Source organism: Streptomyces ziwulingensis (assembly GCF_039542605.1).
GTDB lineage: Bacteria > Actinomycetota > Actinomycetes > Streptomycetales > Streptomycetaceae > Streptomyces > Streptomyces ziwulingensis.
In genome coordinates this window covers 1-56,789 of record NZ_BAABIG010000058.1, presented here as the reverse complement: position 1 = coordinate 56,789, position 56,789 = coordinate 1, and the positions used below count along the sequence as shown (strand labels likewise).

Sequence of the window (56,789 nt, the reverse complement as noted above, 5' to 3'; positions counted from 1 at the left end):
CAGGTCTTCACCGAACCGTTCGTCATCACCGGCGGCGGCCCCGAGAACGCGACGGTCACCGTCCTCTACCTCATCTACAAGTACGCCTTCCTCTACAACGACTTCGGCGGCGCCTGCGCGCTGAGCGTCATGCTCCTGGCGCTGCTCGGCCTCTTCTCGGCCGGCTACCTCCGGTTCACCCGGTCCGACGGGGAGGGCGCGTGAACACCACCCGTACCCTCGTCTCCCCGGCCGTCCTGGCCCGCCCGCGCGGGAAGGCCGCCTACTGGACCGTCTTCAGCGGCGTCGTCCTGCTCTTCACGCTCGCCTTCCTCTTCCCGGTCTACTGGATGGTGACCGGCGCGCTGAAGTCACCGGACGAGGTGGCCCGTACCCCGCCCACCGTCGTCCCCGAGACATGGCGGGTCAGCGGCTACACCGACGCCTGGGACATGATGGAGCTGCCCACCCACCTGTGGAACACGGTGGTGCAGGCGGCCGGCGCCTGGCTGTGCCAGCTCGTCCTGTGCACGGCCGCCGCCTACGCCCTGTCCAGACTCAGGCCCGCCTTCGGCAAGGTGATCCTCGGCGGCATCCTCGCCACCCTGATGGTCCCGGCCCAGGCCCTGGTCGTGCCCAAGTACCTGACCGTCGCCGACCTCGGCCTCCTCAACGATCCGCTGGCGATCTGGCTGCCGGCCGTCGCCAACGCCTTCAACCTGTACCTGCTCAAACGGTTCTTCGACCAGATCCCGGCGGACGTGCTGGAGGCCGCCGAGATCGACGGCGCCGGGAAGCTGCGGGTCCTGTGGTCCCTCGTGCTGCCCATGTCACGGCCGGTGCTCGGCGTCGTCTCCATCTTCGCCCTGGTCGCCGTCTGGCAGGACTTCCTGTGGCCGCTGATGGTCTTCTCCGACACCGGGAAGCAGCCGATCAGCGTGGCCCTCGTCCAGCTCTCGCAGAACCTCCCGCTGACCGTGCTCATCGCCTCGATGGTGATCGCCAGCATTCCCATGGTCGCGATGTTCCTCGTCTTCCAGCGGCACATCATCGCCGGGATCAGCGCGGGCGGCACCAAGGGCTGACGCGCCCTCCCTTCGCAGAGAAAGGCACGCCCAGTGGGACAGCCCACCCCTGCCCAGCACCCCGCCGACGCCGACTGGTGGCGCTCCGGTGTCCTCTACCAGGTGTACGTCCGCAGCTTCGCGGACGGCGACGGCGACGGCACCGGCGACCTCGCGGGCGTCCGGGCGAAACTCCCCTACCTCGCCGGCCTCGGCGTGGACGCCCTCTGGTTCACCCCCTGGTACCTCTCACCGATGAAGGACGGCGGCTACGACGTCGCCGACTACCGCGTCGTCGACCCGGCCTTCGGCACCCTCGCCGAGGCGGAGAAGCTGATCGCCGAGGCCCGCGAGCTGGGCATCCGCACCCTCGTCGACATCGTCCCCAACCACGTCTCCGACCAGCACCCCTGGTTCCGGGCGGCGCTGGCCGGCGGAGCCGAGCGGGAACTGTTCCACTTCCGCCCCGGCCGCGGCGAGCAGGGCGAACTCCCGCCCAACGACTGGCAGTCGGAGTTCGGCGGCACCGCCTGGACCCGGCTGCCCGACGGCGACTGGTACCTGCACCTGTTCGCCCCCGAGCAGCCCGACCTGAACTGGGCCCACCCGGCCGTCCGCCAGGAGCACGAGGACATCCTGCGCTTCTGGTTCGAGCGCGGCGTCGCCGGCGTCCGCGTCGACTCCGCCGCCCTGCTGGCCAAGGACCCGCTGCTGCCCGACTTCACCGCGGGCCGCGACCCGCACCCGTACGTCGACCGCGACGAACTGCACGACGTCTACCGGGGCTGGCGGGCCGTCGCCGACGAGTACGGGGGCATCTTCGTCGGCGAGGTGTGGCTGCCGGACACCGAGCGCTTCGCCCGCTATCTGCGCCCCGACGAACTGCACACCGCCTTCAACTTCTCCTTCCTCACCTGCCCCTGGGACGCGGCCCGGCTGCGCACCTCCATCGACGGCACCCTCGCCGAACACGCCCCCGTCGGCGCCCCCGCCACCTGGGTGCTCTGCAACCACGACGTCACCCGCACCGTCACCCGCTACGGCCGCGCCGACACCGGCTTCGACTTCGCCGCCAAGGTCTTCGACACCCCCACCGACCTGGCCCTCGGCACCCGCCGCGCCCGCGCCGCCGCCCTGCTCTCGCTGGCCCTGCCGGGAGCCGTCTACCTCTACCAGGGCGAGGAACTCGGCCTGCCCGAGGCCGACATCCCGCGCGAGCGCATCGAGGACCCGATGCACGCCCGCTCCGGCGGCACCGACCCCGGCCGCGACGGCTGCCGGGTACCGCTGCCGTGGACGGCGGACGCGCCGCACGCGGGGTTCGGCTCCCGCGGGGAGCCCTGGCTGCCGCAGCCCGCGAACTGGGCCGGGTACGCCGCCGACCGCCAGGCCGCCGACCCCGGCTCGACGCTCTCCCTGTACCGCGAGGCGATCCGCCTGCGCCCGCTCTTCGGCGTCGGGCCCCTCACCTGGCTGCCCGCCCCCGACGGCGTCCTCGCCTTCACCCGGGCCGGGTCCGGCGCGACCTGCGTGGTCAACCTCGCCGACCCGCCCGCCACGCTCCCCCCGCACACCCGCACGCTCCTCGCCAGCGGCCCGCTGGACCCCGACGGACGGCTGCCCAAGGACACCGCGGTCTGGCTGCGCCACTGACACCGCCCTGCGGCGGCCGGCTCCGGACCACGAGGCCCCTTTCCCTGTATTTTCCCGTGTTTCCCCGCGTTTCCCCGCCTGCACCGCGTTCCCCTGCCCCACTCAGAAGGGATCGACCCATGCACCCGCACCCGCACGCCATGAGACGGGCCCGGCGTCTGCCGGCTGTCGCCACCGCCGTCGCCCTCGCCGCCGGCACCCTCGTCACCCTCGCCAGCGGCACCGCCCAGGCCGCCCCCGGCGCCAGCCTCCCGTTCACCTCCGTCGAGGCGGAGTCCGCCACCTCCACCGGCACCAGGATCGGCCCCGACCACACCCAGGGCACCCTCGCCTCGGAAGCCTCCGGACGGCAGGCGGTCCGGCTGAACACCGGTCAGCGCGTCGAGTTCACGGCACCCCGCGCCGCCAACGCCGTGAACGTCGCCTACAGCGTCCCCGACGGCCAGTCCGGCTCCCTCGACGTCTACGTCAACGGCCAGAGGCTCGCCAGGACGCTCCCGGTCACCTCGAAGTACTCCTACGTCGACACCCCCTGGATCGCCGGCGCCAAGACCCACCACCTCTACGACAACGGCCGCCTGCTCCTCGGGCAGCACGTCCAGGCCGGTGACAAGGTGGCCTTCCAGGCGACGAACGTCCAGGTCACCGTGGACGTCGCCGACTTCGAGCAGGTGGCCGCGGCGGCGAGCAGACCCGCCGGTTCGATCTCCGTCACCGACCGGGGCGCCGACCCCGGCGGCCAGGGCGACTCCACCCAGGCGTTCCGCGACGCGATCGCCGCGGCGCGGGGCGGCACGGTGTGGATACCGCCCGGGGAGTACCGCCTCACCTCCTCCCTCAACGGCGTCCAGAACGTCACGATCCAGGGCGCCGGGCCCTGGCACTCGGTCGTGCGCGGCTCCCGCTTCATCGACCAGTCCAGCTCCTCGGGCGGCGTCCACCTCAAGGACTTCGCGGTCATCGGCGAGGTCACCGAACGCGTCGACACCAGCCCCGACAACTTCGTCAACGGCTCGCTCGGCCCGGACAGCACCGTCTCCGGGATGTGGCTCCAGCACCTCAAGGTGGGGCTCTGGCTGACCGGGAACAACGACAACCTGGTGGTGGAGAACAACCGCGTCCTGGACACCACCGCCGACGGACTCAACCTCAACGGCGGCGCACGGAACGTGCGGGTGCGCCACAACTTCCTGCGCAACCAGGGCGACGACGCCCTCGCCATGTGGTCGCTGAACTCACCCGACGTGAACAGCGGCTTCACCAACAACACCATCAGCCAGCCCAACCTGGCCAACGGGATCGCGATCTACGGCGGCACCGACATCACCGTCGCGGACAACCTGATCTCCGACACCAACGCGCTCGGCAGCGGCATCGCGATCTCCAACCAGAAGTTCCTCGACCCGTTCCACCCCCTGGCCGGAACCATCACCGTCGCCGGCAACACCCTCGTGCGCGCCGGCGCCATGAACCCCAACTGGAACCACCCCATGGGCGCCCTGCGGGTCGACTCCTACGACAGCGCCATCGAGGCCCAGGTCAGGATCACCGGCACCACCGTCACCGACAGCCCCTACAGCGCCTTCGAGTTCGTCTCCGGCAGCGGACGCGGCTTCGCCGCGAAGAACATCACCGTGGACGGCGCCACGGTGACCGCAGTGGGCACGGTCGTCGTCCAGGCCGAGACCCCGGGCGCCGCCACCTTCCGGGGCGTGACGGCCACCGGCGTCGGCTCGGCCGGCATCTACAACTGCCCCTACCCGGCCGGCTCCGGCACCTTCACCCTGACCGACGGCGGCGGCAACTCCGGCTGGAACTCCACCTGGGCGGACTGCTCCACCTGGCCCGCCCCCGGCCAGGGCAATCCCGGCCCCGACCCGAACCGCAACCTGGCGAAGGGCCGCCCCGCCACCGCCACCGGCCAGCAGGACGTCCACTCCGCCGGCCGGGCCGTCGACGGTGACCCGAACAGCTACTGGGAGTCGGCGAACAACGCCTTCCCGCAGTCCCTCACGGTCGACCTGGGCTCGGCCCAGGCCGTGCGCAGGCTGGTGCTGAAGCTGCCGCCGTCCCCGGCGTGGGGCGCCCGCACCCAGACCCTGTCCGTCCAGGGCAGCACCGACGGCTCCGCCTACGCGACGCTGGCCGCCTCGAAGGAGTACCGCTTCGACCCGGCCGCCGGCAACACGGTCACCGTCGCGCTGAACGCGCACATCCGCCATCTGCGGCTGCACGTCACCGGCAACACCGGCTGGCCGGCCGCCCAGTTCAGCGAAGTGGAGGCGTACCTTTCGTGACCGCCGCCCCCTGACCGGCCGCCTCCCCGCGCTTCGCCGCCTGGATCTGCTCGTACACATGGGTCCGCAGTTCGGTGAAGCGCGGGGCGGCGCGGGTGCGCGCCTGGTCGCGTTCGGCCGGCAGATCCACCGTGAGCTGTTCGCGCACCACGGTGGGCGAGGCGGACAGCACCACCACCCGCTCGCCCAGGTACACCGCCTCGTCGATGTCATGGGTGACGAACAGGATGGTGATCCCGCGCTGCCGCCACAGCCGCCGCACCAGGTCCTCCAGATCGGCCCGGGTCTGCGCGTCGACCGCCGCGAACGGCTCGTCCATCAGCAGTACCTCCGGCTCGTAGGCCAGGGCCCGTGCGATGGCGACGCGCTGCTGCATGCCGCCGGAGAGCTGCCACGGATAGGCCCCGGCGGCGTCCGCCAGCCCCACCGAGGCGAGCGCGTCGGCGACCAGCTCCCCACGGCGTGCCGGACTCAGGCCCTTCTGCTTCAGCGGCAGTTCGACGTTGGCGCCGACCCGCAGCCACGGGAAGAGGCTGCGCCCGTACTCCTGGAAGACGAACGCCATCCCGGGCGGCGGGCCGTCCACCACGCGCCCGCCCAGCGCCACCTCACCGCCGGTCGGTGCGAGCAGCCCGCCCACGCACTTCAGCAGGGTCGTCTTCCCGCAGCCGGACGGCCCGACCAGGCAGACCAGTTCACCGGCCCCGACGCTGAACGTCAGATCGCGCACCGCCTCGATCCGGCGCCCGGACCCCTCGTACACCTTCCGCAGACCGCGCACGTCGAGCATGGAACGCCCTTTCAGGAGCTTGGCTCAGGACCGCCGGGAGGCGGCGCGCCGGCCGTGGTACCAGCCGAGCGCACGCCGCTCGACCAGCCGGAAGAGGACCGAGAGCACGAAACCGAGCAGACCGAGCAGGAGGATGCCGGTCCACATGTCGGGGATGGCGAAGGAGCGCTGGAACTGCACGACGGTGAAGCCGAGACCGTTGCTGGCGGCGAACATCTCGCTGATCACCATGAGGATGATGCCGATCGACAGGGCCTGGCGCAGCCCCGCGAAGATCTGCGGGCTCGCGGCGGGCAGCACCACGTACCGCAGCCGGGCCGCGCCCGTGACACCGTAGGAGCGGGCCGTCTCCGCCATCACCGCGTCGACCGCCCGGACGCCCTCCACCGTGTTGAGCAGGACCGGCCAGACGCAGCCGCCCGCGATGACCAGGATCTTCATGGTGTCGCCGATCCCCGCGAACAGCATGAGCACCGGGACGAGCACGGGCGGCGGCACCGCCCGCAGGAATTCGAGCACCGGTTCGCACACCGCCCGCACCCGCCGGTGGGAGCCGATGAGCGTGCCGAGCGCCACGCCCACGACGGCCGCCAGGGCGTACCCCGCCGTCAGCCGCCACAGGCTGGGCCAGACGTCCCCGCGCAGCCGTTCGCCCGTCCACACGTCCGGGAACGCGGTCAGGACGGTCCGCAGCGGCGGCCAGTACACGTCCCGGCTGCCGTCGGAGGCCACCCACCACGTGGCCACCAGCACCGCGGGCAGCGCGAGCGTGAACAGCAGGTTCCGCAGCAGGGCCCTCACACCGCCACCTCCCCGCGCACCGACTGGTGCCAGGCCAGCGCCCGCCGCTCCACCGACCGGGCGCCGACGTTGATCAGCAGCCCCAGCAGGCCGGTCACCACGATCAGCGCGTACATCTCCGGCACCGCCTGCGAGGTCTGCGCCACCGCGATCCGGGCGCCGAGCCCGGGGGCGCCGATGACGAGTTCGGCGGTGACGGCGAGGATCAGCGCCACGGCCGCCGCGAGCCGCACCCCGGTCATCACGTACGGCAGCGCGGTCGGCCACAGCACGTACCGGACCCGGGCCCAGCCGCCGAGACCGTACGAGCGCGCCGTCTCCTCCGCCACCGGGTCGACGTCCTGGACGCCGTACAGCACCTGGATCAGTACCTGCCAGAAGGCGGCGTAGACGACGAGCAGCAGGACCGAGCGGAGTTCGGTGCCGTAGAGGAGGACGGCGAGCGGGATCAGGGCGACCGAGGGGATCGGGCGGAGGAACTCGACGGTGGAGGCGGTGGCCTCGCGCAGATACGGCACCACCGACAGGAGCACTCCGGCGACGATCCCCGCGCCGGCCGCGAGCGCGAGGCCCAGTGCCCAGCCGGTGAGCGTGGAGCCGAGCGCGGCCCAGAAGGTGCCGTCCCCGGCCTCCGTGACCAGGGCGTCGGCGATCCGGCTGGTCGGCGGGAAGTACTCCTCCTTGACCAGGCCGAGCCGCGGCACCGCCTCGCCCGCGGCGAGGAAGGCCGCGAGTCCGGCCGCGCCCAGTACCGCGTTCTCGCCTCTCACGGCAGCAGCGCGTCCAGGTCCGGCGCCTGCTTGAACAGGCCGTCCGCCTCGCCGAGCCTGGCCAGCGCCTCGATGGAGGAGCGGTTCGGCTCGGCCGGCCACTTCGGCAGGGTGACCTTCGCCAGCACCTCCGGCGGGATCTTGGTGTACGAGGTGACGACCGCGCGGACCTCGTCGGGGTGGCTGTCGGCGTAGGCGAGCGACTCGGCGGTGGCCTCCTGGAACCTCTTCACCACGTCCGGGTTCTGCTGCGCGTACCGGGTGGAGGTGAAGTACAGGGCGACGGTCAGCTTCGGCGCGATGTCCACCATGGCGGAGGCGATCTCCCGGCCGCCCTGGTTCTTGATCGTGGCCAGCGCCGGTTCGACCGCCATCGCCGCGTCGATCCGCCCGCCGTCGAGCGCGGCCGGCATCTGGTCGAAGGCCAGCTCCACGAAGTCGACTTGGTCGGGGTCGCCGCCCGCCTTGCGCACCGAGGCCCGTACGGCGGTCTCGTTGATGTTCTTCAGCGTGTTGATGGCGACCTTCTTGCCCTCCAGCTCCTTCGGCGACCGCACCGGACTGTCACCCTTGACGGTGATCGCGCCGAAGTCCTTGCCCTGCTCCCCGGTGGAGGCGATGCCGTTGGCCACCGCCCGCACGGGCACGTTGTGGGACTGCGCGATCATCAAGGACGTGGTGTTGCTGAAACCGAACTGGAACTGGCCGGCGGTCACGCCCGGCACGATGGCCGCGCCGCCCTGCGCGTTGGACAGCGACAGCTTCAGGCCGTGCTTCTCGAAGAAGCCCTTCTGCCGGCCGAGATACAGGGGCGCGACGTCGACGATGGGAATGAGGCCGACCTTGACGGTGGTGAGGCCTCCGGAGGAGCCGGTGCCGTCCGGCCCCCCGGAGCCGGACGAGCCGCAGGCCGTGGCGACGACCAGGACGGATACGGCCGTGAGGCCGACGAACAGACGACGCATGACTCCCCCTGTGGACCGGATCAGGTGCTCCGAGAGGCGGTGCGCGAACCGCACGAAGGTGCGTAGCGGGAACGTAGGGCCCAGGTGAAGTAATGGTCAATGCCCGTGCGGGGGTGCGCGGGCGTCACAGATCCAGGACGAGCCGCTTCCCCCGGCACCGGGAGACACAGATGAGCATGGTCTCCCCGGCGGCCCGTTCCTCGTCCGTGAGCACCGAGTCGCGGTGGTCCGGGGTGCCCTCGACGACATCGGTCTCACAGGTGCCGCAGGTGCCCTCCGCACAGGACCAGAGCACCTCGGCGCCGGCGGCCCGGACGGCGTCCAGTACCGAGACGTCCGGCGCCACCGGGACCGTGCGGCCGCTGCGGGCGAGCACCACCTCGAACTCCGCCGCACCGGCCGGCGCCCGCGCCGCGGGCCGGAACCGCTCCAGCCGCAGCCGGCCTCGCGGGCACCGCCGCTCCACCGCGTCCAGCAGCGGCCCCGGACCGCAGGCGTAGACGAGGGTGCCCTCGGACACGTCGGCGAGGACCGGGGCGAGGTCCAGCGGCCCCGTCTCGTCCTCGGGCGCGAGGGTGACCCGGGCGCCGTACCGGCTCAGCTCCCCGGTGAACGCCATGGACCGCCGGGTGCGCCCGCCGTACAGCAACGTCCAGTCGGCGCCCGCCTCCTGCGCGGCGGCCAGCATGGGCAGGACCGGGGTGATGCCGATGCCGCCGGCCACGAAGCGGTAGCGCGCGGCCGGCTCCAGCCGGAAGTGGTTGCGGGGCCCGCGCACCCGCACCCGGTCGCCCGGTCCGACCCGCTCGTGCACCTGGGCGGAACCTCCCCGCCCGGCGCGCTCGCGCGCCACCGCCACCCGCCAGGTCCGCCGGTCGGCCGGGTCCCCGCACAGCGAGTACTGCCGCTCCAGGCCGGGGCCGAGGACCAGGTCGACGTGGGCGCCGGGTTCCCAGGCGGGCAGCGGCTCGCCGAGCGGATGGCGCAGGGTCAGCACGAGCACGTCCTCGGCGACGCGGTCGAGGCCCGCGACGACGAGTCCGGTCTCGTACGGGCTCATGAACCGTTCCCCCGCGGCGAGTCGCCCTCCTCGGCCAGCCGGGCCAGGATGCGGCGGGCGGCGAGGCCCCCGGCGTCGATGCCGACGCTCAGCTCCTGGAAGCCGTCGCGTTCGCAGCCGAGCGCGCGCTGGAGCAGGTTGAGCGCGTCGACGTCCTGCAGCACCACCGTGTGGTTGTTGTGCCGCAGGAACTCGGTGATCTCGGCGTCCTCCCTCGCCCAGTCCCGGGAGACCGCCCAGAAGTCGTACACCCTGCCGTGGTCGGAGGGGGTGATGGCGTACGTGATCTCGGTGTGGAAGGCGCGCGGGTCGCCGCCGTCGGGCGCCGGGACCACGCCGGTGGGGGCGACCCGGCTGTGCAGCAGGTACAGGCAGGGGGCGTGGTACTCGATGTCCTGCCACCGGTCGATCCGGCCCCGGACGCCGGTCGACTTCGCGTAGAACGGCGGGCACTCGGCGTCGTCCATGTGCCGGCTCACCCGTACGACGCCGGCGGCCTCGTCGACCTCCGTGGTGATCGGCGTCCCGGCGACCTCGGGGGTGCCGATGTACCCGCCGTGCAGATAGGTCTCGTGGGACAGGTCGAGGAGGTTGTCGACCAGCAGCCCGTGGTCGGCGTCGATCACCTCCATGCCCCGGACCGTGACCCAGCCGGGGGAGTCGAGGTGCCGGGCGCGCGGGACGGTGTCCGGGTCGGCGCGGGCCGGATCACCGATCCACACCCACACCAGGGAGTCCCGCTCGGCCACCGGGTAGGAGGCGACCCGCGCGGTGCGCGGGACCCTTCGCCGGCCCGGCACCTGGACGCAGGTGCCGGTGGTGTCGTAGGTGAACCCGTGGTAGCCGCAGACGATCCGGTCGCCGTCCAGCCGGCTGGGGGCCGCGGAGAGCGGGAAGCGGCGGTGCACGCAGCGGTCGTACAGGACGACCGGGCGGCCGTCCCGCTCGGCGCGGTAGAGGACGAGCGGCTCGCCGAGCACGGTCCGGCCGAGCACCTCCCGCCCGACCTCGTGCGCGTGGGCGGCGACGTACCACTGGTTCCGGGCGAAGGCGGTGGCGTGCGGCATGGATGCGGCTCCCGTCGTGGTGCGGGTCCCGGCCCGCTCGTCCCGTGGTGCTCGCGGGGTGGTCCTCGCATCGTGCGGGAGAGGGGCACGGGGTGGCTACGCGTCTTCCGCCCCGCGGAAGGCGGAAGGCTACAGGCCCACGTCGCGGTTGCGGATGTCCTCCAGGGACTCCCGCCGGACCAGGAGGCGGGCGTGTCCGTCGCGTACGGCGATCAGGGGCGGGCGGCCGACCAGGTTGTAACCGGAGGCCATGGACAGGTGGTACGCGCCGGCCACGGGTACGGCGAGCAGATCCCCCGGGCGTACGTCGCCGGGCAGGTCCACGTCGGACGCCAGCACGTCACCCGCCTCGCAGTGCCGGCCCACCACGGTCACCCGGGCCGGCGCCGCGGTGCTGCGCCGGCCGACGAGGCGGGGCGCGTAGCGGACGCCGTACAGGGCGGGGCGCGGGTTGTCGCTCATGCCGCCGTCCACCGCCACGAACACGTGGTCGCCCGTGTGCTTGACGGCCAGCACGTGGTAGACGGCGACGCCCGCCGGGCCGGCGATGGCCCGGCCCGGTTCGATGAGCAGGCGCGGCTCGGGCAGTCCGGCCGTGGCGCAGGCGTCGGCCAGTTCCGCCCGGACCCTGCGGGCCAGGGTCGTCAGGTCGAGGGCCTGCTCGCCGGGGCGGTAGGCGATGCCGTGGCCGCCGCCGAGGTCGAGCTCGGGCAGGACCAGGCCGTACTGCTCGCGCAGGCGCCTCATCAGGCCGACCATCCGCCGTACGGCGACGAGGTAGGGCTTGACACTGGTGATCTGGGAGCCCAGGTGGCAGTGCAGGCCGGTCAGTTCGAGCCGGGGCTGGTCGAGGATGCGGGCGATGGCGTGCTGGGCGTATCCGTCGGCGATGGACAGGCCGAACTTCTGGTCGTCGGTGCCGGTGCGGATCTTCTCGTGGCCGCCGGCGCTGATGCCGGGCACCACCCGGACCATCACCTTCTGGTGGCCGTCCGGGCCCACGGCGGCGGCCAGCCGCGCGATCTCCGAGGGGCTGTCGATGACGATGCGCCCCACCCCCAGGCGCAGGGCGGTGTCGAGGTCGCGCGGGGACTTGGCGTTGCCGTGCAGCACGATCCGTTCGGGCGGGAAACCGGTGGTGACGGCGAGTTCCAGTTCGCCGGCGGAGCAGACGTCGAGACCGAGCCCCTCCTCGTCGATCCAGTGGGCCATGGCCCGGCACAGGAACGCCTTGGCGGCGTAGAGGACCTCGGCCTCGGGGAACGCGTCGCGGTAGGTGCGGCAGCGTTCGCGGACCTCTGCCTCGTCGAGGACGTAGACGGGGGTGCCGAAGCGGCCGGCGATCTCGGTGAGAGGTACGCCGCCCACGGCGAGGTCGCCGTGGGCGGACTCGCTGGTGGACGCGGGCCACACCGAGAGGTCGGCGGCGGTGGGCCGGGGCGTGGGTATGCGGACGGTGGTCATGCGTGCGTCCCTTCTCAGCCGGCCCGTAGCGCGGGGGCGGGCACCGGTTCGGCGGGTGTGGCCCCGACCGGCGCGGGTGCCGGGGCGGTGAACTGCGGATTCACCGTGACGGTGGTGACGCCCAGGGGCGCGGTCAGTGCGCGCAGGGCGGGCTCGGCCAGCCGGATCCACGCCTGCTCGGAGCCGAGGGTGGCGACGAGCCGGCGCTCGGAGGTGAAGCCGACGGCCGTACGCCGGCCCAGCGGCGTACGGAAGAGCCGGGTCGCGCGTGCGGAGGGGCCCGGCCGGACCGGGACGTACAGGAGTCCGGCCGGGGAGAGTTCGGAGGGCTCGGGGTCCTCGCCGTACAGCGGGTCTGTCATGGGTACTCCCGGAGCCTGCGGTGTGCGCAGGGACGTGGACGGGTGTCTGAGGCCCCGGCCCGGGGAGGCGGACCGGGGCACGTCCTCGACGCTATGCCCGTCGCCCCGGTGTCCGGGGCGCTTCTTGACGGGACGCTGACGACGCCGCGGACGATGTTGACGGGATGCTGACGATGTTGACGGGACGTTGACGGCCGGTGCCGGCACGGCGGGGGACCGGCCGTCAGAAGCGCGCCAAGAACCGTCGGGACGGCTTCCGGCGACCCGGGCGGGGAGGTGTGATGGACGGGTTCCGACAGAGGTCCGCCGACCGGGGAACGGTTCGCGGCGGCAGCACAGAACGGGGAAGCGATGTCCCGGTCCCATCCAGGCACCGCCGCTCGGGTCGTGGTCGGGGTGAGCGGCTCCCTGGGGAGTCTGACCGCTCTGGCCCGGGCCGCCGACGAGGCGCGCTGCCGGGGCGCGGAGCTGTGGCCGGTGCTGGCCTGGCAGCCCCCCGGCGGTGAACTCACCTCGCGCCGGTCACCGGGCGCGCCCGTCCTGACCGAGGAGTGGGAGCGGCTGGCGGGCGAGCGGCTGCTCAAGGCGCTGGACGACGTCCTCGGCCCATACCGCCGCGAGGTGCCGGTGCGGGCTCTGGTGGCCCGGGGCGCCCCCGGACCGGCTCTGGTCGCCCTCGCCCGCGAGGAAGGCGATGTGCTCGTCGTCGGCACCGGACGGCGAAGCCGGCTGCATCGGGCACTGTGGCCCTCCACGAGTCGTTACTGCGTCGCCCATGCCGTCCGTCCGGTCCTCGCCGTACCGCCCTCACCGCTTCAGGCGGAGTTCGAGGCCGCGCACCGCCGCAACACGTGGCGACTGCGCCTGGACGCGGGGTGTGTGGCGGGGGAGGCGCGAAATGTGCCGCGGGACGCCTGACAGGCGCGCGGCGCGCCCCGGCACCGCCCGCACCCCGCCCGTACCGCCGACCTTCACACGCGCGCCATCGCACCCTTCCCTCTCGTTCGGTGCCCCTGGAAAACTCTCAGCGCGCACGTCACCTCACGATCCGGGTGGCCGAGCACCCCCCAAGGCGAGAGGCTCCATACCCCATGTCCGAAGTCAACAGGCGCCGATTCCTTCAGCTAGCGGGCGCCACCACGGCGTTCAGCGCGCTGTCCGCGAGCATCCAGCGGGCCGCCGCGCTCCCGGCGAACCACCGGACGGGGTCGATCGAGGACGTCGAGCACGTCGTCGTCCTCATGCAGGAGAACCGTTCCTTCGACCATTACTTCGGTGCCCTGCGAGGCGTCCGCGGCTTCGGCGACCCGCACCCGGTCACCCTGGACAACGGCAAGTCGGTCTGGCACCAGGCGAAGGACGGCAAGGAGGTGCTGCCCTTCCGCCCGGACGTCGACGACCTCGGCATGCGGTTCCTGGAGGGCCTGCCGCACAGTTGGCCCGACGGCCAGCAGGCGTACCGCGACGGCAAGTACGACCGGTGGCTGCCCGCGAAGGGCACCACCACGATGGCGCACCTGACCCGCGAGGACATCCCCTTCCACTACGCCCTCGCCGACACCTTCACCGTCTGCGACGCCTACCACTGCTCGTTCATCGGCTCCACCGACCCCAACCGCTACTACATGTGGTCGGGCCACACCGGCAACGACGGCAAGGGCGGCGGCCCGGTCCTCGGCAACGACGAACTCGGCTACGACTGGACGACGTACCCCGAGCGCCTCGAAGAGGCCGGGATCTCCTGGAAGGTCTACCAGGACATCGGCGACGGCCTCGACGCGGCCGGCTCCTGGGGCTGGATCAGCGACGCCTACCGCGGCAACTACGGCGACAACTCGCTCCTCTACTTCAACAAGTACCGTGACGCAAAGCCGGGCGACCCCTGGTACGACAAGGCCCGCACCGGCACCGACGTCAAGAACGGCGACGGCTACTTCGACCTGCTGCGGGCCGACGTCAAGGCCGGCCGGCTGCCGCAGGTGTCCTGGATCGCCGCCCCGGAGGCGTTCAGCGAGCACTCCAACTGGCCGTCGAACTACGGTGCCTGGTACATCTCCCAGGTCCTGGACGCGCTCACCGCCAACCCGAAGGTGTGGGCGAAGACGGCTTTGTTCATCACCTACGACGAGAACGACGGCTTCTTCGACCACCTGGTGCCGCCGCTGCCGCCGAAGTCCGCCGCGCAGGGCCGCTCCACCGTCGACGTCTCCCTCGACGTCTTCCCGGGCAGCACCCGGTACGCCGAGGGCCACTACGGGCTCGGCCCGCGGGTGCCGATGCTGGTCGTCTCGCCCTGGAGCACCGGCGGCTACGTCTGCTCCGAGACCTTCGACCACACCTCGATCCTGCGGTTCATGGAGCGCCGCTTCGGCGTCCGCGAACCGAACATCTCGCCCTGGCGGCGGGCCATCTGCGGTGACCTGACCGCCGCCTTCGACTTCTCCCGGGAGAACAGCCGCCCGGCCCGGCTGCCCGACACCGACGACTACGAGCCGCAGGACCGCGACCGGCACCCCGACTACCGTCCGACGCCCCCGGCGGAGCCCGGCATGCCCCGCCAGGAGCGCGGTTCGCGTCCCGCCCGTCCGCTGCGGTACGCGCCGCTGGTCGACGCCTCGGCCGACCCGGCGGCCGGGACGCTCGCGCTCACCTTCGCCTCCGGCCGCGAGGCCGGCGCCGCCTTCCTCGTCACGTCCGGCAACCGCACCGACGGGCCCTGGACGTACACCACGGAGGCCGGGAAGCGCCTCTCGGACACCTGGAACGCGGCGTACTCGGGCGGTGAGCACGACCTGACCGTGCACGGGCCCAACGGTTTCCTGCGGGTCTTCCGGGGTGCCGCCGGCACCGCCGGTCCCGAGGTCACCGCGCGCCACGTCCGGGACGACGTCGAGCTGACCCTCACCAACCGCGGTTCCGGCACCGTCCGGCTGCGGCTCACCGACGCCTACGGCCGCCGCCCCCGGACCCTCTCCGTCCGCCCGGGCGCCACCGTCCGGCACACCGTCGACCTCACGGCCAGCCGCCGCTGGTACGACCTGACGGTCACCTCCGAGGCCGACCCGGCGTTCCGGCGGCGCTTCGCCGGGCACGTCGAGAACGGCCGGGCGGGAGTGAGCGACCCGGCCCTCGTCACCGACTGAGCCGCCGCCCGGCTCCTCAGAGCGCCGTGAGGTGCCCCGGCCCCGGCTGCGGCTGCGGTTGTGATCGCTGTTGCGGCTGCCGGGGCACCGGCACGCCGGGGACCGGGGAGCCGGGGACCGGGGAGCCGGGCGAGACCGCCGGTCCTGGTCCGGTCCCCGCCGGTGCCGACGCCGGCGGGGGCGGCGCGGACACCGGTGCCGGCGTCGCGCGGGTCAGCAGCAGTACGCCCCAGGCCGCCAGCGCCGCGCCCGTCAGGGCGAGCAGCAGACCGGTCGCGCCGCCCCTGAGGCGCTCACCGAGGAGGCTGACGCCGATCACCGCGGCGGCCACCGGATTGGCCAGGGTCACCACCGCGAGCGGCGCCCCCAGGCCGCCCCGGTACGCCGTCTGCGACAGCATCAGCCCGCCCACCGCGAAGGCCGCCACCAGCACCGCCACCCCGATCACCTGGCCGCTGAGCAGCGGCCCGGAGCGGTCCGTGGCGGCGACCGTGACCGTCTGCGTGAGCGCGGAGGCGACCCCCGAGGCGATGCCCGACGCGCTCGCGTGCCGCAGCCCCGGCCGGGTGCCCGGCCGGGACAGCACACCGATCAGCGCCGCCGTCGCACCCGCCACCGTGAGCGCCTCCGGCACGCTCAGTACGTCCTCAGGCGCGGGACCGGAGGCCGTCAGGAGCAGCGCGCCCAGCCCGAGCAGGGTCAGTCCGGTGCCCCGCCACTCGACCGAGCTGACCCGCCGGCCCGCCAGCCGCGCCCCCAGGGGCACCGCCGCGACCAGGGTGAGCGCGCCGAGCGGCTGGACGACGGTGAGCGGGCCGTACTTCAACGCCACGACGTGCAGCAGCGCGGCCGCCGCGTTCAGTGTGACCGACCACCACCACGCGCCGCTGCCGAGCAGCCGCAGTACCCCCGTGCCCCGGCTGCGCGAGGCGAGCCGTTCCTGGGCGACGGCCGCGGCGGCGTAGGCGACGGCGGAGACCAGCGACAGGACCACGGCGACCAGCGCGGCGTTCACCGGCCCGCTCCGACCAGGACCGGCGCCGCCCGCACCGGCGCGGTCGGCACCGGCCGGGAGCGCGGCACGCGGATCACCGCGAGCGCGAGACCCAGCAGCGCCGCCGCGACGAGGACGTCCAGCCAGTAGTGGTTGGCGGTGCCCACGATCACCAGCAGCGTCAGCGCCGGGTGCAGCAGCCACAGCCACCGGGCCCGCGACCGGGTGGCGGCGATCAGGCCGACCGCCACCATCAGCGCCCAGCCGAAGTGCAGGGACGGCATCGCGGCGAACTGGTTCGAGAGTCCGTCGGCCTGCGGCGGGCCGTACACCGACGGCCCGTACACCCGGGCGGTGTCCACCAGGCCGGTCGCGGCCAGCATGCGCGGCGGGGCCAGCGGGAACACCAGGTGCAGCACCAGCGCCGCGCCGGTCACCGCGGCCAGCACCCGGCGGGCCCACACGTAGTGCGCGGGCCGCCGCAGGTAGAGCCAGCCGAGGAAGGCGACGGTGGCCGGGAAGTGGACCGTGGCGTAGTAGGTGTTCGCCACCCCCACCACGGCGTCGCCGTGCAGCAGCAGCGACTGGACCAGGCCCTCGTCGGGCAGCCGGAACCACCGTTCCAGGTCCCAGACGCGGTGCGCGTTGCCGAACGCCTCGCCGGTATGACCCGTGGCGAGTCGCCGCCCGAGTTTGTAGACGAGGAAGAGCCCCGCGACCAGCAGCAGCTCACGGACCAGCGGCGGCCTGGCCGGTATCTCCGGCCCGGCGTCCGCCGGCGCGGTGCGGGCGTTCATCCCCGCCCCCTTCGTCTCATCGATACGATCTCGTTCCGATACGCCAGTGTACCGATACGGTCGAGTACCGGTACACTGGCGTATCGATGGCTTGACGAGACAATGGACACCACGGAACCGAGCGAGGAGCAGCACCGATGACGCCGCAGGCCGCGGAGGGACCGGAAACGGTCGGCGCCTCACGCCGCTCCAAGCTCACGCCCGAGCGTGAGCAGGAGTTCTTCGACGCGGTCGTCGAGCAGATCCGCCAGTGCGGGTACGACGCCGTCACGATGGACGGTGTCGCCGCCACCACCCGGTGCAGCAAGTCCACGCTCTACCGGCAGTGGAAGACGAAGCCGCAGTTCGTGGCGGCGGCCCTGCGCTCGCACCGGCGGGTGCGGTTCGCCGGTATCGACACCGGTTCGCTCGCCGATGACCTGCGCCAGGCGGCGCGGGCCACCGGCGAGTGGTCGGACCAGGACATCGGACTGCTCCAGGCGCTCGGCCACGCGATCATGCAGGACCCGGAGCTGAAGCTGGCGCTGCGCGAGGCGCTGGTCGACCCGGAGATCGCCGCGCTGCGGGAGATCCTGGACCGCGGGGTCGCCCGGGGCGACATCGCCGCCGACCACCCGGCCCTGCCGTACGTGCCCGCCCAGATGTTCGGCATGCTGCGGACCCGGCCCATGGTGGAGGGCGAGCAGGCCGACGCGGAGTACCTCGCCGGATTCGTGGAGGCCGTGGTGCTGCCCGCGCTGGGCCTGACCTGAAGACCCAGGCCGCCGTCCGTGGGATGACTGGACGGCGGTCTGTCCGCGCCGCACCGTGGGGACGGGGGCGGCGCGCACCCCCGGCCGGGTGGGCCGCCCTCTGAGCGGAAGGGCGTCCCACCCGGCCGGCACACGTACTGGCCGGGTCCCGGTGACCGGCCCGCCGGTCACCGGGACCCGGCTGTCACACGTCCTGGCCGCTGCCGCCGCCCGTCGACACCTTGATGCCCTCGGTGATCTCGTCGAGGACGGACTGCTCCTCCCCGACGTCGACGCCGAAGCGGACCACGACGATCTGCTGCGGGTTGGCGGGGGAGGGGAAGGCCAGCGACTGGACGTACCCGTCGGAGCCCTTGCTCGTGACCGCCTTCCAGCGGACCTGGTAGCCCTTCTGCCCGGCCACCGTGACCGCCTTGGAGGACAGCACGTCGTGGGAGGTGATCGAGCCGTAGCTCTTGCCGCCGTAGGACTCCTCGGCGTTGGCCGAGATGTCCGCCTTGGCGATCTCCTCCGCGGTGCTGCCCTTGGTGCCCAGCACCATCGCGGGCGCCGAGTAGGCGCCGCCCTTGGTGCACGTCGCCGAGGTGTCCCCGGGGCACTTGTACGAGTCGTCCGAGGAGACCTGCGCGCCGACCGTCAGCTCCTGGCCGTACCAGCCCTCCGGGACGGGGATGCTGATACCGCTCACCGCGTCCGGCACCGACCCGCTCTCGATCCTGGGCGCCTCGGAGCCCTCCGGCGCCGGCGACTGCCCGCCGGACCCGCCCGAGCCGCCCGAGCCGCCGGACCCGCCCGATCCGCCGCCGGACGCGCCGCCCGACCCGCCGAACGGGTCCTGCGGCATGCCCTCGCCGTCCTGCCCGCGCGGGCCGGGCCGCTGCTGGGTGCCGGCCGTGTCGCCGTTGCCCGAACCCCCGTCGCCGGCCAGCGCGTACACGCCCACCCCGATGCCGGCCAGCACCGCCGCCGCGACGGCCACGGCTATGCCGGTGCGCAGCCCGCGCCGGCGCGGGGGCGGCGGCTGCACCGGGTACCCCGGGTATCCCGGATGCACGGGATACCCGGGGTACACCGGGTGCGCCGACGGGCCACCGGGATACCCGGGCACGGGCGCCGCGGACCCGGCGGGCTCGGGCGCCCCGGCGGGCCGTTCGCCCACCGCGCCCTCCACCGCGCCGACCGCGCCCGCCGTCCCCGCGCCCGCCGCGCCGTCCTCGGGCGCCCGCTCCGGGGAATCTCCCACAGGACGGATCCGGTCCGTCCACACCTTGCCGTCCCACCAGCGCTCGGTGGCGGGACCGTCACTTGTCTGCCCGGGGTCCGGGTACCACCCGGGAGGAGTCTCCTGCGTCATGTCCCCACCGTATGAGGCGTCGGTGAAAGTCGTATGAGAGGGGCGGGAGTCGGTCCGTCCGCTTCTCGCCGGGAGCCGTTACCCGAAGTCACCCGCGAGGGCAACAGCCCGCGTGAGCACGAGCCGCCGGGGCACCCGGACGGCTAGGCTCAAGCCGTGTACGTCATTCGGCCGATGCGGGGAGGTAGCGGGATGACGGAGGTACGGCCCAGGGTCGCGGCCCCGGCCTCCCTGTGGGAGCGCGACGAGGAGGTCGCCGCCGTGGCACGGGCGGTCGACGCCCTGTGCGCGGACCGGGCGTCCGGCGGCACCCTGCTGGTGTTCCGGGGCGACGCCGGGTTCGGCAAGACCGCCCTGCTGGCGGAGACCCGCCGGATCGCCGAGAGCCGCGGCTGCGCCGTCTGGTCCGCACGCGGCGGCGAGACCCTGAGATCCGTCCCCTTCAACGTCGTACGGCAGTTGCTGCAGCCCGCGCTGGTGTCGATGCTCCCCGAGGAGGCGCGCGAGTACCTAGGCGACTGGTACGGCATCGCGGGCCCCGCCCTCGGCATAACGGACCCCGGCGAGCGGCAGGCCGACCCGCAGGGCGTGTGCGACGGACTGGTCGTCGCGGTGCGCCGGCTGGCCCGCCGCGACTGGCCGCTGGTCCTGCTCCTCGACGACGTGCACTGGGCCGACCAGGAGACCCTGCGCTGGCTCGCCGCGTTCACCGAACGCCTCGACGAACTCCCGGTCCTCGTCGTGGTCGCCTACCGGGCCGACGACGCCACCGGCGCGAGCGCCCGCCACCTGGCCGCGGTCGCCGCCGCCGCGTCCGCCCCGGCCACGCTGAGCGCCCTCACCCCGGACGCGACGGCCGGACTCACCCGCGCCACCCTCGGCCCCGAGGCCGACAACCCGTTCTGCCGCGAGGTGTGGGCCGTCACCGGCGGCAACCCCTACGAGACCGTCGAACTCCTCGCCAAGGTCCAGGACAGCGACCTGCGGCCGGTCGAGTCGCACGCCGCCGAACTGCGGGCCCTGAACCGCGCCGCCCGCGGTGGCGGCCTCGTCGCCCGCCTGGAACAACTCGGCATCCACGCCACCAAGTTCGCCTGGGCCGCCGCCATCCTCGGCACCGGCATCACCGTCGACATGGTGGCCCGGCTCGCCACCCTCGACCGCCAGGACGCCGCACTCAGCGCCGAACTGCTGCGCGACGCCCGCATCCTCACCGAACCCGAGTCCGGCACCGGCCGCACCGCCGACGGCGACCTGGAGTTCGTCCACCCGCTGATCGCCACCGCCGTCTACAAATCCATTCCGGACGCGTTGCGCCGCGCCATGCACGGCATCGCCGCCCAGCTCGTCACCGACTCCGGTCTCGGCGCCGCGGCCGCCTCCCGCCACCTCGTCGAGGTCCACCCGGACGACGACGAGGAACTGGTCGGGCAGCTCCGCGAGGCCGCCCGCGAACACCTCGCCGTCGGCGCCCCCGACGCGGCCCGCCACTGCCTGGAACGCGCCCTGGCGGAACCGCCCGCGCCCGAGAGCCACGCGCGCGTCCTGTACGAACTGGGCTGCGCCACCCTGCTCACCGCGCCCGCCCGGACCATCGCCCATCTGCGCGCGGCCCTCGGCATGCCCGGCCTGGACGGCGGCGCCCGCGTCGACGCCGTCTTCCGACTCTCCCAGGCCCTGCTCCACAACAACCAGTTGGAGGAGGCGGTCCGCACCGTCGAGACGGAGGCGGCCCGCCTCCCCGAAGGCCCCGCCAGACTGCGGCTCCAGGCCGTCCAGTACATGTGGGAGGGCATCCACGCCGGCGAGACCGCCGCGCCGGGCCGCTCCGCACGCCTGGCCGGCCTCGCCCGGACCTGCGCGGGACGCGACAACGCCGAACGCGCGCTGCTCATCCTGCGCGGCTTCGACGCCATGACCCACGGCGAGAGCGCCGAAGAGGTCGCCGAGGTCTGCGACCGCGCCCTCGTCAACGGCCGCCTCGCGCCCGGTCTCGGCTGGACCGACACCGAGTGGGGCCTGGAACTGCTGATGATGCTGGCCAGCGCGTACGTCTACACCGACCGCCTGGACCGCGCCGAGGCGCTGTTCACCGAGGCCCTGCGCGCCTACGAGACGGCCGGCTGGAGCGGCGGCCATCTCGCTCTCGCCCACGCCTACGTCGGTCTCGGCCACCGCAGGCGCGGCCGGCTGCGGGAGGCCGAGGCGTCCCTGCGCGAGTCGCTGCGCCTGGCCGAACGGGTCGGCCGCGGACTGCCGCTGTACTGGTCGGCCACGTGCAACCTGGTCGACACCCTCCTCGCCCGCGGCCACGTCGACGAGGCCTGGGCGGTCGCCGAGCAGTACGACTTCGCCCCGCCCTACCCGACCACGATCGTGCTGCCCGACCCGCGCTCCGTACGCGGCCGGCTGCTGCTCGCCGTGGGCCGCACCGAGGACGGTGTCGACGAACTGGAGGGCGCGGAGAAGGCCGCCGCGGCCCGCGGCCACCACAACCCGGTGGTGGCGCCCTGGGCGGTCGACCTCGCCCGCGCCCTCGCCGCCGAGGACCCCGGCCGCGCCGCCCGGCTCGCCTCCGGCGCCCGCCGCCGGGCCGAGCGGCTGGGCACCGACACCGCCATAGGGGAGGCGCTGCGCTGCGCCGCCGCGCTGGAGACCGGCCGGCGCGCGGTCCGGCTCACCGCGCAGGCGGCGGCCTACCTGGAGTCCTCGCCCTGCCGGTACGAACACGCCGCGGCCCGGGTCGAGTACGGCATCGCGGCCCGCTCGGCCGCCGAACTGGAACGCGGCCTGGACCTGGCCCGCGCGTGCGGCGCGGACGGCCTCGCGGCACAGGCGGAGGGAATGCTCGCGTCGGTCGCGGGCCCCGCCCGGACCTGACACGGACGTCCCGGTCACCGGACGGTGGCGTCGAGATCCTGGGCGTAGTACTCGATGGCGCCGCGGTACCGGCGCACCTCGGGGTCCTCGCTGGTGGCGGCGAGCAGGGTGCCGCTCGCGCAGCCGCACCGCCGCGGCGAGGAGTTCGTCCCTGCTGTTCTCGTTCACCAGCACATCATGGCGGGCGCCCCCGTCCCGCGTCACTCGCCCGCGCTCTCCTCCGCCAGCACCCGCTGGGCCGTGGCGAAGGCCGAGTTCGCCGCCGGCACTCCGCAGTAGACGGCCGTCTGGAGCAGGACCGCGCCGATCTCGTCCGGCGTGAGTCCGTTGCGGCGCGCCGCCCGTACGTGCATGGCCAGTTCCTCGTAGTGGCCGTGCGCGACCAGCGCGGTCATGGTGATCATGCTGCGCTCGCGGCGCGACAGCGTGGTGTCGGTCCACACCTCGCCCCAGGCGTAGCGCGAGATGAAGTCCTGGAACGGGGCCGTGAACGGGGTCTGCCGGGCCTGCGCCCGGTCCACGTGCGCGTCCCCCAGCACCTCGCGCCGCACGGCCATGCCCCGCTTCGCGCCCGCGTCCAGGTGGCCGCGGAGCGCGGTGAGCACGGCCTCGGGACGTTCGGCGGGCGCCAGGTGCGAGGCGCCCGGGATCTCCACCAGGGCGGCGTCCGGCACCGCGTCGGCGATCTCCCGCAGGTGCGCGGGGGGCGTGGCCGGGTCCGCGCGGCCCGCGACCAGCAGTGTCGGTACGGAGATCCGGTCGAGAACGTCCCGCAGATCGAAGGCGGCCAGCGCGTCGCAGCAGGCCGCGTACGCCGCCGGATCGGCGTCCCGGTGGTCCTGGACCAGCCGTTCCACGGTGAACCCGGGCGTGAACCAGCGGGCGTCCGCGCCCTCGGCGAGCCCCGCCAGCCCCTCGCGGCGCACCAGCGCGGCCCGGTCCCGCCACGGCTTCGCCCCGTTGAAGTGCGCCGACGAGCAGATCACGGCCAGCGACGACACCCGCTCCGGGTGGTGCACGGCCAGGTGCAGGCCGACCGCGCCGCCCAGCGACACCCCCGCGTAGGCGAACCGCGCCACGCCGAGCGAGTCGGCGAGCGCCAGCACCAGGCCGGCCAGGTCACCGACCGTGCCGCCGGCGGCGAGCAGCCCGGCCGCCGAACCGCCGTGCCCCGGCAGGTCCCAGCGGATCACCCGGTGCCCGGCGGACAGTTCGGGCGCCACCGCGTCCCACAGGGCGTACGAGGTGCCGAGCGAGGGGCCGAGCAGCAGCGGGGGAGCGGAGGCGGGGCCCTCCGCACGGTGGTGGAGGAGGGTGTCGTTCAACGTCGCTCCAAGGCGCGGTCGGTCAGGGCAGCGGCGCTGCCGGTGTAACGGGCGGGATCGGTGAGGGCCGTCAGGTCGACCTCTTTCAGCTCCGGTACCTCGGCGAGGAGTTCGCTCAGGCCGCGGCCCTCGGTCCAGGCGCGCCGGGCCACCTCGGTGAGCAGGGACTTCGCCCGGGACCTGCCGAGCAGCGGGGACAGTTCGGCGGCGAGCCGCTCGGAGACGATCAGCCCGTGGGTCAGGTCCAGGTGCGCGCGCATCGCCTCCGGGTCCACCCGCAGCCCCTCGGTCAGCTCCGCGGCGTCCCGGGCGGCGCCGCCGACCAGCCGGAGCAGGTCGCGCAGCGGCTCCCACTCGGCGTGCCAGGCCCCGGCCGGCCGCTCGTCCTCCGCGACCAGCGACCCGTACAGCGTCGCCGCGAGCTGCGGCGCGCGCCGGGCCGCCGCCGCGATCAGCGTGGCCCGTACCGGATTGGCCTTGTGCGGCATCGCCGAGGACCCCCCGCCGCCGCCCTCCGCCAGCTCGCCGATCTCGGTCCGGGCGAGCGTGAGCACGTCCGCGGCGAGCTTGCCGAGCGCCCCGGCCGCCAGCGCCAGGCAGCCGGCCAGGTCGGCGACCGGCGTGCGCAGGGTGTGCCAGGGCAGCAGCGGTGCGGCCAGACCCAGTTCCCGGGCGTACGCACCCGGCAGCGCGGTCGGGTCCTCGGCGCCGTACGCGCCGAACGCCGCCAGGGTGCCGGCCGCGCCGCCCAGTTGGGCGGGCAGGCTCGCCCGGACGAGGGTGATGCGGTCCCGGGCGTCCAGGACCAGGGAGCGCCAGCCGGCCGCCTTCAGCCCGAAGGTCGTCGGAACGGCGTGCTGGGTCAGCGTCCGCCCCGGCAGCGCGGTGTCCCGGTGCGCGGCGGCGAGCCGGGCCAGCGCCCGCCCGGTGCGGGCGAGGTCGGCCAGGACCGGGCCCAGGGCGCGGGCGGCGACCAGCATCGACGCCGTGTCCAGGATGTCCTGGCTGGTCGCGCCCCGGTGGACGTACGGGCCGTACTCCTGCCCGACCGCCTCCGTGAGGTCGGCGACCAGCGGGATGACGGGGTTGCCACCGCCGCGCGCCCGCTCGGCGAGCGCCCGCGCGTCGAAGCGGTCCGCGTCGGCGGCCGCGGCCACCGCCGCCACCGCCTCGGGCGGAGCGAGTCCCAGGGCCGCCTGGGCGCGGGTCAGCGCGGTCTCCGCGTCGAGCAGCGCCCGCAGATACGCGCGCTCGTCCGTCGCGTCGGCGGCCGGGGAGCCCGCCCACCCGGGGGCGAGCAGGCTCGGGTCACAAGCTGATGTCACTGGAACTCCAGGAAGACCGTCTCGCCCTCGCCCTGAAGGCGGATGTCGAAACGGTACGTGGACCCGCCCTCCGCCGCCGCGATCAGCGTGTCGCGCCGCTCTTCGGGGACCCGGGACAGCAGCGGGTCGGCGGCGAGGGCCGCCTCGTCGCCCGGCAGATAGATCCGCGTGAACAGGTGTACGAGCAGACCTCGCGCGAAGACGCAGACGCTGAGGTAGGGGGCGTTCCCGCCGCGCGCGCCCGGCCGCAGCGTCCGCGCGTACCAGTGCCCGTCGGCGTCGGTCTGGATCCGCCCGAACCCGGTGAACTCCACCCCGTTGCGCCCGAGGTAGTCCCCGGTCGCCGGGTCCCTGCGCATCGAACCGTCGGTCGTCGGCAGCCTGCCCTCGGGGTCGGGCCCCCACAGCTCGACGAGCGCGTCCGGCAGCGGCCCGCCCTCGCCGTCGCGCACGTACCCGTGCACGGTGACCGTGTCCGGGTGCCCGAGCGGGGCTATCTCCTCACCGCCGCGGAACGGCAGCGCGTACCCGTAGAACGGTCCGACCGTGTGCGACGGGGTGGGCAGCACGCTCTCCGGCCTGCTGGTGTCGATCTTCGTCATGGCAGCTCAGCGCCCTTCTTCGAGCCAGGTGGCGGCCGGGCCGTCGAGGACGATGTCCCAGTGGTAGCCGAGCGAGAACTCCGGCACCGACAGCTCGTGGTCGTAGGTGGCGATCAGCCGCCGCCGGGCGGCGTCGTCCGTCACCGACTGCAGGATCGGGTCGTACGGGAACAGCGGGTCGTTCGGGAAGTACATCTGCGTCACCAGCCGCTGGGTGAACGCCGAGCCGAAGACCGAGAAGTGGATGTGGGCCGGGCGCCAGGCGTTGACGTGGTTGCGCCACGGGTACGGGCCCGGCTGGACGGTGGTGAACCGGTAGAAACCGTCGTCGTCCGAGAGGGTGCGGCCGAAGCCGGTGAAGTTCGGGTCCAGCGGGGCGTCGTGCTGCTCGCGCTGGTGGGCGTAGCGGCCGGCCGAGTTGGCCTGCCAGATCTCCACGAGCTGGCCGCGCACCGGCCGCCCGGCGCGGTCGAGGAGCCGCCCGGAGACGGTGATGCGCTCACCGACCGGCTCGCCGGTGTGCTGCCGGGTCAGGTCGTTGTCGATACCGGTGATGTCCCGCTCCCCGAAGGCGGGCGAGGACAGCTCCACCAGCTCCGGGTCCTTCGTGACGTCGATGGCGACCGGCGGCTGTTTCGGGTGGCGCAGCACCGAGGACCGGTACGGGGCGTAGTCACGGCGCGGGTGGTGCTCGACCGGCGCGCCCCCGGCGAGCCGCTTCTCGTACGCGGCCCGCTCGGCCGTGATCTCGGCGTCCATGTCGTGCTGGGTGAGGGTCATGGGAATCCCGGGTTCCTATCGTTCGAGGACCAGGGCGAGGCCCTGTCCGACGCCGATGCAGAGGGTGGCGATGCCGGTGCCGGAGCCCTTGCGGGCGAGCTGGTGGGCGACGGTCCCGGCGAGCCGGGCACCGGAGGCACCGAGGGGGTGGCCGAGGGCGATGGCGCCGCCCTGCGGGTTGAGGACCGCCGGGTCGAACTCGGGCCACTCGGCCAGACAGCCGAGGACCTGGGCGGCGAACGCCTCGTTCAGTTCGAGTACGTCGAGGTCGGCGAAGGTCCGGCCGGCCTTGGCGAGCGCGCGGTGCACGGCCTCGACCGGGGCGAGCCCGAAGTACTGCGGGTCGATCGCGCTGACGCCGGTGGCGGAGATCCGGGCGAGCGGCTCGCGGCCGGTGGCCTTCAGTCCCTCCTCGTCGACCAGGAGCAGGGCGGCGGCGCCGTCGTTGAGGGGCGAGGCGTTGCCCGGGGTGACCGTCCCGCCCTCGCGGCGGAAGGACGGCTTGAGCCCCGCCATCGCCTCCGGCGAGGCGCTCGCCCGGACACTCTCGTCGGCGCCGAAGACGACCGGGTCGCCCTTGCGCCGCGGCAGGGTGACGGGGGCGAGTTCGGTCTCGAACAGCCCCTCGGCCTGGGCGCGCGCGGCCTTGCGGTGGCTGCCGAGGGCGTACTCGTCCTGCTGCTCGCGGCTGATCCCGTGCTTGTCCGCGATGAGTTCGGCGGACTCGCCCAGCGCGACGGTCCACTGCGGGTCCATCTCCGGGTTGACCATGCGCCAGCCCAGGGTGGTGGAGTACAGCTCCGCGTGCCCGGCCGGGAACGGCCGGTCGCTCTTGGGCAGGACGTAGGGGGCGCGGGTCATCGACTCCACGCCGCCCGCCAGGGCGATCGAGGCGTCGCCGACGGCGATCGCGCGGGCCGCCTGGATCACCGCCTCCAGTCCGGAGGCGCACAGGCGGTTGACGGTGACGCCCGGCACGGAGGTCGGCAGTCCGGCGAGCAGGGCGGCCATCCGGCCGACGTTGCGGTTCTCCTCGCCGGCGCCGTTGGCGTTGCCGAAGTAGACGTCCTCGATCCGGGCGGGGTCGAGGGCCGGGGTGCGGGCCAGGAGTTCCCGGACGGCGTGCGCGGCCAGGTCGTCCGGGCGGACGCCCGCGAGAGCGCCGTTGTACTTGCCGATCGGCGTGCGCACGGCGTCGACGAGGTAGACGGTCTTCACTTCAGGCCCTCCGCGACGGTCAGGTCGGCATCGGTCTTCGCGGCGATCTCCTCCACGCCCACCCCGGGCGCGGTCTCGACGAGCAGCAGGCCGTGGTCGGTGACGTCCAGGACGCCGAGGTCGGTGATGATCCGGTTCACACACGCCTTGCCGGTCAGCGGCAGCGCGCACTCGGCCAGGATCTTCGGCGAGCCGTCCTTCGCGGTGTGGGTCATCACGACGATGACCGTGCGGGCGCCGTGGACCAAATCCATCGCCCCGCCGATCCCGGTGATCATCTTGCCCGGGATCGCCCAGTTCGCCAGATCCCCGCCGGCCGAGACCTGCATCGCGCCCAGCACCGCGACGTCGATGTGACCGCCCCGGATCATCCCGAAGGAGAGGGCGGAGTCGAAGAAGGAGGCGCCGGGCAGCACCGTCACGGTCTCCTTGCCCGCGTTGATCAGGTCGGGGTCGACCTGGTCCTCGGCCGGATACGGGCCGGTGCCGAGGATGCCGTTCTCGGATTCGAGGGTGACCTCGACGCCTTCGGGGAGGTAGTTGGGGATCAGGGTCGGCAGACCGATGCCGAGATTGACGTACTGCCCGTCCGCCAGCTCCCGCGCCGCCCGCGCCGCCATCTGTTCACGCGTCCAGGCCATCAGGAACCCACCGTGCCTCGTGCCGACGGCGCGGAGACCGTGCGCCGCTCTATCTTCTTCTCGCCGGCCTGCCCGGCGGTGAGGGCCACCACCCGCTGCACGAAGATCCCCGGCAGGTGCACGGCGTCCGGCTCGATCTCGCCGGGCTCGACCAGCTCCTCCACCTCGGCGACGGTCACCCGTCCCGCCGTCGCCGCGAGGGGGTTGAAGTTGCGGGCGGCCTTGTTGAAGACGAGGTTCCCGTGCCGGTCGCCCCTCCAGGCCCGCACCAGCGCGAAGTCGGTGCGGATGCCGCGCTCCAGGACGTACTCGGTGCCGTCGAACTCCCGCACCTCCTTGGGCGGCGACGCCAGCGCCACCCCGCCGGAGCCGTCGTACCGCCAGGGCAGCCCGCCGTCGGCGACCTGGGTCCCCACACCCGCCGGGGTGTAGAACGCCGGTATGCCGGCCCCGCCGGCCCGCAGCCGCTCGGCCAGCGTGCCCTGCGGGATCATCTCCACCTCCAGTTCACCGCCCAGGTACTGGCGGGCGAACTCCTTGTTGGCGCCGATGTACGACCCCGTCACCCGGGCGATCCGCCCGGCGGCGAGCAGCACCGCGAGGCCCGACTCCATCGCCCCGCAGTTGTTCGACACCACCGACAGGCCGGCCACCCCATGCTCGTACAGCGCCTGGATCAGTACGTTCGGCACACCGCTCAGCCCGAAACCGCCGACGGCCAGCGACGCGCCCTCCGGCACGTCCGCCACCGCCTCGGCGGCCGTGGCCACCACCTTGTCCATCCGATAAGCCCCATCTCTTCCAGGCGCCCGAGCATCGAATTAGTCAGGGCACTGAGTATTTCAGCGAGGTGTGCCACACGCTGCCACCGGGAGTCCACGAGCGTCAAGACCCTCGTTGACGAGCACTTTGTGATGTGTGCCGTCACTGACAGGGCTCCGGAACTCCGGGTATCGTTCAGTGCACCAACGAACGTGATCACGGGAGCGCACATGGCCGCGGTGGATCTCACCACCCATCCCGGGCACCTCGCCCGGCGGCTGCAGCAGGCGCACTACCTGCTGTGGAACGCGATGGTCTCCGAGGAGATCACCTCGCCGCAGTTCGCCGTCCTCAACGCGCTGGTCGACCAGCCGGGCCTGGACCAGCGCACGGTGGGGGAGCGGGTGGGGCTCGACCGGTCGACGATCGCCGAGGTGATCACCCGGCTGAGCCGCCGCGGGCTCCTGGACAAGGTCCGGGACCCGCAGGACGGCCGCCGTGCGCTGCTGCGGCCGACGGACGAGGGGCTGCGCACCCACCGCAAGCTGGCCGTGCGCACGGCCAGGATGAACCAGGTGTTCCTCGCGCCGCTCTCCGCCGAGGAGCAGTCGCTCTTCTTCGCTCTCATCCAGCGGGTCTCGGACGCGGCCGAGGGGCTGCGCCACCCGGCCGAGCCGGTGCCGGCCCCCCGCTGACCGGCTCCTCACTGGCCGGACCCTCTTTGGCCGGCCCCTCACTGGCCGGCACCGGGCTCAGGTCTCAGGTCGCCTCCGCGAACACCACCCACACCTGGCCGTCGGCGAACCGCAGCGGCGAGCCGTCCGCCGCGGTGAACGCCGTACCCCGCGTCGCCGCCTCGCGCCGCCAGGCCGCGGCGTGCGTCCGTCCGTCGCGCAGCACCTCCGCGCGGCCGGTGCCGACGGTCTCGACGTAGGGCGTGTGGTTGCCCCGGGAGTCGTGGAAGGAGGACTCGCGCACCTTCACGTACTGCACGACGACGGTCGAGGGCGTCAGCCGCTTGCCGTCGGACGTGACGGCCGGGTCGCCGTCCATGGTGACGAGCCACTTGTCCCGGCTCGGCGACCAGGTGAAGGTGAAGCGGGCCGCCGGGTAGCGGACCGTGTGCGAGGACTGGGCCCGGCCGTCGGCGGGTGCCGCGCCGAAGCGGAACCCGGTCGTCAGGGCCGCCTTGCCGGGCGCCGTGGGCAGCAGCTTGCCGGGACGCGCGTAGAGGTTGTGCGGGGCGGGCCGGGCGCTGTCGCGGACGTAGGCGCCGGCCGCCCCGCCCGGCTGCTCGGCCCGTACCGGCGCCTTGCCGATGAGCGGCAGCAGCTTGCGCTGGGCGCCGGAGAAGGCGAGCGTCGGCCGGTGGAACTGGGCCAGCAGGTCCAGGTCGGACTCCCGGGCGCTGCGCACCGGGCCGACCGACTCCGGCAGCCTGGTCGCGTACACGGCCATCAGCCGGCTCAGCCCGCCCTCGACCGGCTCGACGTAGACGACGTCCGCGGCGTCCAGCCCGGTCTGCGGACGGGCCGCGGGCACGTTGTCGATCTTCACGGCCAAGGGGGACACCGCACGGTTGCCCGCCTCGCCGGTGTCTCCCTTGCCGCCCTTGCCGCCCTGGTCTCCCCGGTCTCCCGTGCCGCCCGTGTCCCCGCCGCCCCCGGCGTCCCGCGTGTCGTGTGTGCCCTGCGCGGTCCGGGGGCCGGGGCCGCGCCCGTCGTCGTCCGGTCCGGTCCGTGCCGTACAGCCCGCCGCCAGCAGCGCCACCGTCGCCGCCGTCAGCAGGGTCCGCGCCGCGGTGCTCCGCGTGCACGGCTCTTGTCGCATTCCGACCACCCGTCCGCCTTCCTCTGTCACTTGGTGTGCGTTTTATGTGCATCCATGGCCATACCCGACTTCTTCTGACTTGGCGCGGACAATGGGCTGATCGGACCAGTGACCGGTCACGGTTCGCGGGTGAGGGGCCGGGTACCCGGGCGCCACAGTGAGGACGAAAAGGGCACGGGTGACACAAGGGAGCGCGAGACCATGAAGGCTGTGACCTGGCAGGGCAAGCGGGACGTGCGGGTCGAGGAGGTGCCCGATCCGAGAATCCAGGAACCCACGGACGCGATCATCCGCGTCACCTCCACCGGACTGTGCGGCTCCGACCTGCATCTGTACGAGGTGCTCACACCGTTCATGACACCCGGCGACATCCTCGGCCACGAACCGATGGGCGTCGTCGAGGAGGTCGGCGCCCAGGTGCCCGGCCTCAAGCCCGGCGACCGGGTCGTGGTGCCGTTCCAGATCGCCTGCGGCCACTGCTACATGTGCGACAACGGGCTGCCGACCCAGTGCGAGACCACCCAGGTCACCGGCGAGGGCATGGGCGCCGCCCTGTTCGGCTACACCCGCCTGTACGGCGCGGTGCCCGGCGGGCAGGCCGAGTACCTCCGGGTCCCGCAGGCCCACTACGGCCCGATCAAGGTGCCCGAGGGTCCGCCGGACGACCGGTTCGTCTACCTCTCCGACGTGCTGCCGACCGCCTGGCAGGCGGTCATGTACGCCGAGGTGCCGCGCGGCGGCAGCGTGGCCGTGCTCGGCCTCGGCCCCATCGGCGACATGGCCTGCCGGGTCGCGCGGGCCAAGGGCGCCGGGCGGGTCTTCGGCGTGGACCTCGTGCCGGAGCGGCTGCGCAGGGCGCGGGAGCGGGGCGTGGAGACCTTCGACCTGCGCGCCTTCGACAACGAGAAGGAACTGGTCGCCGCCATCCAGGAGGAGACCGGCGGCCGCGGCCCGGACGCCGTGATCGACGCCGTCGGCACCGAGGCGCACGGCGGCGCGATCGCCAAGCTGGTCCAGCAGGGCGCCGCACTGCTGCCGCGCAAGCTCAGCGGCCCCATGGCGGAGCGTTTCAGCGTCGACCGGCTCGCCGCCCTGTACACCGCCATCGACCTGGTCCGCCGCGGCGGCACGATCTCCCTCGTCGGCGTCTACGGCGGCATGGCCGACCCGATGCCGTTGCTGACCATGTTCGACAAGCAGATCCAGATGCGGATGGGACAGGCCAACGTACGCCGCTGGAGCGACGACATCCTCACCTATCTGACCGACGAGGACCCGCTCGGTGTGCAGGACTTCGCCACCCACCGGGTGCCGCTCGCCGACGCGCCGCACGCGTACGAGATGTTCCAGAAGAAGCAGGACGGCGCGGTCAAGGTGCTCATGCAGCCCTGACGCGGCGCCGCCGCGCCCGTGGCCCCGACCCGACCCGGCCCGGCCCGGCCCGGCTCAGCCGGCTTGGTTCCGGGGCGGGTTCTGCGGCGGGGCGAAGATCTCCGCCAGGTCGTAGCGGACCGGCTCCTCCAGTTGCGCGTACGTGCAGCTCCGCGGGGTGCGGTCCGGCCGCCAGCGCCGAAAGCGCGCGGTGTGCCGGAACCTCGCCCCGTTCTCCATGTGGTCGTACGCCACCTCCGCCACCCGTTCGGGGCGCAGCGGCACCCAGGACAGGTCCTTCTTGCCCGACCAGCGGCTCGGGGCGCCCGGCAGCCGGGCGCCCTCGTGCGCCGTCCCGTCGCCCCACGCCGCCCACGGATGCCCGGAGACGTCCGCCATCCGCAGCGGCTCCAGCTCCGCCACCAGCTCCGCCCGCCGCTTCATCGTGAAGGCGGCGCAGACCCCGACGTGCTGGAGGACGCCCCGGTCGTCGTGGAGGCCCAGCAGCAGCGAACCGACCACCGGGCCGCTCTTGTGCAGGCGGTAGCCGGCCACCACCACGTCCGCCGTCCGCTCGTGCTTGACCTTGAACATCGCCCGCTCGTCCGGGCGGTAGCGCAGGTCCAGCGGTTTGGCCACGATCCCGTCGAGCCCCGCCCCCTCGTACCGCACGAACCACTGCCGTGCCACCTCGATGTCCGTCGTCGCCGGCGCCACGTGCACCGGCGCGCTCACCCCCTCCAGCGCCCGCAGCAGCAGAGCCCGGCGATCGGACAGCGGTACGTCCAGCAGCGACTGCTCCTCCAGGGCCAGCAGGTCGAAGACGACGAGGGAGGCCGGCGTCCGCTCCGCCAGCGTCCGCACCCGGGAGTCCGCCGGATGGATGCGCTCGCTGAGCGCGTCGAAGTCCAGGTGCCCCTCCCGGGCGACGACGATCTCCCCGTCGACCACGCACCGCCGTGGCAACCGCTCCCGCACCGCCCCCACCAGCTCGGGAAAGTACCTGGTCAGCGGCTTGCCGGTGCGGCTGCCGAACTCCACGTCGGCGCCGTCGCGGAACACGATCGCCCGGAACCCGTCCCACTTCGCCTCGTAACTCATGCCCGGCGGGATCATCGCCACGGACTTGGCGAGCATCGGCTTCACGGGCGGCATCACGGGCAGGTCCATGGAACCGATTCTGACCGTCCCGTACCCGTACCGCCTGATGTGCGAGGTGTGCGCGGTGCGCCTACCGTGGCTGCCATGGGCGAAGCGGTGGAGCTTGAGGTGGCCGGCCGGACCGTGCGGCTGTCCAACCCGGGCAAGATCTTCTTCCCGGAGCGCGGCTACACCAAGCTCGACCTCGCCCGTTACTACCAGGCCGTCGCCCCCGGCCTGCTGCGCGCCCTGCGCGACCGGCCCACCACCCTCCAGCGCTACCCGGACGGCGTCACCGGCGAGTGGTTCTACCAGAAGCGCGCGCCCAAGAGCATGCCCGACTGGATCCCGACGGCGCACATCACCTTCCCCAGCGGACGCAGCGCCGACGAGATGTGCCCCACCGAACCGGCCGCGGCGGTGTGGGCCGCCCAGTACGGCACCCTCACCTTCCACCCCTGGCCGGTGCGGAGCGACGACGTCGACCACCCCGACGAACTCCGCATCGACCTCGACCCGCAGCCCGGCACCGACTACGACGACGCGGTCCGAGCCGCCCACGAACTGCGCGCCGTGCTCGCGGAGTTCGGCGGACTGCGCGGCTGGCCGAAGACCTCCGGCGGCCGGGGTCTGCACGTCTTCGTGCCGATCGAACCGCGCTGGACCTTCACCCAGGTGCGGCGCGCGGCGATCGCGGTCGGGCGGGAGATGGAACGCCGGATGCCCGAGCACGTCACCATCAAGTGGTGGAAGGAGGAGCGCGGCGAGCGCATCTTCCTCGACTACAACCAGACCGCCCGGGACCGCACCATCGCCTCCGCCTACTCGGTGCGCCCCCGCGCCCACGCCCCGGTCTCGGCGCCGCTGCGCTGGGAGGAGGTCGGTGCCGCCCACCCGGCCGACTTCGACCTCGTGACCATGCCCGCGCGCTTCGCCGAACTCGGCGATGTGCACGCGGACATGGACGAGCACGCCTACTCCCTCGAAGCCCTGCTGGAACTGGCCACGAAGGACGAGCACGACCACGGCCTCGGCGATCTGCCGTACCCGCCCGAGTATCCGAAGATGCCGGGGGAGCCCAGACGGGTACAGCCGAGCCGCGCCAGGAAGGACCGGGACCCCTAGGGTCTGATGATCAACGACTCCACCGTTTCCGAGGCGGTCCTGGACGCGCTGAAGGTGCCCCGGGCCGGTTTCGGCCGATTCGTCCTCCGGCTCCGCGAACCCAGCCGTGATCATTCGGCGGACAGGTCCCAGCTAGGGCATCAGGTGGTGGCGCGGAGGGTGTCGCGGAGGCTGGTGGCGGAGTCGGCGAGGGCTCGGAGTTCGAGGGTGCGGGGGTCGGGAGGGGCGGGGGCCCCGAAGAGGAGGAGGCCGATGAGGCGGTCGAGGAGAGCGGCGGCGCGGGTGCGGTCTGCCGGAGGGCCGGTGGGGAGGGTGTCGGCGAGGCCGAGGATCAGCGCGGTGGCTTCGGCCGCGGCATCTCGTTGGCGGGTCCGTTCCGCGGCCGGGTCGGGAGCGCCGGGGACGACCGAGGTCTCGTGGTGGCGCTGGGACAGGCTGGTGAGGGCCTCGGCGAGGTCGAGACCGTGGTCGCCTGGCAGGGCGGCGTAGCCGCGGCGGAGCAGGTCGGCGGCGTGGACGCTGGGGCCGGAATCCGGTGAGCCGAAGGAGGCCACCCCGATCAGGCGGGACAGGAGGGGAGCCATGCGCCTGAGGTCCGATGCGGCTGGCGCGGCCTGGACCAGAGGGCCGAGGAGTGCGAGGGCTTCGGCGGCGGCCTCGCGCTGGCGGGCGAGTTCGGCGGGTGGGTCGGGGTGGCCCGGACGGAAGGCCGCCGAGTGGTGGATGAGTGCCTCGTTCGTCCAGACGGCGGCGATGTCGAGGCGGTGGTCGCCGGGAAGGCGGGCGTACAGGTCCCGGGCCGCGGCCCCTGCCGCGACGGCGTCGGCGCTGTCGGCGGCGCCGAAGGCCAGGTAGCCCAGCAGGCCGGCGATGCGGGAGGCGAGGTCGGGTGCGGGGGGCTGTTCCGCGGCCAGGAACTGGTAGAGCTGCCAGGCGTTCTGGGCTGCGGCCAGTTGGAGCGGGATGTCGGCGGGGTGGGCGGCGCGGGCGATGTCGTGGAATCTTCCGGTGGCGGCGATGAGCCCGGCGCTGTCCAGTTCGGGGGTGTCGAGACGAGCCTGGCGGAATTGGTCCAGGATCTCGTGGGTGAGGGACAGGGCGGCGGCGGTCTGCCCCGTGCGGAGGCGGTCGACAGCCAGGTCCGTGTAAGCGGGCCACAGCCGGCCGTACCAGGCGGAACAGGCCGGTTTGCCGGTCCGCTTGGGGTCGAGCGGGTTCCGGTAGTCGAGGACGAGGGGGGCGTCACAGCCCGGGGTGTGGATCTCCAGCATGCCCGTATGGCCGTCCGAACGCAGGAACTCGCCGCTGACCAGGGGCAGGGTGTCCAAGTCCGGGACGTCGCCGCGTTCGTCTTCGATGCGGGCGCGGTACTTGCTGTCCTGGTGGCTGAACCAGATGCGGAAGCTGGTGCCGTCCGGGGCATGGAACACGTGAGTCGAGCCGTGCTTCAGGACGCTCGGCAGATGGTTGTTGGCCAGCACGATCCGGTTGCGGAAGTCGTCGAAGGTACGGGCCGAGGCCTCGGCGGCGTAGACGAACCCCAGATTGTCCACGGGGGGCAGGCGAGGCTGGTCGGGCCGGGGCGGCGGCGGGAGCGGCGCGGCAGGAGGACGGTAGACGGCCAGGTGGATGCCGAGGTGGGACAGATCGGTGAAGATCCACGGGCCCGGGGCGGTGAAGAAGCCGTCACGAGAGATCCGCAGGTTGAGCAGATCGGCGCCCTCGCCCTTCCACGCGAGATAGAGCAGACCGGCCGCGGAGCCGAGGGCGGGCGGTTCGGTGCTGATATCCGGCAGGATGACCTTGGACGTGAGCCCGTCGATACCGAAGTCGCCGGCGGTGCTGCCGTACAGGACGACGCGGGCGACGTTCAGGTCCTCGTTCCCGGATCCGCGCCAGCCGAGGTGGAGCAGGTCGTCGTGGGTGGTGAGGGCCGGGCCGCGGTCGCTGTACTCGCCGAAAATGTGCTTGCCGTGGAACGTCAGACCGTCGTCGCCCGAGAAAGCGAGGTTGAGGTCCTCGTTGCCGGATCCGCGCCAGCCGAGGAAGAGCCGCCCCAGGCAGGAGACGAGCGCGGGTGCGCCGTCGCTGGTGTCGCCGAGGACGGCCTTCCGCTCGATGCCCTCGATGTCGTACGTACCCGCGGTGCTGCCGATCAGCACGACGCGGGCCACGTTCAGTTGCTGTTCGCCCTCGCCCGTCCAGGCGAGGTACACCCGGCCGTTGTGGGAGGCCAGCGCGGGCGCCATGTCGGAGCTGTCGCCGAGCGTGGTGGCGGCGGAGAACGTGCGCCCGTCGTCGGCGGAGACGGCGAGGTTGAGCTGATTGTTCCCGGCACCCTTCCAGGCCAAGTAGAGCAGGTCGTCCTGGGACGCGATGGCCGGAGCGGTCTCGGTCGTGAACGCGTAGGTGACGACGTCCTGGAGTCCTTCGATGCCGTCGATGCCCATCAGCGTGGTGGTCTGCGCCCTCGCGATGTTGATGTTCTCGTTGCCCGAGCCCTTCCACGCCACGTACAGACGGTCCTTGTGCGTGCACACCGCCGGCCCGTGTGAGCTGGTCTGCCCGATGATCTGCTTCTCCGCCGGACGCAGGTTCGCGCCGGCCATGATGCCGCGGTGGACCCCGATGTTGACCGCGGACATCTTCTCGGCGTACGGGTCCTCGTCGGGGTCGTATCGGTTGACGACATACGGATCGTGCGGCGGATCCGGCCAGGACTCGAACCTGAGCAGGTCGGCGTAGGCGACGTCGGCGCCGGTCGGGATGAGCGTGGTGGCCTGGGCCCTGGCGGTCTGCTCCCAACTGTTGACGCCGATGTTGAACTCGTCGCGCCCGTAGCCGCTGTTGAGGAAATTTCCTCCGGCCGTCAGCAGGAAGGACGGCGAGCGGTAGTAGATTTCCAGGCCGCCGTCGGCGTCGTCGGGTGAGGTGGTGAGGCGAGGACGGCTGCCGTGGAAGAAGCGGTGCAACGAGGGCGGCGTGGTGCGGTCCATCGCGATGAGGTAGGCCGCGGCCGGCGGACGGTAGGAACTCGTCGCCGCGATCAGCGCGGTGTCGGTGAGCGAGGCCGGGAAGCGGGCGGGGTTTCCGGCGGTGTCGATGTACCCGGTGTAGGCGGCGAACATCCCCGTCACCTGGTCGCCGGAGGCGGCGAACAGGTCGTTGCGCTCGTTCGCGGCGTGATTGATCCGGTGCTGCACACGCCGGAAGGGGCTCACGCGGCGCGCACGGTTGCTGGAGACCGCGTATTTGACCATGGTGTAGTCGAGCAACACCTGCGCGGCCGTGCGCATCTGTGCGTCTCGCGCGAACTCGTACAGGTTGAACAACGAGTGCAGCGCGAGACGGGCGTAGGGCCTGGAATTGAATTCCAGGAAGTCGTGCTTGGCGATGCGCTGCAGATATCCCAGGAGCCAGTCGCGCAGCCCGTTCTTCACGTTGTCGTACGCGGGGTAGGGGTTCCTGTCGTGCAAGAGCTGGTTGTTGAGGTACCGGCAGCTCTCGATCATGAGCAGGTGGTTCTCGGTCTCGGGGACGTCGATGTTGAGGAATGTCACCTCGTAGTACTCGATCGACGGGCGGTGGCCGCTCGTCATATGGTAGGGGACCAGCGTGTCGAGGATGAAGTCGTGGTCCTCGGGACCGAACAGGCCGGGGTAGCGGCAGACGGCCGTCATCAGGCCCTTGAGCGCGATGTCGTAATCGCGTTTCGTGCCGACCTCGCCGTCTCCGGCATTCCAGTGATGCAGCACCTTGGGGATGAGGGTGCGACTGGCCTCGGCTCCGGGGGCGGCGAACGCCGGGTCCGCAGCCGCGGCGTGCAGGTGCGCGATGAGCGCGGTGGCGGCGTCCTCGCTGAACTCCCTGCCGCCCGGGTCGTCGAACTCGCCGAGAGGGTGCGTGTAGGCGTAGTGGCGAGCGATCCCCAGAGCCCGTTCCTCATGGCTGGCGTAGGCCGCCTCCGGGGTTCCGTTGAGCGCCGGGGCGTCGAGGTAGGAGTCAGGGATGGGCATGGTCGCGTCACCTCGGCGGCATGAGTTCTGACTTTCTGCTCTTTGCTGTGACTCAACACCAATGCGGCAATTTCCGTCAAGGAGGGGAATTTCGAACGTGTTGACGGCATTTCGAAGGGCGCAAGCTGCATGATCATGGCTGGGTTCGCGGAGCCGGAGGATGAGTTCCTGGACGTCTCGAAGTCCGACAGCCCGTGCGAAGCCTGCAGGGTGATCGCGGCGGCCAGGATCTGCGGCGGCATGCCCGGCCGTCCGTTCGCCGACGGATACATGTCCGCGAACATCGCCGCCGGGAACAGCTCGCCGCGGTGCTCGGCCAGGAACGCGAACACACTCCCCGCCGGGATCAGACCCCGGCAGGTCTCCCACCCATCCGGTCCGACCGTCTCCCCGGCCCACACACCCATCGCCACCCCACGAGTCTGGCCCCGCCGCTGACGCGGCAGGGCCAGAACCCGAGATCTTCATGAGTCTTCCGGTGCGGGACAGCCCTTAGGGGGCGAGGTCCATGATCCGCACGTCCCGGTACGAGACCACGTCGGTCGTGCCGTGCACCTGGAGCCCGACGTACCCGGAGGCGAACCGCCGCCCGTCGGTGCCCGGGTCGTCCCCGCGCGGGGGTGTGAACTCCTGGCCGCCGGTGTTGTCGAACTCGTTGATCAGCACGCCGTTGCGGTGGACCGAGTAGTGCTGGCCGACCACCCGGATCTCGTAGTCGTTCCAGGTGCCCTTGGGTGTGACACCGGCGCCCGCGAGCCCGACCCGGTCGAAGCCGTAGACCGAGCCGGTCTTGTACATGTCGCCGCTCGGGCTGTCGAACTCCTGGATCTCGTGCCCGTACTTGATGGCGACCCACTCCGGGCGCGACTCCTCGGGGTGGTCGTGGACCTGCGGGAAGCGCACGAGGACACCGGAGTTGGCGTTCCCGGTGCCGGGCGCGTCGTCCCGCCACTGGAGCTTCAGCGAGAAGTCGTCGTACTTGCGCTCGGGGAACCACAGCATGCCGAGGCCGTCCCGGGTGGTGCCCGAGGTGATCGACCCGTCACCGTTCGCGGTGAACGAACCGCCGCCCACCTGCTCCCACTTCGCCAACGACGCCGCGCTGCCGTCCATGATCGTGCGGTAGCCCTCGGTCCGGCCGGGCGTGCCGATCCCGGACCGGCGGGCGGCCTGGTTGACGGCCCGGTACTCACGCCGGTCGACCACGCCCTCCGCCAGCAGGGCGTCCGTCACCGCCCGGACGTGCTTGAGGAAGAGCTGCTGCGAGGTCCACTCCCGCTCGTCCTCGATCCTCTCGTTGATCCGGCACCGGTTGCCGGTGACCCGGTTCGGTACGCCCGTGTCGACCGTGCCCACGATCACCGTGCGCCGCTCGTCGTACTCCGGGCAGGGCGGCGCCGGCACCCCGCCGCCCGCCACCACCGTGAAGCTCACGCCGGCGGACGGCGAGGTGTTCCCGGCCCGGTCGCTCGCGCGGTACGCCACGCTGTGGGTGCCCGCCCGGTCCACCAGGACCGGTGCCGAGTAGGCCAGGTAGGGTCCGCCGTCCAGTGAGTACTCGACGCGCGCGACGCCCGAGCCGCCGTGGTCGGTGGCGCTGACGGTGACCCGCGCACTGCCGACGTAGGCGCCCGCCGCGTTCCGGTCGCCCTCGACGCTCGCTCCGGTCACCGGCGCGGTGGTGTCCTCGGGGGGAGCGGCGACGACCGTGAACCGGACCGACTTCTCGGCGGCGGCGTTGCCCGCCTTGTCGGTGGCGCGGTAGCGGACGGTGTGGTCGCCGGCCTGATGCACCATCACCGGCGCGGTGTAGGTCTGCCAGGCGCCGTCGCCGAGCGCGTACTCGATCGTGTTGACGCCGGACCCGGTGTCGGAGGCGGTGACCGTCACCGTCGCCATGTCGACATAGGTGCCGTCCGCGTCGCGTACGCCGTCGACCGTCGCCGAGGTCTGCGGCGCGGTCGCGTCCTCGGTCGGCGGCGGGACCACGGTGAACGCCACGCTTTTCGCCGCCGCCGCGTTGCCCGCCTTGTCGAAGGCCCGGTAGCGGACCGTGTGGTCACCGGCCCGGTCGACCACGACCGGCGCGGTGTACGGCTGCCAGGCGCCGTCCGCGCCGACCGCGTACTCCACCCGGTCCACGCCGGAGCCCTCGTCGGTGGCCGTGACCGACACGCTCGCCGAACCGACGTACTGGCCCTCGGAGTTCTGGGTGCCCGCCACGTCCGCCGAGGTCGCCGGAGCGGTGCTGTCCTCGCCGCCACCGCCCTCGGTCACCACCAGTACGCCCCGCATCTCCCCGTGGCCGGGGATCGTGCAGTGGTAGAGGTAGCGGCCGGGGCTGAGGGTGACCTCGGCGGTGTGCCGGCCGCCCTCGGCGTCGAAGGGACTGGCCAGGATGTTGAGCTGCACATCGCTGTTGTAGGCGGGGTCGGCGGTGGCGAAGGTCAGCGTGTGCGGCATGCCGGTGGTGTTCCCGGTCGCCTCGCTGTTCTCGAACACGATCGTGGCCGCCCCCGCCACCGCCGTCCCGGGTGCCGACGTGTACTCGGTGATGCCGTCGCCCGCCGTCCAGGTCAGGACCTGGTCCGCGGCGGGCGCCGGCTCGGGCCGCCCGGCGGCGGGCACCGCCTGCCCGCCGAGCACCAGGAGCAGACCGGCAAGCAGCGCGGCCCAGACTCTTCGCCGCCGTGTCACCGCGTCCTCCTCACGAGCTGTCCGGCGGCCGGGGTCGGGCCGCCGCCGGTGTACGTGACCCGCCACAGGGCCGACCTGTCGTCCGAGGTGAAGAAGCCGCGGCCGTAGTCGAGGACGTACAGCGCGCCGTCCGGGCCGAACGTCCAGCCCATCAGGTTCTTGATCCCGTCGTTGCCCACCGGCACGATCTCCTTCAGTGACTCCGAGTGCACCGGCAGTCCGCCGTCCCCTTGCGTCTTCGGGTCCATCAGCACCGCGTTGCGCGGCTGGTCGGTGTCGTAGAAGTCGCCGACGAACCACTTCCCGTCCCAGTACTCGGGCCACTTCGCCGTGCTCGTGCTCGCGGCGTCGTAGCGGTAGACGGGGCCGTTCATCGCGGCCTGGCCGCCGCCCTTGAGCCACGGCAGCCGGTGGACGGCCTCGTCCTCCTGGTACGAGGGGACGCCGTTCGCGTCGCGCGGGAAGTCCGGGCCGCCGCCCTGCGGCGAGTACCAGATGTTGTTCCCGGTCACCGGCGGCAGCTCGACCAGGCCGTCGTTGTTCGGCGACTCGTTCCTCGGGTGGTCGCAGTCGTACCAGCCCAGCGGCTTCGACGGGTCGGGAAGGTTGCGGTCCCGGTAGGGCTGCTTGTTGCCCATGCAGTACGGCCAGCCCCGGTTGCCCGCCTCGGTGATCACCGCGAACGTGTCGTACTTCGCCGGCCCCCAGGTCGGCGACGGGGCACCCGCGTCCGGCCCGACCCAGCCCGCGTACAGCGTGTCGGTCGCCTTGTCGACGGAGATCCGCGCCGGGTTGCGCACGCCCATCACATAGATCTCGCCGCGCGTCCTGCCACCGCCCTCGGCGGTCTCCTCGCCCGTGAACAGGTTCCCCTCCGGCAGCGTGTACGTGCCGTCGGCCTCCGGGTGGATGCGCAGGATCTTGCCGTTGAGGTTGTTGGTGTTGCCGGCGGTACGGCGCGCGTCCGCGAAGGAGACGCCCTTGAAGTTTGGCTCCGGGTTGTTGCCCGAGTAGCCGTCGCTGAAGCCGCTGGAGTTGTTGTCACCGGTGGCGATGTACAGGTTGTCGTCGGAGTCCCAGGCCAGCCCGCCACCGGCGTGGCAGCAACTGTGGATCTGCACCGGCCACTTCAGCAGCACCTTCTCGCTGCTCAGGTCCAGCTTGCCGGTGGCCGGGTCGAGGGTGAAGCGGGAGACGCGGCGCTCGGCCAGACGCGTGCCGCGGTCGATCTCCGAGTGGGGTGTGTAGTGCAGGTACACCCAGCCGTTCGTCGTGAAGCGCGGGTCGATCTCGATGCCGAGCAGCCCCTCCTCGACCTTGACCAGCTCCTCGCCGCCGCCCTTGTTGCCGAAGACGGTCAGCTCACCGGCGAGGGTGACCTGCTTCGTCCTCGGGTCGTAGACGTGGATCTCGCCCTTGCCCTTGCCGACGTCCGGGTCGTTCCAGTCGGTGACCACCGGCAGGGAGGAGTCGGTGCCGCCCCGGCCGATGTAGAGCACCCGGCCGTCGGGCGCGGTGACCAGTCCGTGCGGCTCGCCGATCTGGTCGTTGCGCCCGGGCTGGTTGGCCCGGGTCAGCCGCTCGGCCTGGTAGTTGCCGGTGATGGTGGCCTTGCAGTCGGCCTGTACCAGGCGGGTCGTCCACAGCAGGGCGCCGCGCAGATGGGTGCGGAAGTCCGCCTCGTCCCAGGAGGAGGCCGTGCCGCCCATGCCGGTGTAGAAGGACCGGCCGCCGTCGTAGTCCCGGCACCAACTGATCGGGTGGTCCCAGCCGTTGGCACCGGACCCCGGCTGGTACGTCGACTCGCGCACCCGGGCCACGGTGTGCACGTCGCCGGACGGGTTCACCTGCCAGTTCAGCCATTTGTCCGGCCGCTTCCACTGGGCCGGCAGGTCCTTGGTGGCCGGATGCCGGCGGTCCCCGACCTCCACGGTGGCCCGCTGCGCGGTCGCCGGTCCACCGGCGGCGGGGCGGGCCCCGACCAGACCGGTGAACCAGTCCGAGTACGGTTCCGCCCGGGCCGCGTCATGGACGCCGAGGAAACCGCCGCCGGCCTCCATGTACGCCTCCAGCCCCGCCTCCTGCTCCGGGTCGAGGACATCGCCCCCGCCGGTCAGGAACACGACGGCGTGGAAACGTCCCAGCCGCTTCTCGTTCGTGAAGACCGAGGCGTCACCGGTGGCCGTGACGGCGAATCGCTGATCCGCCGGTCCGGAGAGCCCGATGTCCTCGATCGCCGCGATCCCGGCGTTCACCACCGGCGACTCCTCGCCGGGGGCGGCCGAGCCGTGGAAGACCAGGACCCGGACCTCCGCGCCGCCCGGCGGCGATGTGATCGACATCGTTGTCGATGACGGATCGGGCGCCGGCAGCGCACCGGCGGCCGGCCCGGACAGCAACCCGGCGGCGAGGAGAGCGGCGGTCAGGGACGCCGCCCGGACCCGCCTGCCCGCGCGCCCGGCGCGCGCTCCCCTCGATGTGCTCGATGTACCTCTCGCGCCCCACCCTCGTAGGTGTTCGATTCTGTGGTGCGAAGTGAACCGCATGGGGTCACTCACCCCTCCTCGGTCGCAGCAACGGCGCCACGGAAGCTAGACCTCTTTGCCCGGTTCGCCAAGGGGGTAAGACCGGGATGCGGCGAACTTTGTCCTGAGTGTGGATAAACGGCGGAGTGGCCGGTACGGTCGCACCGGTTCAGCACCGCCACTTCTCCGCAGTTTCCGTACCGAGGTGGGGAGTTCTGTATGTTCGGCAGGCCCGGCATGGACAGGCGCGGCTTCACCCGGCGGGTGCTGCTGGGCGGCGCGGCCGTCGCGACCTCGTGGTCGATGGCGCCGGAGACGTCCGCCACCGCCGTCGCCGCCACCCCGGCGCGGACGGCGCCGGCCGGGGGCAAGGTCAGACACCTCACGCTCTACGCCGAGGCGCTGCCCGGCGGGCAGATGGGCTACGGCCTGGAGAAGGGCACCGCGAGCGTGCCGGGCCCGCTGATCGAACTGAACGAGGGCGACACCCTGCACGTCGCCTTCGAGAACACGATGGACGTGCCGGTGAGCCTGCACGTCCACGGCCTCGACTACGAGGTCTCCAGCGACGGCACCACGCTCAGCAGGAGCGACGTCCCGCCGGGCGGTACCCGTACCTACACCTGGCGCACCCATGTGCCCGGCCGCCGCGCCGACGGCACCTGGCGGTCGGGCAGCGCGGGTTACTGGCACTACCACGACCACGTCGTCGGCACGGAACACGGCACCGGCGGCATCCGCAACGGCCTCTTCGGCGCGGTGATCGTCCGCCGGGCGGGCGACGTCCTGCCGGACGCGACCCACACGGTCGTCTTCAACGACATGCTCATCAACAACAGGCCCGCCCACTCCGGCCCGGACTTCGAGGCCACGGTGGGCGACCGGGTGGAGTTCGCCGTGATCACGCACGGCGAGTACTACCACACCTTCCACCTGCACGGTCACCGCTGGGCGGACAACCGCACCGGCACGCTCACCGGCCCCGACGACCCCAGCCGGGTCGTCGACAACAAGATCACCGGCCCGGCCGACTCGTTCGGTTTCCAGGTGATCGCGGGGGAGGGGGTGGGCGCGGGGGCGTGGATGTACCACTGCCATGTGCAGAGCCACTCGGACATGGGGATGGTGGGGCTGTTCCTGGTGAAGAAGACGGACGGGACCATTCCCGGCCACGACCCCCACGACCACGGCGCGCACGGCACCCGGGGCGGCGCCACGGCCGAGGCCGCCCCCGAGGAACCCGAGGAACCCAAGGAACCCGAGGAAGCGGCCGGCGAGAGGGCCGGTCACCACCACCACTGAGATCCCCGGCCGGACTGCCCGGCCTGAGCACTGCCGTTCCCCCGGCGACCCGCGGTTATCCTGTCCCGCAGCCGCCGAGGAGGAGCGCCGAGTGAGCGAGACAGTACCGCGTCCCACCCTGGAGGCGGTGGCCGCGCGGGCCGGGGTCTCCCGGGCCACCGTGTCGCGTGTGGTCAACGGCGCCGCCGGTGTCCGTGAGGCGCTCGTCGAACGTGTCCGGCGTGCGGTGGAGGAGATGGGTTACGTGCCCAACCAGGCGGCGCGCTCCCTGGTGACCCGGCGGCACGACGCCGTCGCGGTGGTGGTCGCCGAGCCCGAGGACCGGGTCTTCGCCGACCCCTTCTTCGCACTCCAGCTCCGCGGCATCGGCAAGGAACTGACCGCCCACGACAACCAGCTCGTCCTGCTGCTCACCGAGGGCCGCGAGGACCACGCCCGGGTCGGCCGCTACCTCGCCGGCGGGCACGTCGACGGCGCCCTCGTCTTCTCCCTGCACCTGGACGATCCGCTGCCCGACCTGATCCGCGGCGCCGGGGTGCCCACCGTGTTCGGCGGCCGGCCCGGCTGGGGCGGTGACCGCACCGACGCGGTGTACGTGGACAGCGACAACCGCGGCGGTGCCCGGACCGCCGTGCGCCACCTGGTCGGGCTCGGCCGTACCCGGATCGCGCACATCACCGGCCCCCTGGACCAGACCTCCGCCGCCGACCGGCTCGCCGGGTACCGGGATGTGCGGGCCGACGCCGATCCCGGTCTCGTCGCCCGGGGGGACTTCACCCCGGGCGGAGGTGAGCGGGCGATGCGGGAACTGCTCGAACGGTGCCCCGGCCTGGACGCGGTGTTCGCCGCCAACGACCTGACCGCGGCGGGCGCCCTGCGGGTGCTGCGCGCGCACGGGCTGAGGGTGCCGGAGGATGTGGCCGTGGTCGGCTTCGACGACATGCTGCCGATCGCCGAGCAGACCGAGCCGGCCCTGACCACGGTCCGCCAGGACATCGAGGAGATGGGCCGTCTGATGGCCCGGCTGCTGCTGCGGGGCCTGGACCGCCGCCCCGGCGAGGACCGTGCGGCGCGGGGGGACGGGCGGATGACGGGGGACGGGCGTACGAGGGGGGAACCGTCGTCCGGGCCGGCGGAGTCCGCTGTGCGCACGTCCGGGTCCGCCGGGCCCGCGACCGACGGTTCCAGCGGCGTGATCCTGCCGACCACCCTCGTCCGGCGGGCCTCGGCATGACACCGGGCGGGGCCTGGACGCGGGTGTGGCACCAGCGCCCCGCCCGCCCCGTCACACGTCCCGGGGCGCGGGTCTGAGGATCGCGAACCGGGCGCCGTACGGGTCGGCGAGCCGGGCGACGCGGCCGGCGCCCGCGACGTCCGTGGCCGGCATCCGGACCTCGCCGCCCAGCTCCAGGGTCCGGGCGACCACCGCGTCCGGGTCGGTGACCGCGAGGTACGGCAGCCAGTGCGGCTCCGACTCGACGGGATCGTCGGCGAGCGGCACGACACCGCCGAACATGCCGTCCTCCGCCGCACCCGAGGGACCGACCGAGGTGTAGGTACCGTCCGGGAACGTCACGGCGGAGGTCTCCAGGCCCAGCACCGCCCGGTAGTGCGCGGCGGCCGCGGCGATGTCCGGCGTGTACAGCTCGACCCAGCACAGCGCGCCCTCCTCCCCGGCCCGGTCCAGGCCCTTGCGCCGCCCGGGCTGCCAGATGCCGTACGCCGCTCCCGCCCGGTCGGCGAGGACCGCCGCGACGCCCTGCTCGCCCACGGCGGCCGGCCGCGCGAGCACCCGGCCGCGCGCCCGCCCGGCGGCCTCGGCGGTGGCCTCGGCGTCCGGGCTCTGGAAGTACACCGTCCAGGACGCCGGGCCCTGGTCCGCGGTGGCCGGCATCCGGCCGGCCACCGTCGCGCCGTCCAGTTCGAAGAAGCCGTAGCCCCCGGCCGCCGGCCCCGCCGACCGGAACCGCCAGCCGAAGAGGGCGCCGTAGAAGGAAGCGGCGCCGTCGGGGTCGGGGGCGGTGACCTCGATCCAGTTCGGTGCGCCGGTGACGAATCGGGTGCTGAGCATCTTCGCGCTCCTCGGAAACGGTCCCGTTGCCTGCACTGCCGAGTCTCGCACCGCCCACTGACAATCGCCGCCGAGACCTCGCCCGCCGGGGCGGCAGGCGTGGCTTCCGCCGGGGCTTCCGCCGGGCTTCAGCGGGGCTTCAGCGGGGGTTTTCGCCGCGCGCCGCCGTGCGTCGGCCCGTCGCGCCGGGGACGATCGGGGGTGGGCGCCGGCGGGACGTATATCCGGCGTTGATCGAACGTTTTTCGCCGCTCGGCACACTTCTGGCCATGCTCATCGACACGATCACCCCGGCCGACCTCGCCTGGCAGGAGACGGCGTTGTGCGCGCAGACCGGTGCCGACTTCTTCTTCCCCGAGCCCGGCAGCTCCGTGCGGGACGCCAAGCGGATCTGCGGCCTGTGCCCGATCCGCCCGGCCTGCCTGGAGTACGCCCTGAGCAACGACGAACGGTTCGGCGTCTGGGGCGGGATGTCCGAGAAGGAACGTCTCGCCCTGCGCCGCACCGCCCCCTGAACAGGCCGGCCGCCCCGCAGGGGCGGCAGCCCGGCGGCGGGGGCCGGCCCGGTGGCGGGGGTCAGCCCGGTGGCGGGGGTCAGCCGGCCGCCCGAGCCGCCATCCGCGCCTTGCGCGCCGCCAGCTTCTCGTCGAACTTGGACGCCTCGCTGTCCAGCCCGCCCATGAACAGGCCCAGTTCCTCCTGCGCCTTGACCCCTTCCGGGCTCAGGCCGTCGATCTCCATGACCTTCAGGAAGCGCAGGACGGGCTGGAGCACGTCGTCGTGGTGGATCCGCATGTTGTAGACCTCGCCGATCGCCATCTGCGCGGCGGCCCGCTCGAAACCGGGCATGCCGTGACCGGGCATCCGGAAGTTGACGACCACGTCCCGCACCGCCTGCATCGTCAGGTCCGGCGCGATCTCGAACGCCGCCTTGAGCAGGTTGCGGTAGAAGATCATGTGCAGGTTCTCGTCGGCCGCGATACGGGCCAGCATGCGGTCGCAGACCGGGTCGCCGGACTGGTGGCCGGTGTTGCGGTGCGAGATGCGGGTGGCCAGCTCCTGGAAGGCGACATAGGCCACGGAGTGCAGCATCGAGTGGCTGTTGTCCGACTCGAAGCCCTCGCTCATGTGGGCCATGCGGAACTGCTCCAGCTTGTCCGGGTCGACCGCGCGCGAGGTGAGCAGGTAGTCGCGCATCACGATGCCGTGCCGGCCCTCCTCCGCCGTCCAGCGGTGCACCCAGGTGCCCCAGGCGCCGTCGCGGCCGAAGAGCGAGGCGATCTCGTGGTGGTAGCTGGGGAGGTTGTCCTCCGTCAGCAGGTTCACCACCAGCGCGATCCGGCCGATCTCGGTGACCGGGGACTGCCCCTTCTCCCAGGCCTCGCCGTCCTCGAAGAAACCGGGGAAGTTCCGGCCGTCAGTGAACGGCACGTACTCGTGCGGCATCCAGTCCTTGGTCACCTTCAGGTGCCGGTTGAGTTCCTTCTCGACCACTTCTTCCAGTGCGTGCAGCAGCTTGGCATCGGTCCAGGAGGAGCTGCCGAAGTGGGTGGAAGTGAGCGTCACGAGTACTCCAGGGGGACGAGCGACAGAGCGGGGAGGTCCGGCGAGCGGTGCCGGAACTTACGGAATCGTAGGCTACGAGACCGTAGGTTACGTGACCGTAGGTTAAAAGCACCGTAAAGGTGCTGCTCAGGGGCCTCGCGTGTCCCCCGAAGGGCCCCGGTTCCGGTGGGTGGCCGGGGCGCTGCGGATACTCTGTCAGTCCTGCGCGGGGAACGGAACTTCGGCCGGCGCGACCTCCCTCAGCCCGCCGTCCAGCAGCAGCCAGCGGGTGATGCCGAGCGACCGGAGGAACGGCAGGTCGTGACTGGCCACCACCAGCGCGCCCTCGTAGGACTCCAGGGCCGTGGTGAGCTGCCGCACGCTCGCCAGGTCCAGGTTGTTGGTCGGCTCGTCCAGCATCAGGAGCTGCGGCGCGGGCTCCGCCAGCATCAGCGCGGCCAGCGCCGCCCGGAACCGCTCGCCGCCCGAGAGCGTGGCCGCCTTCCGGTCGGCCCGGGCGCCCCGGAACAGGAAGCGGGCCAGCCGGGCCCGGATCCGGTTGGGGGTGGCGCCCGGCGCGTACCGGGCCACGTTCTCGGCGACGGTCAGCTCGCCGTCGAGGACGTCGAGCCGCTGCGGCAGGAAGCGCAGCGGCACATGCGCCGTCGCCTCGCCCGCCACCGGTCGCAGCTCCCCGGCGATGGTGCGCAGCAGTGTCGTCTTGCCCGCCCCGTTGCGTCCGGTCAGCGCGACCCGCTCGGGACCGTGCAGGTCGAGACCGCCCTCCACGCGTGCGCCGTACAGCAGCTCCAGGTCCCGCAGGGTGAGCACGGACCGGCCCGGCGGCACGGCCGTGTACGGCAGGTCCACGCGGATCTCGTCGTCGTCCCGTACGGCCTCCACCGCGTCGTCGAGGCGTTCCCTGGCCTCGGCGAGCCGCTCCTCGTGCAGGATGCGGTGCTTGCCCGCGGACTCCTGCGCGGCGCGCTTGCGCGCCCCCATGACGATCTTCGGTTCGCGCTTTTGCTCGTTCATCTTCTGGCCGTACCGCTTGCGCCGGGCCAGCTTGACCTGGGCGTCGGCCAGTTCGCGCTTCTGTTTGCGCAGGTCCGACTCGGCGACCCGGACCATGCGTTCGGCGGCCTCCTGCTCGACGGCGAGGGCCTGCTCGTAGGACGAGAGGTTGCCGCCGTACCAGGTGATCTCGCCGGAGCGCAGGTCCGCGATCTGGTCGACCAGTTCCAGCAGCTCCCGGTCGTGGCTGACCACGACCATCACCCCGGACCAGGCGGCCACGGCCGCGTACAGCCGCCCGCGCGCGTGCAGGTCGAGGTTGTTGGTCGGCTCGTCCAGGAGCAGCACGTCGGGTCGGCGCAGCAGCAGCGCGGCCAGTCGCAGCAGCACCGACTCGCCGCCCGACACCTCCCCGATGGTGCGGTCGAGGTGGATGTGGCCGAGGCCGAGTTCGCCGAGCGTGGCCAGGGCGCGTTCCTCCACGTCCCAGTCGTCGCCGACGGTCTCGAAGTGCTCCTCGGCCGCGTCGCCCGCCTCGATGGCGTGCAGCGCGGCCCGCTGGGCGGCGATACCGAGTGCCTCGTCGACGCGGAGTGCGGTGTCCAGCGTGACGTTCTGCGGCAGGTGGCCGATCTCGCCGGCCACCCGGACGGCGCCGCCGGCGGGGGAGAGCCGCCCGGCGATCAGCTTCAGCAGGGTCGACTTGCCCGACCCGTTGACGCCGACGAGCCCGGTCCGGCCGGGGCCGAAGGCGACGTCGAGCCCCTCGAAGACGGGGGTGCCGTCGGGCCAGGCGAAGGAGAGGGACGTACAACTGATCGAAAGTGGCATGGAGTGCCTCCGCGGTTGCGTGCTGCGGTCAGGGGCAAACGCGTATCGAGACACCGGAAGGCGGCGACCACGGCGGGAGTACCACGCGGGCGAGGGGAGCGCACAGGAAGGGCCCTGCTCGTCGGGGACGGCTCGAACGCCGAGGTCGCACGCGGCGCACACACCCGGAGGTGTGCCGCGGTGTCTCAGGACCTCAGACGAGCAACGTCCTACTCCGATCGACGACAACAGAACCGTCATACACCGTAGGAGAGGCCCCGCGGGGGTGTCAACGCGATTGTCCCGCGAGCAGGTCTCCCCACCCCGAGGAGGCCCTGTGCGCCACGGCTCGCTCCCCCTGCCGTCCCGCCTCTACCTGCTGGCCCGGGACGCCGGCCGGCCGGCGGTCACGGACGCCGTGCCGCCGCAGCGCCTGGTGCGGGCCGGTGCCCTCGCCGAACTCGCCCGGCGCGGCCTGCTCGTGGACGACGACGGCACCGTCACCCCCCTCGACCTGGACTCCCGTACGGGCGACGCCGTCCTGGACGGCCTGCTGGACCTGGTCCGCGAGTCGCTGCCGCACGGCTGGCGGACCTGGGTGCGGCTGCGCGCGCGGATCACCGCCGACGCCGTCCGGGAGCAGTTGGTGGCCGAGGGCTGGATGCGGGCCGAGAAGCGGCGGGTGCTGGGCGTCTTCCCGTCCGTGGACCACGTCCTGGCCCGCCCCGCCCTGGTACGCGCGCTCCGCGAGGAGACGCGGGGCGCGCTGTGCGGTCCGGTTCCTGTCGCGGAGGTCCCCACCCGGGACGCGGCCGTCGCCGCCCTGGCCGGGGCGGCCCGGCTGCGCGGTCTGACCACCGGCTGTGAGCGGCCGCGCGACGCGGAGCGGATCGAGGCCCTGGCCGGGCGCGGCGGTACCGCTCCCGGAGCCGGGCGGATCATGCGCGCGCTGTGCGCCGCCGTGACCGCCCACGCGACGGGGACGGTGGCCGCGGCGGCGGGGTGAGGCGGCCGGTACTCCGTTCGCCGCCCGCCTGCCCACGCGCGCCCCGCGCCCCGCGTGCGGCGCGGCGGGGCGTCAGCGGGTACCGCGCGTCAGCGGGTACCGCGCATCAGTTCCGCCAGGTCGTGGTCCAGGTCGAGCTGGAGGTGCTCCGCGCCGACCGGGACCAGCTCGCTCGTGGCCCGCAGGAAGCTGCGCAGCTCGCCCGACCGGACGTGGACCACGGCGGTCCCCTCGGGGGCGTGGAACTCCAGCACGGTGCGGTCGTAGCCGTACGGCCGCACCCGCACGTCGCCGTGGCCCTCGGGCTCACGCATGCCCGCGGTGAGCAGCTCGCGGGAGAAGGTCCAGCAGACGTCGACACCCTCCAGCGTCGCCGGGGCCGGGAAGGTCATGCGCACGGCGAACGGGTCGCCGCGGTCGTAGTGCAGCATCGCGGGAATGTTCGGCATCCGCGGTGCGGCGGCGACGAGTCGCGCCTCGACGGGCTGCTCGATGACGGTGGACAAGCCTTGCTCCCTCGGGACGACTGGCGAGCGGGTGGTGCCGGGCACTGGAAGAGACGTCGGAAGGAGCCGTTCCGTGCACACGGGATGCGAGTGACCTCTGTCACCGCGTTCATTCACACCAGTGATGCGGGAGTGACAAGACTCTCCTCGCGTGCCCCGAACGGCTCAGCGGGCGCCTGTCGTTGGCCGCGCGGGAGGCGATGGTCGTCCGTAACGTGGGTATCCGTTCGCTCAAGTGAAAGAGCCCGAGCGGAAGGAACCCGCGCGCAGGGGTCCGGGCGAGGGTCCTGCGCGCGGGGGTCGGGTGAGCGCCGGAGCAGAAGGGAAGTGAGCGCGGATGCCACGCGGATCCAGCCCCAAGCGGGAGCGGCAGTACGAGCACATCAAGGCGAGCGCCGAGGAACGCGGCGCGAGCACCGTCCGCGCCGAGGAACTGGCGGCCCGGACGGTGAACAAGGAGCGCGCCCGCTCCGGCGAGTCGAAGACCGCGAGCCGCACGTCGACGCGGGACATGTCCTCGGGGCAGCGGGGCGGCCGGCGGTCGGGCAAGGGCTCCCAGGGGCCCACCTACGACCAGCTCTACCAGGAGGCCAGGCGCCGCGGTGTCCCGGGCCGATCGAACATGAACAAGAGCGAACTGCGGCGCGCGCTGGACAAGTGAGCCGGAGCCCGCTCCCCGACCGCCCCGCGCCCCGGACCTCGTAGGCTCGGGGCCATCATGACGACCGTACCGATCCCCGAGGACTGGCCCGCGACCGAGGAACAGGCCCGCGCGGTCCAGGAGGAGTTGCGCGCCCGGCTGGTGCTCGACGAGATTGGCCCCCCGCCCGGCACGGGTCACGTGACCGGTGTCGACGTGGCCTACGACGACGAACGGGACCTCGTCGCGGCGGCGGCCGTCGTCCTCGACGCGGCCTCGCTCGCCGTGGTCGCCGAGGCCACGGCCGTCGGGCGGATCTCCTTCCCGTACGTCCCCGGGCTGCTCGCCTTCCGCGAACTCCCGGCCGTCCGCGCCGCCCTCGACGCCCTGCCCTGCCCGCCCGGCCTGGTGGTCTGCGACGGCTACGGCCTCGCCCACCCGCGCCGCTTCGGCCTCGCCGCCCACCTGGGGGTCCTCACCGGACTGCCCACCATCGGCGTCGCCAAGAACCCGTTCACCTTCACGTACGACGATCCGGGCGCGCCGCGCGGCAGCATGTCCCCGCTGGTCGCGGGCGCCGAGGAGGTCGGCCGCGCCCTGCGCACCCGGGACGCCGTGAAGCCGGTCTTCGTCTCGGCCGGGCACCGCGTGAGCCTGGACAACGCCTGCGCGCACACCCTGGCGCTGACCCCCGCGTACCGCCTGCCGGAGACCACCCGCCGGGCGGACGCCCGGTGCCGGCGCGCCCTGCGGGAAGCGGTCCGAGCCGCCTGACCGGGATACCGGCACGGGGTGGTGAACACCAGGGCGCGACACCAGCGACACCCGGGCTGAGTACCTACTCCGGCCATCCGCCTGAGTACTTACTGTGAGTACGCGTACGGATGTGAGAGTCGGCCGTTCCCGGGCAGGCTGGGACGTATGACGAGACTCCGCGCACTCCACCCCTCCGCCCCGCCCGCCCGCACCGTCGGGCGCTCCGCCACGGCCGGGCTCGTCCTCGCGACGGCGGCGGGGCTGGCCTGGTTCTGCGCAATGGTCTGGACCCTCGCCGACTGGTCCCTCTAGGGCGTGCTTCGAAAGTAGCGTCGTCCGCCCGGCAGACGGGCCTTTCGAACCACGCCCTAGGAGCGGCCCGCGGGCCCGCCTGCGGAGGGGTCCGCCCGGTCGGATGTCACCAGCCGGTCGGACACCACTCGCCGGTCGGACACCACCCGGAAGCGGAGCCCCGCCGTCCGCAGGCGCTCGGTCAGGGCGTCGCCCATCGCGACCGCCGTCGTGACCTGCCCGGCCGTCTCCGGCAGTTCGTCCAGGGCCAGGCACATCGCCGCCTCGGCGAACATCCTGGCCGTCTCGTCGTAGCCGGGGTCGCCGCCGCGGACCTCGGTGAACACCCGCCGGCCGCCGCCCTCGCCCACGAAACGGACCGAGAACCAGCTCCTCGCCCGCTTCTCGGCGCTCGGCCCGGCACCCGGCCGCAGCCGGCCGGACAGCCAGCGCCGGGCGGGCGGGACCTGGGCCGCCGCCACCAGCGCGCCCACCGCCGCGACGCCGCCCACGGCGACCGGCAGGTGCCGGACGGCGGCGTAGTGCCGGTAGCGGAAGTCGGGCCCGTACCGCTCCAGCGCCCTCGCCGAGCGCCCCACGACCCGCGGGTCGATGGTCGGCAGCGGCAGCGCCCAGGCGCCGATCTCCCCGGCGAACCGGGGCGCCCCGGCCGGCGCCGTCGCGCGACGGCCCACCGGGCGCGGTTCGAGCCGGCGCCGTTCCCGGGCGGCGGCCCGCATCTGCCGCCCGCGCGCGAACGCCTCCAGCGCGGAGGCGAACGTGCCGCCCGAGAAGGCGGCGTCCGCGGTCACGTAACCGTCCACGGTCAGCGGTACGCCCTCCGGGAGGTGACGGACCGTGAAGTACACGCCGAGGTCGTGCGGGACCGAGTCGAAGCCGCACGCGTGGACCAGCCTCGCGCCGGTCTCCCGTGCGCGGGCGTCGTGCCGGACGTACATGAGGTCGACGAAGTCGGGCTCCCCGGTGAGGTCGAGGTAGTCCGTGCCGGCCTCCGCGCAGGCCGCGACGAGCGGCTCCCCGAAGCGCGCGTAGGGGCCGACCGTCGTGGCGAGCACGCGCGCGTGGCGGGCCAGTTCGCCCAGGGAGGCCGGATCGGCGGAGTCGGCCGTCAGCACGCCCGCGGCCTCGGCGCCCGGCAGTTCGTCCCGCAGCCGGCGCAGTTTCCGCTCGTCGCGGCCGGCGAGCGCCCAGCGCAGCCCCTCGGGCGCGTGGGCGGCGAGATACTCCGCGGTGAGGCGCCCGACGAACCCCGTCGCCCCGAACAGCACGACGTCGTAGGCCCGGTCCGCCTTCCACGTCGTGTCCGTCGTCCCGTTCGTCGTGCCGCTCGTCGTGCTGCTCATGACACCCCTGGATCTCTCGGTTCCACCGCACGCGCCGTTGTCGGTGGCCGAGGCTAGCGTGAAGGGTGCGGAGCGGTGAGGACGAGCCCGACGAGCCCGAGGAGTCCGGAGGCAGCGGTGGCCGTGCAGGGGCAGGCCCTGATGCCGGACGCCCGGCCGGGTGACCGGGCCGCCGCTATGTTTCTAAGCGCTTGCTCGTTCAGCCCTTGTGCCGACCGACCCGCGTTTCTAACATCACTGGTGTTACATCGGTCGTGTCACAGACTGGGGACCGAATGACCGCCGCAGGAACACCCTCGACGCCCTCGACGCCCTCGACGCCCGCGCACGGCCCGCTCACCGGCGTGCGCGTGGTCGAGCTGGCCGGGATCGGCCCCGGCCCCTTCGCGGCCATGCTCCTGGGCGACCTCGGCGCCGACGTCGTACGGGTGGACCGGCCCGGCGGCCCCGGCCTCGCCATCGACCCGGCCCACGACGTCACCCTGCGCAACAAGCGCTCGGTGATCATCGACCTCAAGGCGGCCGAAGGACCCGACCGCGTCCTGGACCTCACCGCCCGCGCCGACGTGCTGATCGAGGGCTACCGCCCCGGCGTCGCCGAACGCCTGGGTGTCGGTCCCGAGCCCTGCCACGCCCGCAACCCGCGCCTGGTCTACGGCCGCATGACCGGCTGGGGTCAGGACGGTCCCCTCGCCCAGCGCGCCGGACACGACATCGGCTACCTCGCCCTCACCGGCGCCCTCGGCATGACCGGCGCCCCCGGCACCCCGCCGACGGCGCCCGCCAACCTGCTCGGCGACTACGCGGGCGGCTCCCTCTACCTGGTCGTCGGCGTCCTCGCCGCCCTGCACCACGCGCGGGCGACCGGCACCGGTCAGGTCGTCGACGCCGCCATCGTGGACGGCGCCGCCCACCTCTCCGCGATGATCCACGGCATGCTCGCCGCCGGTGCCTGGCAGGACCGGCGCGGCGTCAACCTCCTGGACGGCGGCTGCCCCTTCTACGGCACCTACGAGACCTCCGACGGCCGGTACATGGCGGTCGGCGCCCTGGAGCAGCGGTTCTACGCGGAGTTCATGACGCTCCTCGGCATCCCGGAACGGGCGCCCGACCGGGGCGACCCGGCCCGCTGGGACGCCCTGCGCGAGGCGATCGCCGCCCGCTTCCGCACCCGTACCCGGGACGAGTGGACGGCCGTCTTCGACGGTTCCGACGCGTGCGTGTCCCCGGTGCTGTCCCTGCGCGAGGCCCCGGCCCACCCGCATCTGGCCGCCCGCGCCACCTTCACCGATCACGGCGGCCGCACCCAGCCCGCCCCGGCGCCCCGTTTCTCCGCGACCCCGGCCGCGGTCCGCACCGGACCCGCGCTGCCGGGCGCCGACACCGAGGCGGTGGCCCGCGACTGGGACGTGCCCCGGCTCAGCTCTCCGTTCCCGCACCCTCACCGAAAGGCCGGTCAGTGACCACCGAAGCGTACGTCTACGACGCGATCCGCACCCCGCGCGGACGCGGCAAGGCCAATGGCGCCCTGCACGGCACCAAGCCCGTCGACCTGGTCGTCGGGCTCATCCACGAGATCCGGGCCCGCTTCCCCGGCCTCGACCCGGCCGCCGTCGACGACATCGTCCTCGGCGTGGTCGGCCCGGTCGGCGACCAGGGCTCCGACATCGCCCGGATCGCCGCGGTCGCCGCCGGCCTGCCGGACACGGTGGCGGGCGTGCAGGAGAACCGCTTCTGCGCCTCGGGCCTGGAAGCGGTCAACATGGCCGCCGCCAAGGTCCGTTCGGGATGGGAGGACCTCGTGCTCGCGGGCGGCGTGGAGTCCATGTCCCGGGTGCCGATGGCCTCGGACGGCGGCGCCTGGTTCAACGACCCGATGACCAACCTCACCACCAACTTCGTGCCGCAGGGCATCGGCGCGGACCTGATCGCCAC

At 73.1% G+C, this 56,789-nt stretch carries 48 protein-coding genes and 1 pseudogene (1 of these 49 running past the window's edge); 20 read left to right on the top strand and 29 right to left on the bottom strand.

Annotation, left to right across the window (positions count from 1 at the left end):
- From ABEB00_RS26905 to ABEB00_RS26890, 4 genes are all read left to right on the top strand, one after another.
- Positions 1 to 204 carry the 3' portion of a carbohydrate ABC transporter permease gene (locus tag ABEB00_RS26905; protein ID WP_345622938.1) on the top strand. 750 nt of this gene lie to the left of the window's left edge, so 204 of the gene's 954 nt are visible here — the last part of the coding sequence; the start codon falls outside the window, past its left edge; the stop codon is at positions 202 to 204.
- Positions 201 to 1,064, top strand: a complete 864-nt coding sequence (locus ABEB00_RS26900) for a carbohydrate ABC transporter permease (RefSeq protein ID WP_345622937.1) — start codon at positions 201 to 203, stop codon at positions 1,062 to 1,064. The genes ABEB00_RS26905 and ABEB00_RS26900 overlap by 4 nt, the downstream gene beginning before the upstream one ends.
- A 33-nt stretch (positions 1,065 to 1,097) precedes the next feature.
- Positions 1,098 to 2,696, top strand: coding sequence for a glycoside hydrolase family 13 protein (locus tag ABEB00_RS26895; RefSeq protein ID WP_345622936.1), 1,599 nt, complete (start codon positions 1,098 to 1,100; stop codon positions 2,694 to 2,696).
- A 119-nt stretch (positions 2,697 to 2,815) separates the two neighbouring features.
- Positions 2,816 to 4,993, top strand: coding sequence for a galactose-binding domain-containing protein (locus tag ABEB00_RS26890; RefSeq protein ID WP_345622935.1), 2,178 nt, complete (start codon positions 2,816 to 2,818; stop codon positions 4,991 to 4,993).
- Here the strand turns inward: ABEB00_RS26890 and ABEB00_RS26885 are convergent.
- The 8 genes from ABEB00_RS26885 to ABEB00_RS26850 form a co-directional block, all read right to left on the bottom strand.
- Complete coding sequence (locus tag ABEB00_RS26885) at positions 4,965 to 5,783, bottom strand: ABC transporter ATP-binding protein (protein WP_345622934.1); 819 nt, start codon at positions 5,781 to 5,783, stop codon at positions 4,965 to 4,967. The two genes, ABEB00_RS26890 and ABEB00_RS26885, sit on opposite strands and share 29 nt — an antisense overlap.
- Positions 5,784 to 5,807: 24 nt before the next feature.
- Complete coding sequence (locus tag ABEB00_RS26880) at positions 5,808 to 6,584, bottom strand: ABC transporter permease (RefSeq protein ID WP_345622933.1); 777 nt, start codon at positions 6,582 to 6,584, stop codon at positions 5,808 to 5,810.
- Entirely contained in the window at positions 6,581 to 7,354 is a 774-nt protein-coding gene (locus ABEB00_RS26875; protein WP_345622931.1) for an ABC transporter permease, read from the bottom strand. Before ABEB00_RS26875 ends, ABEB00_RS26880 begins: the two co-directional genes overlap by 4 nt.
- Complete coding sequence (locus ABEB00_RS26870; protein ID WP_345622930.1) at positions 7,351 to 8,319, bottom strand: ABC transporter substrate-binding protein; 969 nt, start codon at positions 8,317 to 8,319, stop codon at positions 7,351 to 7,353. The genes ABEB00_RS26875 and ABEB00_RS26870 overlap by 4 nt, the downstream gene beginning before the upstream one ends.
- Before the next feature lie 124 nt (positions 8,320 to 8,443).
- Positions 8,444 to 9,379, bottom strand: a complete 936-nt coding sequence (locus tag ABEB00_RS26865; RefSeq protein WP_345622929.1) for a PDR/VanB family oxidoreductase — start codon at positions 9,377 to 9,379, stop codon at positions 8,444 to 8,446.
- Positions 9,376 to 10,446 carry a Rieske 2Fe-2S domain-containing protein gene (locus ABEB00_RS26860; RefSeq protein ID WP_345622928.1) on the bottom strand — a complete coding sequence of 357 codons (1,071 nt, stop codon included), beginning with the start codon at positions 10,444 to 10,446 and terminating at the stop codon, positions 9,376 to 9,378. Before ABEB00_RS26860 ends, ABEB00_RS26865 begins: the two co-directional genes overlap by 4 nt.
- Before the next feature lie 129 nt (positions 10,447 to 10,575).
- The gene (lysA, locus tag ABEB00_RS26855) at positions 10,576 to 11,910 is read right to left on the bottom strand and encodes a diaminopimelate decarboxylase (RefSeq protein WP_345622927.1); all 1,335 of its coding nucleotides are present in this window, start codon (positions 11,908 to 11,910) and stop codon (positions 10,576 to 10,578) included.
- 14 nt (positions 11,911 to 11,924) lie between these two features.
- Positions 11,925 to 12,272, bottom strand: a complete 348-nt coding sequence (locus ABEB00_RS26850; protein ID WP_345622925.1) for an SAV_915 family protein — start codon at positions 12,270 to 12,272, stop codon at positions 11,925 to 11,927.
- Between the two features lie 351 nt (positions 12,273 to 12,623).
- Here ABEB00_RS26850 and ABEB00_RS26845 point away from each other — a divergent pair, with 351 nt between their 5' ends.
- Complete coding sequence (locus tag ABEB00_RS26845; protein WP_345622924.1) at positions 12,624 to 13,190, top strand: universal stress protein; 567 nt, start codon at positions 12,624 to 12,626, stop codon at positions 13,188 to 13,190.
- A 173-nt stretch (positions 13,191 to 13,363) separates the two neighbouring features.
- Positions 13,364 to 15,415 (top strand): phosphocholine-specific phospholipase C, encoded by a 2,052-nt coding sequence (locus ABEB00_RS26840; RefSeq protein ID WP_345622922.1) that lies wholly within the window; start codon positions 13,364 to 13,366, stop codon positions 15,413 to 15,415.
- 16 nt (positions 15,416 to 15,431) lie between these two features.
- Here the strand turns inward: ABEB00_RS26840 and ABEB00_RS26835 are convergent, their stop codons facing one another.
- Together ABEB00_RS26835 and ABEB00_RS26830 are read right to left on the bottom strand one after the other, a co-directional pair.
- Positions 15,432 to 16,430: a DMT family protein gene (locus ABEB00_RS26835; RefSeq protein ID WP_345622920.1), complete on the bottom strand. Its 999-nt coding sequence runs from the start codon at positions 16,428 to 16,430 to the stop codon at positions 15,432 to 15,434.
- Positions 16,427 to 17,206 carry a phosphatase PAP2 family protein gene (locus tag ABEB00_RS26830; RefSeq protein ID WP_345622918.1) on the bottom strand — a complete coding sequence of 260 codons (780 nt, stop codon included), beginning with the start codon at positions 17,204 to 17,206 and terminating at the stop codon, positions 16,427 to 16,429. The genes ABEB00_RS26835 and ABEB00_RS26830 overlap by 4 nt, the downstream gene beginning before the upstream one ends.
- Positions 17,207 to 17,343: 137 nt before the next feature.
- Here ABEB00_RS26830 and ABEB00_RS26825 point away from each other — a divergent pair, with 137 nt between their 5' ends.
- Entirely contained in the window at positions 17,344 to 17,958 is a 615-nt protein-coding gene (locus ABEB00_RS26825; protein ID WP_345622916.1) for a TetR/AcrR family transcriptional regulator, read from the top strand.
- A gap of 184 nt (positions 17,959 to 18,142) precedes the next feature.
- Here the strand turns inward: ABEB00_RS26825 and ABEB00_RS26820 are convergent, their stop codons facing one another.
- Entirely contained in the window at positions 18,143 to 19,312 is a 1,170-nt protein-coding gene (locus ABEB00_RS26820; RefSeq protein WP_345622915.1) for a DUF2510 domain-containing protein, read from the bottom strand.
- A gap of 192 nt (positions 19,313 to 19,504) precedes the next feature.
- Here ABEB00_RS26820 and ABEB00_RS26815 point away from each other — a divergent pair, with 192 nt between their 5' ends.
- Positions 19,505 to 22,192, top strand: coding sequence for an ATP-binding protein (locus ABEB00_RS26815; RefSeq protein WP_345622914.1), 2,688 nt, complete (start codon positions 19,505 to 19,507; stop codon positions 22,190 to 22,192).
- 200 nt (positions 22,193 to 22,392) lie between these two features.
- On the opposite strand, the gene pcaDC is transcribed toward ABEB00_RS26815, so the two are convergent.
- The 7 genes from pcaDC to ABEB00_RS26780 are packed head-to-tail and all read right to left on the bottom strand — an operon-like array spanning position 22,393 to position 28,865.
- A complete protein-coding gene (pcaDC, locus tag ABEB00_RS26810; RefSeq protein WP_345622913.1) occupies positions 22,393 to 23,517 on the bottom strand; it encodes a bifunctional 3-oxoadipate enol-lactonase/4-carboxymuconolactone decarboxylase PcaDC in 1,125 nt (374 codons plus the stop codon).
- A complete protein-coding gene (pcaB, locus tag ABEB00_RS26805) occupies positions 23,514 to 24,842 on the bottom strand; it encodes a 3-carboxy-cis,cis-muconate cycloisomerase (RefSeq protein ID WP_345622911.1) in 1,329 nt (442 codons plus the stop codon). Before pcaB ends, pcaDC begins: the two co-directional genes overlap by 4 nt.
- Positions 24,839 to 25,444 (bottom strand): protocatechuate 3,4-dioxygenase subunit alpha, encoded by a 606-nt coding sequence (pcaG, locus tag ABEB00_RS26800; protein ID WP_345622909.1) that lies wholly within the window; start codon positions 25,442 to 25,444, stop codon positions 24,839 to 24,841. Before pcaG ends, pcaB begins: the two co-directional genes overlap by 4 nt.
- Before the next feature lie 6 nt (positions 25,445 to 25,450).
- Positions 25,451 to 26,224 carry a protocatechuate 3,4-dioxygenase subunit beta gene (pcaH, locus tag ABEB00_RS26795; protein ID WP_345622908.1) on the bottom strand — a complete coding sequence of 258 codons (774 nt, stop codon included), beginning with the start codon at positions 26,222 to 26,224 and terminating at the stop codon, positions 25,451 to 25,453.
- 15 nt (positions 26,225 to 26,239) lie between these two features.
- Positions 26,240 to 27,442: a thiolase family protein gene (locus ABEB00_RS26790; protein WP_345622906.1), complete on the bottom strand. Its 1,203-nt coding sequence runs from the start codon at positions 27,440 to 27,442 to the stop codon at positions 26,240 to 26,242.
- A complete protein-coding gene (locus tag ABEB00_RS26785) occupies positions 27,439 to 28,083 on the bottom strand; it encodes a CoA transferase subunit B (protein ID WP_345622905.1) in 645 nt (214 codons plus the stop codon). The genes ABEB00_RS26790 and ABEB00_RS26785 overlap by 4 nt, the downstream gene beginning before the upstream one ends.
- Positions 28,083 to 28,865 (bottom strand): CoA transferase subunit A, encoded by a 783-nt coding sequence (locus ABEB00_RS26780; RefSeq protein ID WP_345622904.1) that lies wholly within the window; start codon positions 28,863 to 28,865, stop codon positions 28,083 to 28,085. Before ABEB00_RS26780 ends, ABEB00_RS26785 begins: the two co-directional genes overlap by 1 nt.
- 210 nt (positions 28,866 to 29,075) lie before the next feature.
- Here ABEB00_RS26780 and ABEB00_RS26775 point away from each other — a divergent pair, with 210 nt between their 5' ends.
- Positions 29,076 to 29,540, top strand: coding sequence for a MarR family winged helix-turn-helix transcriptional regulator (locus tag ABEB00_RS26775; protein WP_345622902.1), 465 nt, complete (start codon positions 29,076 to 29,078; stop codon positions 29,538 to 29,540).
- Positions 29,541 to 29,604: 64 nt separating this feature from the next.
- Here ABEB00_RS26775 and ABEB00_RS26770 read toward each other — a convergent pair whose 3' ends face one another.
- The gene (locus ABEB00_RS26770) at positions 29,605 to 30,675 is read right to left on the bottom strand and encodes a DUF3048 domain-containing protein (protein ID WP_345622901.1); all 1,071 of its coding nucleotides are present in this window, start codon (positions 30,673 to 30,675) and stop codon (positions 29,605 to 29,607) included.
- Positions 30,676 to 30,876: 201 nt separating this feature from the next.
- On the opposite strand from ABEB00_RS26770, the gene ABEB00_RS26765 reads away from it, so the two are divergent.
- Positions 30,877 to 32,067 carry a zinc-dependent alcohol dehydrogenase gene (locus ABEB00_RS26765; protein WP_345622900.1) on the top strand — a complete coding sequence of 397 codons (1,191 nt, stop codon included), beginning with the start codon at positions 30,877 to 30,879 and terminating at the stop codon, positions 32,065 to 32,067.
- A 54-nt stretch (positions 32,068 to 32,121) separates the two neighbouring features.
- Here the strand turns inward: ABEB00_RS26765 and ABEB00_RS26760 are convergent, their stop codons facing one another.
- The gene (locus ABEB00_RS26760) at positions 32,122 to 33,216 is read right to left on the bottom strand and encodes an ATP-dependent DNA ligase (protein WP_345622898.1); all 1,095 of its coding nucleotides are present in this window, start codon (positions 33,214 to 33,216) and stop codon (positions 32,122 to 32,124) included.
- Between the two features lie 75 nt (positions 33,217 to 33,291).
- Here ABEB00_RS26760 and ligD point away from each other — a divergent pair, with 75 nt between their 5' ends.
- Positions 33,292 to 34,311, top strand: coding sequence for a non-homologous end-joining DNA ligase (gene ligD / locus ABEB00_RS26755; RefSeq protein ID WP_345622896.1), 1,020 nt, complete (start codon positions 33,292 to 33,294; stop codon positions 34,309 to 34,311).
- Positions 34,312 to 34,451: 140 nt separating this feature from the next.
- On the opposite strand, the gene ABEB00_RS26750 is transcribed toward ligD, so the two are convergent.
- From ABEB00_RS26750 to ABEB00_RS26735, 4 genes and pseudogenes are all read right to left on the bottom strand, one after another.
- A complete protein-coding gene (locus ABEB00_RS26750; protein WP_345622968.1) occupies positions 34,452 to 38,327 on the bottom strand; it encodes a hypothetical protein in 3,876 nt (1,291 codons plus the stop codon).
- A gap of 173 nt (positions 38,328 to 38,500) precedes the next feature.
- Positions 38,501 to 38,734: pseudogene (locus ABEB00_RS26745) on the bottom strand (transposase); the annotation flags it as partial.
- Positions 38,735 to 38,819: 85 nt separating this feature from the next.
- Complete coding sequence (locus ABEB00_RS26740; RefSeq protein ID WP_345622894.1) at positions 38,820 to 41,024, bottom strand: OmpL47-type beta-barrel domain-containing protein; 2,205 nt, start codon at positions 41,022 to 41,024, stop codon at positions 38,820 to 38,822.
- Complete coding sequence (locus ABEB00_RS26735; RefSeq protein WP_425586573.1) at positions 41,021 to 43,570, bottom strand: ThuA domain-containing protein; 2,550 nt, start codon at positions 43,568 to 43,570, stop codon at positions 41,021 to 41,023. The genes ABEB00_RS26740 and ABEB00_RS26735 overlap by 4 nt, the downstream gene beginning before the upstream one ends.
- Before the next feature lie 216 nt (positions 43,571 to 43,786).
- Here ABEB00_RS26735 and ABEB00_RS26730 point away from each other — a divergent pair, with 216 nt between their 5' ends.
- The gene (locus tag ABEB00_RS26730) at positions 43,787 to 44,851 is read left to right on the top strand and encodes a multicopper oxidase domain-containing protein (protein ID WP_345622960.1); all 1,065 of its coding nucleotides are present in this window, start codon (positions 43,787 to 43,789) and stop codon (positions 44,849 to 44,851) included.
- Positions 44,852 to 44,942: 91 nt separating this feature from the next.
- Complete coding sequence (locus ABEB00_RS26725) at positions 44,943 to 46,085, top strand: LacI family DNA-binding transcriptional regulator (RefSeq protein ID WP_345622893.1); 1,143 nt, start codon at positions 44,943 to 44,945, stop codon at positions 46,083 to 46,085.
- Positions 46,086 to 46,136: 51 nt separating this feature from the next.
- Here ABEB00_RS26725 and ABEB00_RS26720 read toward each other — a convergent pair whose 3' ends face one another.
- On the bottom strand, positions 46,137 to 46,922 hold the full coding sequence (locus ABEB00_RS26720) for a VOC family protein (RefSeq protein WP_345622892.1): 786 nt from the start codon (positions 46,920 to 46,922) through the stop codon (positions 46,137 to 46,139).
- Between the two features lie 269 nt (positions 46,923 to 47,191).
- Here ABEB00_RS26720 and ABEB00_RS26715 point away from each other — a divergent pair, with 269 nt between their 5' ends.
- Entirely contained in the window at positions 47,192 to 47,437 is a 246-nt protein-coding gene (locus tag ABEB00_RS26715) for a WhiB family transcriptional regulator (protein WP_345622891.1), read from the top strand.
- Between the two features lie 79 nt (positions 47,438 to 47,516).
- On the opposite strand, the gene ABEB00_RS26710 is transcribed toward ABEB00_RS26715, so the two are convergent.
- Positions 47,517 to 48,488, bottom strand: coding sequence for an acyl-ACP desaturase (locus ABEB00_RS26710; protein ID WP_345622890.1), 972 nt, complete (start codon positions 48,486 to 48,488; stop codon positions 47,517 to 47,519).
- Between the two features lie 195 nt (positions 48,489 to 48,683).
- Positions 48,684 to 50,312, bottom strand: a complete 1,629-nt coding sequence (locus ABEB00_RS26705) for an ABC-F family ATP-binding cassette domain-containing protein (RefSeq protein ID WP_345622889.1) — start codon at positions 50,310 to 50,312, stop codon at positions 48,684 to 48,686.
- Between the two features lie 316 nt (positions 50,313 to 50,628).
- Here ABEB00_RS26705 and ABEB00_RS26700 point away from each other — a divergent pair, with 316 nt between their 5' ends.
- A complete protein-coding gene (locus ABEB00_RS26700) occupies positions 50,629 to 51,297 on the top strand; it encodes a GOLPH3/VPS74 family protein (protein WP_345622887.1) in 669 nt (222 codons plus the stop codon).
- Positions 51,298 to 51,386: 89 nt separating this feature from the next.
- Here the strand turns inward: ABEB00_RS26700 and ssgD are convergent, their stop codons facing one another.
- Complete coding sequence (gene ssgD / locus ABEB00_RS26695) at positions 51,387 to 51,803, bottom strand: spore wall synthesis regulator SsgD (RefSeq protein WP_345622886.1); 417 nt, start codon at positions 51,801 to 51,803, stop codon at positions 51,387 to 51,389.
- A gap of 337 nt (positions 51,804 to 52,140) precedes the next feature.
- Here ssgD and ABEB00_RS26690 point away from each other — a divergent pair, with 337 nt between their 5' ends.
- From ABEB00_RS26690 to mmpA, 3 genes are all read left to right on the top strand, one after another.
- Positions 52,141 to 52,464, top strand: a complete 324-nt coding sequence (locus tag ABEB00_RS26690; protein WP_345622885.1) for a plasmid stabilization protein — start codon at positions 52,141 to 52,143, stop codon at positions 52,462 to 52,464.
- Between the two features lie 57 nt (positions 52,465 to 52,521).
- Complete coding sequence (locus ABEB00_RS26685; RefSeq protein WP_345622884.1) at positions 52,522 to 53,217, top strand: endonuclease V; 696 nt, start codon at positions 52,522 to 52,524, stop codon at positions 53,215 to 53,217.
- Between the two features lie 147 nt (positions 53,218 to 53,364).
- A complete protein-coding gene (gene mmpA, locus ABEB00_RS26680) occupies positions 53,365 to 53,511 on the top strand; it encodes a morphogenic membrane protein MmpA (protein ID WP_345622883.1) in 147 nt (48 codons plus the stop codon).
- 56 nt (positions 53,512 to 53,567) lie between these two features.
- Here the strand turns inward: mmpA and ABEB00_RS26675 are convergent, their stop codons facing one another.
- Positions 53,568 to 54,854: a saccharopine dehydrogenase family protein gene (locus ABEB00_RS26675; RefSeq protein WP_345622882.1), complete on the bottom strand. Its 1,287-nt coding sequence runs from the start codon at positions 54,852 to 54,854 to the stop codon at positions 53,568 to 53,570.
- 275 nt (positions 54,855 to 55,129) lie between these two features.
- Between ABEB00_RS26675 and ABEB00_RS26670 the strand changes: the two genes are divergently transcribed.
- Together ABEB00_RS26670 and ABEB00_RS26665 are read left to right on the top strand one after the other, a co-directional pair.
- Positions 55,130 to 56,317, top strand: coding sequence for a CaiB/BaiF CoA transferase family protein (locus ABEB00_RS26670; protein ID WP_345622880.1), 1,188 nt, complete (start codon positions 55,130 to 55,132; stop codon positions 56,315 to 56,317).
- Positions 56,314 to 56,789, top strand: a 476-nt coding sequence (locus ABEB00_RS26665; protein ID WP_345622879.1) for a thiolase family protein, incomplete at its 3' end; no start/stop codon positions are given. The genes ABEB00_RS26670 and ABEB00_RS26665, both read left to right, overlap by 4 nt.

Excerpts from the sequence above, each read along its gene's own strand:
- ABEB00_RS26890 (WP_345622935.1), top strand. The coding sequence starts at position 2,816 with ATGCACCCGCACCCGCACGCCATGAGACGGGCCCGGCGTCTGCCGGCT.
- ABEB00_RS26885 (WP_345622934.1), bottom strand. The coding sequence starts at position 5,783 with ATGCTCGACGTGCGCGGTCTGCGGAAGGTGTACGAGGGGTCCGGGCGC.
- ABEB00_RS26870 (WP_345622930.1), bottom strand. The coding sequence starts at position 8,319 with ATGCGTCGTCTGTTCGTCGGCCTCACGGCCGTATCCGTCCTGGTCGTC.
- ABEB00_RS26865 (WP_345622929.1), bottom strand. The coding sequence starts at position 9,379 with ATGAGCCCGTACGAGACCGGACTCGTCGTCGCGGGCCTCGACCGCGTC.
- ABEB00_RS26860 (WP_345622928.1), bottom strand. The coding sequence starts at position 10,446 with ATGCCGCACGCCACCGCCTTCGCCCGGAACCAGTGGTACGTCGCCGCC.
- lysA (WP_345622927.1), bottom strand. The coding sequence starts at position 11,910 with ATGACCACCGTCCGCATACCCACGCCCCGGCCCACCGCCGCCGACCTC.
- ABEB00_RS26850 (WP_345622925.1), bottom strand. The coding sequence starts at position 12,272 with ATGACAGACCCGCTGTACGGCGAGGACCCCGAGCCCTCCGAACTCTCC.
- ABEB00_RS26845 (WP_345622924.1), top strand. The coding sequence starts at position 12,624 with ATGTCCCGGTCCCATCCAGGCACCGCCGCTCGGGTCGTGGTCGGGGTG.
- ABEB00_RS26840 (WP_345622922.1), top strand. The coding sequence starts at position 13,364 with ATGTCCGAAGTCAACAGGCGCCGATTCCTTCAGCTAGCGGGCGCCACC.
- ABEB00_RS26830 (WP_345622918.1), bottom strand. The coding sequence starts at position 17,206 with ATGAACGCCCGCACCGCGCCGGCGGACGCCGGGCCGGAGATACCGGCC.
- ABEB00_RS26825 (WP_345622916.1), top strand. The coding sequence starts at position 17,344 with ATGACGCCGCAGGCCGCGGAGGGACCGGAAACGGTCGGCGCCTCACGC.
- ABEB00_RS26820 (WP_345622915.1), bottom strand. The coding sequence starts at position 19,312 with ATGACGCAGGAGACTCCTCCCGGGTGGTACCCGGACCCCGGGCAGACA.
- ABEB00_RS26815 (WP_345622914.1), top strand. The coding sequence starts at position 19,505 with ATGACGGAGGTACGGCCCAGGGTCGCGGCCCCGGCCTCCCTGTGGGAG.
- pcaG (WP_345622909.1), bottom strand. The coding sequence starts at position 25,444 with ATGACGAAGATCGACACCAGCAGGCCGGAGAGCGTGCTGCCCACCCCG.
- pcaH (WP_345622908.1), bottom strand. The coding sequence starts at position 26,224 with ATGACCCTCACCCAGCACGACATGGACGCCGAGATCACGGCCGAGCGG.
- ABEB00_RS26785 (WP_345622905.1), bottom strand. The coding sequence starts at position 28,083 with ATGGCCTGGACGCGTGAACAGATGGCGGCGCGGGCGGCGCGGGAGCTG.
- ABEB00_RS26780 (WP_345622904.1), bottom strand. The coding sequence starts at position 28,865 with ATGGACAAGGTGGTGGCCACGGCCGCCGAGGCGGTGGCGGACGTGCCG.
- ABEB00_RS26775 (WP_345622902.1), top strand. The coding sequence starts at position 29,076 with ATGGCCGCGGTGGATCTCACCACCCATCCCGGGCACCTCGCCCGGCGG.
- ABEB00_RS26770 (WP_345622901.1), bottom strand. The coding sequence starts at position 30,675 with ATGCGACAAGAGCCGTGCACGCGGAGCACCGCGGCGCGGACCCTGCTG.
- ABEB00_RS26765 (WP_345622900.1), top strand. The coding sequence starts at position 30,877 with ATGAAGGCTGTGACCTGGCAGGGCAAGCGGGACGTGCGGGTCGAGGAG.
- ABEB00_RS26760 (WP_345622898.1), bottom strand. The coding sequence starts at position 33,216 with ATGGACCTGCCCGTGATGCCGCCCGTGAAGCCGATGCTCGCCAAGTCC.
- ligD (WP_345622896.1), top strand. The coding sequence starts at position 33,292 with ATGGGCGAAGCGGTGGAGCTTGAGGTGGCCGGCCGGACCGTGCGGCTG.
- ABEB00_RS26750 (WP_345622968.1), bottom strand. The coding sequence starts at position 38,327 with ATGCCCATCCCTGACTCCTACCTCGACGCCCCGGCGCTCAACGGAACC.
- ABEB00_RS26735 (WP_425586573.1), bottom strand. The coding sequence starts at position 43,570 with ATGCGGTTCACTTCGCACCACAGAATCGAACACCTACGAGGGTGGGGC.
- ABEB00_RS26730 (WP_345622960.1), top strand. The coding sequence starts at position 43,787 with ATGGACAGGCGCGGCTTCACCCGGCGGGTGCTGCTGGGCGGCGCGGCC.
- ABEB00_RS26720 (WP_345622892.1), bottom strand. The coding sequence starts at position 46,922 with ATGCTCAGCACCCGATTCGTCACCGGCGCACCGAACTGGATCGAGGTC.
- ABEB00_RS26715 (WP_345622891.1), top strand. The coding sequence starts at position 47,192 with ATGCTCATCGACACGATCACCCCGGCCGACCTCGCCTGGCAGGAGACG.
- ABEB00_RS26705 (WP_345622889.1), bottom strand. The coding sequence starts at position 50,312 with ATGCCACTTTCGATCAGTTGTACGTCCCTCTCCTTCGCCTGGCCCGAC.
- ABEB00_RS26690 (WP_345622885.1), top strand. The coding sequence starts at position 52,141 with ATGCCACGCGGATCCAGCCCCAAGCGGGAGCGGCAGTACGAGCACATC.
- ABEB00_RS26685 (WP_345622884.1), top strand. The coding sequence starts at position 52,522 with ATGACGACCGTACCGATCCCCGAGGACTGGCCCGCGACCGAGGAACAG.
- mmpA (WP_345622883.1), top strand. The coding sequence starts at position 53,365 with ATGACGAGACTCCGCGCACTCCACCCCTCCGCCCCGCCCGCCCGCACC.
- ABEB00_RS26675 (WP_345622882.1), bottom strand. The coding sequence starts at position 54,854 with ATGAGCAGCACGACGAGCGGCACGACGAACGGGACGACGGACACGACG.
- ABEB00_RS26670 (WP_345622880.1), top strand. The coding sequence starts at position 55,130 with ATGACCGCCGCAGGAACACCCTCGACGCCCTCGACGCCCTCGACGCCC.